We start from the raw sequence: 45,198 nt of genomic DNA on the forward strand, positions 1-45,198 counted from the left end.
TGTTTTATTTGTTCGAACATAACGTTTACTTTTTGTTATTCTTTAACTTTAATATCAGTACCCAATCTTTGTATATAAGCAATCATTGCTACAATTTCTCTTTCATTCATTGGAACGAATTTTTCACCTTTAGCCAGAGCTTTTTTCTTACTGTCCTCATAACTTTTCACAAAATCAGGATCATTTTTAAGGCTTTCTTCAATTGCAATAGCTTGTGTTCTTAGGTCTTTCAATCCGTTTGCAACTTGAGCATCAGAATAAGGAACACCAAGAGTAACCATCGCTTTCATTTTCTTTTCGGTCATCGAAATGTCCATAGCTTTATTGTCAAACAACCATTTGTAGCTCGGCATAATAGAACCCGCCGAAATACTTTGAGGACTCCAAAAGTGATTAAAATGCCAATTGTCATTGTATTTTCCACCTACTCTTAACAGATCCGGACCAGTACGTTTCGATCCCCATAAAAATGGATGATCATATACAAATTCTCCTGCTTTGGATTGAGGCCCGTAACGTTCTACTTCACTTCTAAACGGACGAACTGATTGAGAGTGACAACCTACACAACCTTCACGGATATATAAATCACGTCCTTCTAATTCCAATGGAGAATAAGGCTTAACACTTGCAATTGTCGGTATATTTGATTTCACCATAATCGTTGGAACAATTTGAATAATTCCCCCAATTAATATAGCGATTGTAGCGAATATGGCCATTTTGATTGGTTTTCTTTCCAACCAAGAATGGTATTTCTCTCCTCTAAGTCTTCCAGAACTAATCGTTTGTAATGCTGGAGCTTCCGCCAATTCATCTTCTACATCTTCACCTGCTCTAACTGTTTGAATAATATTGTAAACCAACGTTAACATTCCTACCAAATACATAGATCCTCCAATTGCTCTCATCCAATACATTGGCATGATTTGAGTAACGGTTTCAAGGAAGTTACCATAGGTTAAGGTTCCGTCTGGATTGAATTGTTTCCACATAGAAGCTTGCAAGAAACCAGCCAAATACATTGGCAATGCATATAATATAATTCCTAATGTCCCTACCCAAAAGTGGAAATTAGCCAATTTAGTAGAATATAAAGTAGTTTTTGTCATTCTTGGAATCAACCAATAAATAATACCAAAAGCCATAAAACCATTCCAAGCCAATGCCCCAACATGAACGTGAGCAATAATCCAATCTGTATAGTGTGCTATAGCATTTACATTTTTAAGAGAAAGCATTGGTCCTTCAAAAGTTGCCATACCATAACCTGTCATTGCAACAACAAAGAATTTTAAAACTGGTTCTTCACGAACTTTATCCCAAACTCCCCTCAAGGTCAGAAGTCCGTTAATCATACCTCCCCAAGATGGAGCAATCAACATTACTGAGAATACAACTCCTAAATTTTGAGCCCAGTTAGGCAAAGCAGAATACAACAAATGGTGTGGACCAGCCCAGATATATAAAAATATTAATGACCAAAAATGGATAATTGACAATCTATAAGAATACACAGGACGATTGGCCACTTTAGGTACAAAGTAATACATTAACCCTAAAAATGGTGTCGTCAAGAAAAAGGCAACTGCATTATGACCGTACCACCACTGTACTAACGCATCCTGAACTCCTGCATAAACAGAATAACTCTTCATAGCAGAAACCGGCAACTCCAAACTATTAAAAATATGTAATACGGCAACAGTAATAAATGTAGCTAAGTAAAACCAAATGGCAACATACAAATGGCGCTCTCTTCTTTTCAACATTGTACCAATCATGTTGATTCCAAAGGCTACCCATATCAAAGCAATAGCAATATCAATAGGCCATTCCAGTTCGGCATATTCTTTTGAAGATGTATATCCTAATGGAAGTGAAATTGCTGCCGCAACAATAATTAATTGCCAACCCCAAAAATTTAGATTACTCAAGAAATCACTATACATTCTGGCTTTTAACAATCGTTGAAGCGAATAATAAACGCCCGCAAACATTGCATTACCAACAAAGGCAAAAATTACTGCATTGGTATGTAAAGGTCTCAATCTACCAAAACTTAACCATGAAATACCTTCGGTCATGTTTGGAAAAAGGAACATCGTAGCCAATATAAGACCCACCAACATTCCCACTACTCCAAATAGTATGGTAGCATAAATGAACTTCTTTACAATTTTGTTGTCATAATAAAATTGTTCCATTTCCATATTTATAATTGTTTTTAAAGTTGTTTAAAATTGGGTAAATTATTAAAAAGATTAAAGAGTAATTTAACTCTTAATTTCTGATTTATTTTGGGAAGATTTAATCAATTCATCGTCAAAAAGCATTCTGACAGATGGGGTATAATCATCATCATATTGACCTGATTTTACTGCAAAAACAAAAGCAATAAAAAATCCAACGGCAACGAAAATACTAATGGCAATCAATAAATAGATAACACTCATAATCCTAATATTAAGTTAACAAAATTATACGTATCACTTTTTACAAAAAATGACAATTATCATATTTATTGTAATATGTTAAAAATATGAAAAAAAACTAAACAATTCCCTGTTAAACTATTTTATTTTCCTCGAATAATAATTACTCATCACTGTAACAAAACTCACTATCGTAATGGTACTCAAAGGCATAATAATCGCCGCAACCAATGGCAAGAGGTTTCCGGTAATAGCAAAAGACAATCCAACCACATTGTATAAAAGTGACAAAGTGAAGCTCATTTTGATAGTCGTGATGGCTTTTTTGGATAATTTTAAAAAATAATTCAACTTTTGAAACTGTTTTGCATCCAAAATTGCATCACAGGCAGGAGAAAAAACATTTACATTTTCGGAAATGGAAACGCCCACGTTGCTTTGCGCCAAAGCACCGGCATCATTAAGCCCATCTCCTACCATCATTACATTTTTGCCTTGTTCTTGCAGAGCTTTTATAAATTCAAGTTTTTGTTCTGGTTTTTGATTAAAAATCATTTCTGTACCCTTAGGCAAAATCGATTCCAACAGACTGTGTTCTCCTTCATTGTCACCTGATAAAACCTTAAGCTGATATTGTGAACTGAGCTTACTAAACAATTCGGATAATCCTTCTCGATATTGATTGTTAAAAATATATTTACCGAAATATTTATCTTCTATTTTTATATGAACTGCGGTTTGCTTGATTTCGTCTTCTCCATTTTTTTCAATGAAATTGGCAGATCCTACTTGAACCGAAACACCATCTATCACAGCTTGAATTCCTTTCCCTGTTACCTCTTCGAATGCATCAAGTTTTAATCTTTTTGTTTCAGGTAAAAAGTCATACAACATTCTGCTCAAAGGATGATTCGAAGCACGAAGCACACTTTTCAGTATTGCCAAATTGGATTCATCAAGTATTTCACCTTCATAGGAAATATTCGATTTTGCATTTGTGGTTATTGTCCCTGTTTTATCAAAAACAATCGTATCGACTTTCGCCAATTGTTCAATCACTAAAGCATTTTTTAGATAAAAATGTTTATTTCCAAAAATTCTCAGCATATTTCCCATAGTAAAAGGTGCTGTCAGTGCCAATGCACAAGGACAAGCTACTATCAATACTGCAGTAAAGACATTGAAAGCCGTATTGGTATCAAAAAATATCCAATACCCAAATCCTGCAAATGCAATCAGTAAAAGAATTGGTGTAAAATAACGACTAATACTATCTGTAATGGTTTTGTGTTTTTGTTCAACCGATTTCTGAAAAACATCATTACTCCATAATTGGGTCAAATAACTTTGGGAAACCGAATGTAAAACTTCCATTTCAACCACCTTCCCTATTTGTTTTCCTCCTGCAAAAACTTTATCTCCCGATTTCTTGATGATTGGAACAGCTTCACCAGTAACAAAACTATAATCAATCTCCGCTTTATCCGATATTAAAATACCATCAACTGGAATCAACTCTTGGTTACGAATTAATAATCGATCTCCTTTTTCGATTTCATAAACCGGAATACTTTCCTCGGTAGCATCATTATTTATTTTGGTAATCGCTATTGGGAAATAGGATTTAAAATCTCTTTCGAAACTAAGAAAACTATAGGTTTTGATTTGAAACATTTTTCCCAATAACATAAAAAAGATTAATCCGGTCAAACTGTCAAAAAAACCAGACCCATAATCCATTACGATATCAAATGTGCTTCGAACGAACATTACGACTATTCCCAGCGCGATAGGAATATCAATATTAAGCATTTTGGATTTTATACTTTTAATGGCCGAAACATAATACCCGCTCGCCGAATATAAAAATGAAGGCAAAGCCAAAGCAAAAATTAATCCCCTGAAAAATGGTCGATAATTATCCAACCAAAATTCTTTTACTTCAAAATACTCTGGGAAAGAAAGCAACATTATATTTCCAAAACAAAAGAATGCTACTCCGAGCTTATAAGTCAAACTCCTGTCTACATTATTTTTCCCTGTTTCATAATTTTCTAAACTGATATATGGCTCATATCCAATAGAACTCAATAAATGAACTATGCTTTTTAGGGAAACAATTTCGGGATTGTAATTAATACGGACYTTCTTTTCAGGGAAATTAACTTGGGATGTGTTTATACCTTTTTGAAGCCGCTGTAAATTTTCTAAAATCCAAATACACGAACTGCAATGAATATGTGGAATGCTTAGTGAAATAATGGCTGTTGAATCTTCCCGAAATTCCAATAGTTTTGAAACAATACTTTCATTGTCCAAAAAGTCATATTTCCCATTAATATCAAGCGGAGTTGCACCTGGTGATTTTTCGAAATCATAATAACAGGTCAAATCATTTAGGCTGAATATTTCGTAAACTGTTTTACATCCATTGCAACAAAATTCTTTTTCATCAAATACAATTTGTTCCTCTAATACTATATCCAAACCACAATGAAAGCAATTATTTTTCTCCATAAATTAAAGGGGTAATTAAACAGATGCAAAATTCAAAAATTGATTATGTCTCAACAATGATATTTATCATATAAATGTATAACTTTGTAAATGAAAATCCAATTTCGCTATGAGCAAATGTGAACAATGTATCGTGAGAGAATTTAGTTCTTTGAAAGCACTAAATAAAGACGAACTTATAAGAATTTCTGAATGTAAAACCTCCAAAACTATCAAAAAAGGAGAAACTATATTTGAAGAAGGAGAAAATGTAAACGGTATTTTTTGTGTAAAAGATGGTGTTTGCAAATTGACCAAATTGAGTCCAAATGGAAAAGACCATATTGTAAAATTGGTTACCAAAGGAGAATTATTAGGTCAACGTTCCATGATAAGTGACGAACCAGCCAATTTGAGCGCCGTAGCGTTAGAAGATATGCAAGTTTGTTTTATACCAAAGGCTGAAATATTAGGATTCTTCGATAAAAACAATCAGTTTTCAATGAATGTCATGAAAACGATTTGTGGTGATTTAAAATTAGCAGATGATCATACGGTGAATATGGCGCAAAAATCTGTAAAAGAACGATTGGCCGAAACTTTGATCTATCTACATGAAACTTTAGGCACAAATACTGATGGTACTTTAAAAATACAACTCTCCAGAGATGAATTAGCCAGTATGATAGGTACTGCAACCGAAAGCTGTATTCGATTATTATCCGATTTTAATAAATTAGGGCTGATTGAATTGGTGGGTAAAAAAATTGTTTTAAAAGACATTAATAAATTAAAAAAGATTGCTGATTAAAGCAATCTTTTTACTGAATTCTAAAGTTTCTTCGCTTCATTCCAGAAAACATCCATCTCAGCAAGTGTCATATCCATCAAGGGTTTACCTAATTGGTCGGCTTTACTTTCCAGATATTGAAAACGCTTTATGAATTTTTTATTGGTTCGTTCTAATGCATCTTCGGGATTTATATTCAAAAATCTTGCGTAATTTATCATCGAAAATAAAACATCGCCAAACTCAGATTCCATTTTATCCTGATCACCGGCAGCGACCTCATCTTGTAATTCCTGCAATTCTTCCTGTACCTTATCCCAAACTTGGTGTGGCTCTTCCCAATCAAATCCAACTCCTTTTACTTTATCCTGTATTCTGCTTGCTTTTACAAGAGCTGGTAAACTCCTAGGAACTCCTTCCAGAACTGATTTTTTACCTTCTTTTAGTTTTAGCTTTTCCCAATTTTGTTTTACTTCTTCTTCATCCTTAACAACAACATCTCCGTAAATATGAGGATGCCTGTGAATGAGTTTTTCACAAATATCATTACATACGTCAGCCATATCAAAATCGTTCGTTTCACTGCCTATTTTGGCATAAAAAACGATATGCAACAACAAATCCCCCAATTCATTTTTCACCTCATTTAAATCATTGTCTAGTATCGCGTCCCCCAATTCATAAGTTTCTTCAATAGTAAGATGACGAAGCGTTTGTATCGTTTGCTTTTTGTCCCAAGGACATTTTTCACGCAAATCATCCATTATGTCTAATAATCGTTCAAAGGCTTGGAGTTGGTTTTGTTTTGGACTCATCGTGTTTTGATTTTGTGTAAAAATAAGAAATCCTGTCAGGAAAATATCTTGACAGGATTAAAATATATTTTGAATAACTTTAAAATTACTCTTTTTTAGCTTTTGCTTTTTTAGCAGGTGCTTTCTTTTCGGCAACAACCTCTTCAGCTACTGGCGCAGCTTCTTCAGCTACAGCCGGAGTTTCCTCTACAAGCAAACCTCTTTCCTGCAAAGTATTGTACCAATTAACAATTTTCTTCACATCAGATGCATATACTCTTTCTTCATCGTATTCCGGTAATACTCCTCTAAAGTAAGACAATAATGTTGCGTTGTCTTCTTTATGTGAAATCGTTTGTCCTTTGTTTTCTTTTTTGGCAATGTTCTGCATAATTTCAGCCAAAGGTTTTTCACCTTCGTAAGTGTAAATAGAAATTTCAGACAATAAACTTACATTGCTTTTCAAACTTACCGTAACTTTTTTCCCATCCAATAATGACTCAGCAACAAAACCTGTACGTGTTTGTACTTTTAAAACATATAAACCTGGTTTCCCTGAAATGGATAATATTTTCTCTAAACTCATTTTTATTTTTTTTATTTATTTTTTTATTGAAAACGAACGTATAAATTATCTTCCCTTTTTGGCAAAAAACTTCATTCTATAATCTTGAAATGTTTTCCCTTCGGTGATGTTTTTTAATTTTTTTTGAATCAAACGCTTTTTCAAAGACGATATTTTATCTGTAAATAAAATCCCTTCGATATGATCGTATTCGTGTTGAATCACTCTTGCTATTAAACCATCAAAAACTTCGGTTTTCATAACAAAATCTTCTTCACAATATTCAATGGTAACTGTTGGCTTTCTGTACACGTCTTCACGCACATCAGGAATACTCAAACAACCTTCATTAAAAGCCCATTCTTCACCTTCTTCTTTTATAATCTTAGCATTGATAAAAGTTTTTTTGAAACCTTTCAATTGGTTTTGCTCTTTATCTTCTAAATCCTCATCGTCACTAAATGGAGTAGTATCAATAACAAATAATCGCAATGACAACCCCACTTGCTCTGCAGCAAGGCCAACCCCACTTGCATTATACATGGTTTCATACATGTTTGCAATAATCTCTTTTAAATTTGGATAATCTGGAGTAAGTTCCTCCCCTATTTTTCTTAAAACAGGATCACCATATCCTATAATTGGTAATATCATTTGATTTATTTTTATTAATATCTAGCGCAAATAAAGGAAAAAATCCACTTTATTAAGTTGGCAAAAGTAGTAAAAAAATAGATAATGGATAATCTACATTTAATAATTAGCATATTTTTGTACAATTGTATTGATAGCTTATATAAAATCTTACGAAGCCATTTATAACTTATCTTTGTATTAAATGAAATTCCATGATTACCAAAATAGAAAAATTCACTGATAGCACTTATTTCACAAACGCATTAAAAGCAACTATATCAGCAGTTCTTCCCGTTTTGATATTTACCTATTTTGGTCTTTTCGAAATTGGTTTTGTCATTGCCCTTGGTGCTTTTTTGACCTATCCAAGTGATATTCCAAGTAGTTTAAAGCATAAGATAAACGGAATTATTGTCACTGCTTTTTTGATAGCAGGAGTCAATTTATTAATTAATCTCACCTACCCCATTCCTTTTATTTTCTACCCTTTTTTCTCCATGTTGGTATTCATATTAGCGATGCTATCCGTGTATGGACAAAGAGCTACATTTACGTCTTTTTCAGCTTTACTATCTGTATCGTTATCCTTTTCTCATTTGCATACTGGGTTAGAAATGGTCCAACATTCGGCATTAATACTTGCCGGAGGTTTATTTTATTTAATCATCTCATTGCTTTTTCATTACTTAAGACCCTATCGTTACGCCGAATTACAAGTTGCCGAATGCATCAAATTAACATCTAAATACTTAAAGCTAAGAGGCGATTTATGGAATAGCATAGCCGACAGAAAAGTAATTCTCGAAAAACAATTACATCTACAAGTCGAACTGAACACCATTCACCATAACATCCGAAGAGTCCTTATTGGAAAACAAATCAATGCTGTTTCTTCCAATCAAAATCGAAAAATGCTCATTGTGTTTATTTCCTTGGTAGAAATATTAGAATTAGCACTTTCTACTTCATTCGATCATAATCGATTGCATCAAAAATTTGAAAAGCATCCTAAAACATTGGCGACTTATCAAAACTTAGCCTATAACCTAGCGTCAACATTAAAGGAATTATCCAAAAACATCGAAAAAAGAACCAATTATATTCCCAAACATAAATTATCCAAACATTTATTAGCTTTAGAAACTGCAATAATTGAGTACGAAAATGAATTGGGAAAAACAGAAGCTTCCGAAGGGGTTTTGATGCTAAAAACCATGCTCGAATATGCGGAAAAACAAGTCGAGAAAATTAAAGTAATTGAACGCGCTTTTACATCTGTATCCAAGTCCTATGATTTCAAAGGAAAAGATAAAGATTTAGAAAAATTTTTAACTCCTCAATATTATCCTCTCAGCACATTTATTGAAAACATAAGTTTTTCGTCTACTATATTTAGACATTCCTTGCGCTTAACAGTTACACTTATTCTTGGAGCCATTATAGGTAAATTACTTCCGTTTCAAAATGAATATTGGATCTTAATGACTATTATCATCATTATGAGACCTGGTTATGGATTGACCAAACAGAGATCCATACAACGTGCAATCGGTACTGTTATTGGCGGTATCATTGCATTTAGCATTTTATCCTTAATGCCTACACATTTTCTATTAAGTATTTTGGCAATACTTTGTATGTTGCTTGGTTTTTCTTTTACACAAACGAACTATACTGTAAGTGCTACTTTTGTGACCATGTATATTGTGTTCTTGCACGGAATATTGTCACCTGACTTTGTAAATGTTATTCAATTTAGAATAGCAGATACTTTAACAGGAGCTTTATTGGCTTACCTTGCCAATCATTTTTTATGGCCATCCTGGGAATATATCAAAGCCCCAGAATATTTACAAAAATCGATTATTGCGAATCGAGATTATTTGAAAGAAATTTTTACTTTTTATACCAAAAAAGGCGAAGTTACTACCTCTTATCGTTTGGCAAGAAAAAATGCGTTTATCGAAATTGGAAACCTTATGGCTTCATTCCAAAGAATGTCACAGGAACCAAAATCGAAACAAAAGAATATTTTATTACTCTATAAACTAACCGAACTCAATCATTCTCTGCTTTCATCGACGGCTTCATTGGGAACTTATACTCAATCACATAAAACAACACCTTCATCAAGAGCACTTACAATTGTGGTTGAAAAAGTTCTTAAGAACCTGGAACAATCAATTGCACTTTTGGAGAACAAAGTCATTAATGATTCAAATGAAATTACAAAAGAAGAATTGGACAATCGTTTTATTGAGTTAAAAAACATTCGACAAAACGAACTAAAAGAAGGAAATGAAATAGACGAAGAAGCATTTGCCTTAAAAATGCAGGAAGCTCAATTGATTATAGAACAATTAATTTGGCTAACCAATTTGTCCGAGGGAATTTTAAAAAACACCAAACAATTAATGGAGGATTGAGTAAAAATAGAATGACAGCTTTTGGTTTCGAAAAGAAGAAACCAAAAGCTGTCATTTAGTATTTTATTATTCTAAGCCTCTTCTAATTCCGGATCACTGCAAAAATGCCAAATCTTCATCTTTAGCCCTGATCGTAACGGCATCCTTTGCTTTTTTTCTTTAAAAAAGCAAAGATATAGTGTAGAGCAGGTTTCATGTGACTAAAAAAGCCTATTGCTGTTGCTCCAAAAATCAATAATCAGACCAAGTTTAGTTTAATTTTAAAACTTCGGCAGTATTGCTTCTAATAGTTGCCAATAGCTCTTGATTTTCATTTAAAGCCTTACCAAAAGAAGGAATCATAGCTTTCACTTTTTCCTGCCATTCTGGAGAGCTAAACTGCTCAGGAAAACATTTGCTAACCAACTCAACCATAATAGAAACTGCGGTCGAGGCTCCCGGAGAAGCTCCTAATAAAACCGCCAAAGTTCCATCGTTTGTATTGATAATTTCTGTACCAAACTCCAATTTTCCAATTAGCTCTTCATCTTTTTTGATAACTTGAACTCTTTGTCCTGCTCTTTCCAGTTTCCAATCTTTGGTTCTTGCATTAGGAACATATTCGCGCAAGGCATTCATTCTGTCTTTTGGAGATTGACGCACTTGCTCAATTAAATATTTCGTGAGTGGGATGTTTTTATAACCAGCGACAATCATAGGAATTACGTTGTCTGCTTTTATAGACAATGGCAAATCTGAATAAGAGCCGTTTTTTAAGAAGCGCGTAGAAAATCCTGCAAACGGTCCAAAAAGTAATGCTCTCTCTCCATCAATCATTCGGGTATCAACATGAGGAACTGACATTGGTGGTGCACCAACACTCGCTTTTCCATATACTTTAGCTTGGTGTTTTGCAATTACTTCGGGATTTGTACATTTTAACCATTGACCACTAACTGGGAAACCTCCGTATCCTTTTCCTTCAGGTACATTTGCTTTTTCCAATAACGGCAATGAACCTCCACCGGCACCTATGAAAACAAATTTAGTATATACTTTTTTCTTTTGACCGGAAGCCAAATCTGTGATTTTTATTCTCCAAGATTTATCTTCTCTTTGTTTCAATTTCTTAACTTCATGGCTGTAGTGAATGGTAACATTATCCAATTTTGTCAAATAACCCAGCATACTTCTAGTTAAGGTCCCAAAATTCACATCGGTACCTATTTTCATTGAAGTTGCTGCTACTTTTTCATCCTCATTTCTACCTTCCATTACTAAAGGCATCCATTTTTGCAATTCCGAAAAATCAGTACTGAAAATCATTTCGGCAAATAGTGGATTTGCCTGCAATGCTTTAAACCTGTTCTTTAGAAATTCAACATTTTTATCACCCCAAACAAAACTAATATGAGGAATACTTTTTATAAAATCTTCTGGAGATGTAAGCTTTCCTTCTTTGACCAAATAAGACCAAAACTGTCTGGAAACCTCAAATTGTTCTGCAATACTAATTGCTTTATTTGGATTTATTGTTCCATCAGCACTTTCCGGAGTATAATTAAGCTCACAAAAAGCGGAATGCCCTGTTCCTGCATTATTCCATGCATCAGAACTTTCTGCTGCTGCAACATCCAATCTTTCGTAAATATCAATCTTTAAATCAGGTTGTAATTCTTTTAAAATTAAACCTAGAGTAGCACTCATAATCCCAGCTCCAATTAGAACTACATCAGAATTGGATCGTATTGTTGTATCGGACATTTTTGTGTGTTTTTAAGAAGTTGCAAAAATAGTTCTAAAAATCACAAAAAAAAATTATTTTTTGGTTACAAAACGCCCAAAAAACATAACAGTTTGTTAAATTAAGAAAGTTATTTTCGATTCAAATAATCTTGAAGCATGATAGTAGCAGAAATTTCATCAATTAGGGCTTTATTTTGACGCTGTTTTTTATTGAGTCCGCTATCGATCATTGTTTGAAAAGCCATTTTGGAAGTAAAACGTTCATCGACGCGAATGACCTTCATATCCGGAAAATGATTGGTAAAATGAGTTACAAATCCTTTAATTATGGATGCACTTTCAGAAGGTTCCCCATTCATTTGTTTCGGTTCGCCAATAAGTACTGCTTCTACTTTTTCTTTAGCAAAATAATCTTTCAAAAAAGCAATTGCAGTTGGGGAGGGAATCGTAGTTAGACCTGAGGCTATAATTTGCAATTCATCAGTAACTGCTATTCCTGTTCGTTTTTGTCCATAATCTATGGAAAGTATTCTTGGCATTTTATTTTTTTATCAAAGGTAACTATTTTAATTTCCCAATTCTGAACAACAATGGAAAAGTCACTTTCTTATCATTCTTTTGCCAAGAAATTCTCAATTCCTCCCTAATCAAATCCAATGGGTTGCTTTTGTTTTTCAAAATATAATGCTGTGTTGCCGACCATGTTTCGAGGTAACCTATCAATTCTTCAAAAGACCAAGTAAAATAATTTTCGAAACTATCAATAGTAATTTCATCAAAAGGAAAAGGAATCGTAGTATAGTTTTCATCCAAGTATTTCCGTTCTTTATCCCAATACGGCCCAATTATATTGTAGTAATAATTGCGAAGTATCACATCGGATTCGACATTAGTAGAAAACAATCCATATCCCAAAACCGCAAAGATCCCATTGGGTTTCAAAATCCTGTAGATTTCTTTGTAAAACAAATCAAAGTCAAACCAATGAATAGCTTGGGCAACAGTTATTAAATCGAAAGTCTGATTATCAAAACTTGTCTTTTCGGCCGACTCCAATTGATACACTAAATTTAGTGCTTGGATAGCATTATCCAATTGGCTTTGGCTTATATCAATTCCATATACTTTTTCAAAAACGGTAGAGAGTTTGTGAGCAATCTGTCCATTTCCAGTGGCAATATCAAGAGCCATGGATTTGTTTTTGGCAAACGAAATTAAATACTCAATCATTTCATCGGGATAATGAGGACGATATTTTGAATATTCCAAAGCTTGTTTAGAAAAATTATCTTTCATATTTCCTTTTTTTTTCGTTTATCAAATTTACCATTTTTAAACAATCGCAAGTTAAATCTATAACATTTTCCATACAATTTCTCTTTTTTGCTATTGGTTAAAAATGGTATCTTTGCTGAAAATTTATCTAAAATGAACGAACTACAATCCATAATAGAACAAGCTTGGGAAAACCGTGCTTTGCTTCAAGAAACAAAAACTACTGATGCTATCAGAGAAGTTATAGAATTATTAGATACAGGAAAATTACGTGTTGCTGAGCCTGTTGGCGAAGGATGGCAAGTAAACGAATGGGTAAAGAAAGCCGTTGTGATGTACTTCCCTATTCAAAAAATGGAAACATTAGAATCTGGAATTTTTGAATACCACGATAAAATGTTATTAAAAAGAGGTTATGCAGAAAAAGGAATTCGTGTAGTTCCAAATGCTGTTGCTCGATATGGTGCTTATATTTCAAGTGGTGTAATCTTGATGCCAAGTTATGTAAACATTGGTGCTTATGTAGACGAAGGAACTATGGTAGACACATGGGCAACTGTAGGTAGCTGTGCTCAAATTGGTAAAAACGTACACTTAAGCGGTGGTGTTGGAATTGGTGGTGTATTAGAACCATTACAAGCAGCTCCTGTTATTATTGAAGATGGCGCTTTTGTAGGTTCCCGTTGTATTGTCGTTGAAGGTGTTCATGTTGGTAAAGAAGCAGTTCTTGGGGCGAATGTATGTTTAACAGCCTCAACAAAAATCATTGATGTAACTGGTGATGAACCTGTTGAAATGAAAGGTTTTGTCCCTGCTCGTTCGGTAGTAATTCCTGGAAGCTATACCAAGAAATTTGCTGCTGGAGAATTCCAAGTGCCTTGCGCTTTGATTATTGGAACTCGTAAACCATCTACTGATTTAAAAACATCTTTAAATAACGCTTTACGCGAATATGATGTAGCGGTTTAAAAATCATTTAATTTTATAAAGAAAAGAGGTCTTATTTTGTAAATAAGACCTCTTTTTATATTCAACAATATTCAAAATATCAACTATTTTTCTTTTGAATTTTAATTAGTTTGGCATATTTCATATAAGAAAAGAAAGCTTGAATCATAGAAATAGTCAATCCGTCCAATCCATTCAAAAACCCTTTTTTAAAGAAATAACAACGTACAAATGCAACAGTTCCATTAAGCAAAGGTTTATATGCCCAAATCCTAACGCCTTGATCAAAAAGCTGTTGTGCGTGCCAGCTTGAATATTGATTCTTTTTGGCTATAATTTGATCCAGTGAATCCCATCCATAATGCAATATATGAACCGGCACATTCTTTTCATTCGTAGTTACAATAGTTTGATGAACTTTAGAATCAGAAGGTCTTGCTGTTTTTTTATTAAAAAACCGCACTTTGTGGTCTGGATACCAACCTGCAAAATCTATTAATTTATCTCCTAAAAAGTTTTTGACACGAAAACTTAATCCATCAAAATCTCCTTTTAAATATTTTTCTTTTAAAATATAATCCTCAGCGTCTTTATCCAAAAATTCATCAGCATCCAAGTTGAGAATCCAATCATTTTTACAAAAAGGCAATCCATGAGAGCGTTGCGGCCCATCGCCAAGAAAAGCTTGTTCGATAACAATTGCTCCTTTTGCTTTAGCTATTTCAACTGTCTTGTCTTTGCTTAAAGAATCGACTATAATTACTTCATCACAAACTCTAAAAAGTGCATCAATACACTTTCCTATCATTTTCTCTTCATTGAAAGTAATAATTAAACCGCTTATTGCCATTGTAATGTTTATTTGCTGACACAAAAATATAATTTTTTTCCTCTAGATTACTCCATTTATAATCTTGCTCCCGCAAATATCTATAAATACTTTGTATTTTAGCACTCAAATTAAGTTTATTCAATATGAGAATTTTAGTTATTCAACAAAAAAGAATTGGTGACGTACTTACAAGTACGATAATATGTAATAATTTAAAAAAACAATTTCCGCTGTATACAATTGATTACATGTGTTATACCAATAGTCTTGATGTTTTAATAGGGAATCCAAATATTGATACAGTAATTCCGTTATCCCATAAAGTCCGAAAAAATTATTTTTCTCTTTTTAAGTTTATTTTTGAAATTAGAGCTGAAAAATACGATGTTGTAATAGATGTCTATAATAAATTAGAAACAAACCTAATTACGATGTTTGCTGGTTCCCATATTAAAATAGCGTATCACAAATGGTATACCAAATTGTTTTATACACACAATTTAAAACGATTTGAAAATACTGGAACGCCAAAATATGGGTTTGCTATTGATAATAGGCTTTTATTATTGGAGCCCCTAAATTTAGACCAAAATATAATAGATCCCTATCCCAAATTATTTATAAGTCCTGAAGAAAATGAAAAAACAATTTCTCTTTTTGAAAAAAACAAAATAAGCAGGGACAAAAAAATAATAATGATTAGTCTGCTGGGAAGTGAAAAAAATAAAACTTACCCATTGGAATACATGGCAAAAATTGTTGAATATGTTGCAAATCATAAAGATGTAACAATACTTTTTAATTACTTTGAAAATCAAATTGAAGACGCTAAAACGATATACAACTCGTGTTCAAAAGAAACTCAAGAAAAAATACGCTTTGATTTATTTGGTAAAGACTTAAGATCATTTATATCCATAATGAATCAATGCGATTTAATTATTGGTAATGATGGAGGAGCTATCAATATGGCAAAAGCATTAAACAAACCAGCCTTCACCATTTTTTCGCCTTTCGTGGAAAAGAAAATTTGGGCTACTTTTGAGGATGGTTTAAGATACATTTCTGTCCATTTAAAAGATTTCAGGCCTGAGCTATTTGGTGAAGACATTAATCATAGTGAGATAAAGAAAAACTCCGCCTCTTTATATCAGCTAATTCCACCAGAATTATTCAAAGACAAAATTGATTTTTTCATAAACAACAATTAACAGGACGACAAAGTATTATTGAGACAATCTAATTTACATAATCAAATTCATCAAAAACATATTTTATCATATTAATGGACGTTTCAATTATTATAGTCAACTACCGAAGTTGGAAGCCATTACATAACTGTCTAGAGTCATTACTTTCAATAGATGAAACAAAAATAATTTTTGAAGTAATCATTGTAGATAATTTTTCGAATGACGGTGAATTTGATTTTTTTCAAAATAAATTTAAAAATTTTATTTTCATAAAAAATGAGACTAATTCTGGCTTTGCAAATGGATGCAATTTAGGTGCTAAAGAAGCAAAAGGAAATTATTTTTTATTTCTAAATCCTGACACTATAATTACACCCGAAACCCTTAACACACTTTATACAACTTATAAAAATCATTCTGATATCGGAATATTATCTTGTCTTCAGGTTGACAAAAAAAGCCGTTTCTTTAATCAAAAAAATATATTTCCATCGCTTGTTCAGATTTTTGGAACAAGTAGATTCTTTCACAGAAAAATAATAAAAAAAAGAATTGAAACAATTTTCAACCCCAAAGAAAAATTATTTTATCCTGACTGGGTCACTGGAGCTGTGATTTTTATAAGCAAAGATTGGTTTAAAAGAGTGAATGGCTGGAACGAAGATTATTGGCTTTACTTTGAAGATGTTGAAATTTGTAGAAAAATAATTCAGAAAAATGGCAAAATTGCCGTGACTCGAAATACAATTATTTTACATGAACATGGCGGTTCTTCAAGACACGATTTTGAAACAGAACATATCAGCAAAACTGAAGTTATCATTTCAAAACATGTATATATAAACAATAATTTTAATTCGTTATCTAAGACATTAGCACATACACTTTTGACAATCTTTATACTTTTAGAGAAAAGCTTTTTATCTCTTTTAAGTTTGTTTTTGTTTTCTAGTTTAAAATTGAGAACAAATAGATACATATTCAAGAATCTTTGCTCTTATTATCTTAATGCTATAAAAAGGCAAACTTGGCTTAGCAAAAGATCTGCAAACTATCAAAAGATAAACTTATGACAAATAGCAATGCCGAAAAATTGTCTGTATTAATCATAACTTTAAATGAAGAAGAACATTTAAAAGGTTTATTATCCGATTTAGATTTTGCTGATGAAGTAGTGATTGTCGATTCATTTAGTACCGATGGAACAGAAATTATTGCAAAGACTTTTCCTAAACTAAAGTTTATACAGAATAAATTTGAAAATTTTTCTGCGCAAAGAAATTTTGCAATCTCACAAGCTAAAAATGACTGGATACTATTTCTTGATGCCGACGAAGTTTTAACCCCAGAATTAAAGCAAGAAATCATTGAAACACTGCAAAATAATCAAACTTATTCAGCTTTTTTCTTTGAAAGAATTTTTATGTTTGAAAATAGTATTTTAAAATATAGTGGCAATCAGACGGACAAAATATTCCGGCTTTTCAATAAAAATTTAGCAAAATATGATGAAAAAAGATTGGTTCATGAAAAATTAATAGTCGATGGTAAAATTGGTTTTTTAAAAAACAAACTAATCCACTACTCTTATTCCAGCTATCATGATTATAAAGAAAAGATTATTTTTTATGGCAAATTTAAAGCTCAAGAAAAATTCACAAAAAAAGTAAAACCCAACTTCATACTWCAATTTCTTCATCCCAGCTATAATTTTTTATACAATTATTTTATTAGGCTGGGATTTCTTGACGGCAAAAAAGGCATCCTTATTTGCTACCTAAATGCTTATTGTATTGTAATTCGTTACAGAGAATTAAAAAAACTATGGAAACAAGATAAAAATGTTATTTCCAAAACTTAAGTTTCTTCTTCAATCTTTTCTTTCTGTAAAATTGTTCTTGAAAATTAGCTGTATTTCTCCAAAGAGTCTCAAATACTAAATCCTCGGACTCACCTGATAATTTTGCGTATTCATTACTCATTACTTTCACCATGTCTTTTACAGGCGTTAGTCTGCAAAGATTTTTCATTCGCAATTCAAAAGACATTTTTTCATGAAAACTCATTCTGTTTAAATCCACCAAAAAGAAGTCATACTGCCCGTTACTATTCTTTTTAATTAATGTATTTCCTGGAGAATGATCTTTAAACTCAATTCCTTTTTGATGCAATCCATAAGAAAAACGAGTAAACTGTCTCAATATGTTTTCATGATCTGGATAATCCGACAATTCCAATAATTCCCGGAAAGTCAAATCACACTGAAGATGCTCGCAGGCATAATAACTGTCTTTCAATCCTAGCCAATTATAATTTTCAAAATATGCGATAGGCTGAGGCGTTCCAATTCCATTTTTTAATAAAAGTGTTGCATATTCAAAAGAACGCCTTGCTTTGGACTTTCTAAAATACCTATATGCAATCTTATTAATCAAATTTGGAATTTTGAATGATTTTACATTTATAGTCATTCCCTCAAATTCAAACAACTTGATGACATTTCTTTTGCCCTCTATAAAAATTGTGCCTGAACTAGAGAATTTATTTATAAGATTTTTAATTTCTTGCGGTTTATTCAAAAAAGAAGCTTCAAATTTTGAAATCATATATTTTAAATTTATATTTCTACAAAAATATACTTTTTAAGGTTAAAAAATCATTTAACTTTACACCTAAATAATAAAACATGCAAGCAAAAAAAATTTTTTTAGAATCCCACAATCTTAATAATCTTGCAACAGGTTTAGGCACATTCAATTTTGACTTAATAAGTGCATTATCGCAGCAAAACACAGATGATTTAGAAATAAATCTATTATCTGGAAATGTTTCAAAATTTAAAAAAATATTTGGAGAAAAGTTCAAATACAAACAATATATCTCCATTCAAAGGTATAAAACATTTTACACGCGAAATAAATATGACTTATGGCACTCTTTGAATCAAAATACTAAAATTGAGCCGTATTATCCATCAAAATACGTTTTGACTATTCACGATGTTAATTTTTTTGAAGAGATTTCTTCTGACTATAATCATAAAAGGAATAAGTTGTTTACAGAAAAACTGAAACGAGCTGACAAAATCACTTATATATCGGAATATGCAAAAAAACAAACACACCAATATTTTGACATTCCTAATGTTGAAGAAAAGGTTATTTATAATGGAAATCCAATATTTAATTTCTTAGACATTTCATCATGTTCTAATCCGTTTAACACTGAAAAGCCTTTTTTATATTCTATAGGTGATTTTATCGAAAGAAAAAATTTTGAAGCCATTATATCAATGATGCCAAATCTAAAAGATTTTAATTTGATTATTTCCGGAAACAATAATAAAGTATATGGAGAAAAAATAAAAAAATTAATTATCCATCTTAAATTAGAAAATCGAGTTTTTTTAACAGGAAAAGTTAGTAACGCACAAAAACAATATTATTTAAAAAATTGCACTGCATTTTTATTCCCCTCAATAAGAGAAGGCTTTGGCCTACCACCTATTGAGGCAATGAAATTTAAAAAACCTGTTTTTTTATCTGATCTCAGTTCTTTGCCTGAAATAGGTTCTGATGCAGCATACTATTGGAATGATTTTGAACCTGATTACATGAAAAACACATTAATTGAGGGATTAAATCATTTTGAAAACAATAAAGACACAATGAAATCAAAATTATACGACAGAGCCAATTATTTCAGTTGGGATAAATCTTCCAAGGAATATTTGGATGTATACAGATCAATATTATTTTAAAATTCATCTAGTTATAAATTTTAACAAAACCCAATAAAATTCATAAATAAAAAAGCAGTTAATCCAATTAATTGAAATTTTTTAGTTAAAAATATTTTTCAAATTCAGGCTGTTTTTTCTTTTTAAACAAATGCTTAAACCACTGTCCAAAGTTTTTGGAAAAAATAAAAAACGGTGTTATTTTCCTTATTTCTATTTCGTTAAGATGATTTTTTAATTCTTCAATATTTTTGGTTTTAATGTATCCAATACTGCTCCACTGCTTCGGATTTAAATAGAAGACATCTTTTATTTCATTATAATTATCTTTATTTGCCCTTTTCCATTTATTCATAAACTCATCATTTAGTTCATGACTATGCCCCCAGTTTTTCAACTTAAACTCAAGTTCTTTTTCGGTTCTCGCTAACGACTCATGGAATATCAATGAATTTACATAAATAACCCTTTCCCTTGATTGTCTTGCCAATTTATAATTTGGATAGTTAGTTGCAACCAAAACTTTGCAAGTATCTTTTACATAAAGCAGTCCATCATCTAAATACTTGTATATATCAACATGGAATCCTGAAATTTGAATCGGGTTTTCTTTTGGGTTGTCTAAATAGTAATCATACTTTCGAAGTTGTTTCACAAAATTTTCGAAATCTAAAAAATACTCATCACTATCAACTTGTATTAGCCAATTTCCTACACCCATTTTTAAAGACAGTAAGTGCCTTTCCCTTGTGTCATTTTGAATACCTGATAAATCAGGTATATAAAAATTATCCCGATATATTTCAATCTTATTGTCTATATCAAATTTTTCTAACCATTGATAGAAAGTTTCTTCTACATTGAATTTATTACCTGTCCAAGTATTTTTATTTATATCTTCTGCAATAAAAATTCTGTCTGCTGATTGATAAACCGACGGTATTGAATTCTTTAATTTTTCATAATCATAAGACAATAAAAACCCAACATGTATTTTTTTCATTTTATTATTTATTATTTTTGTGCGAAATAAAGCTTTTATTATGAAAATTCATATAATCAGTTTCGATTATTGGGGCTATGATGCCAAAATCGCAAATAAACTCAATGATATGGGGTACCAGACGGTCCATATAAAATTAAGTGATTTTCACTATAAATATCCAAATTTAAAAGCCAAAATATCAAATTTCTTTTCAAAAATTTTCTTTAAAAAAAATATTAAAAAAATTAAGACAGAAGAATATATTTTAAATCAATTAAAAATTGCTGGTATTCAAGATAAAATTATTGTTATTAACCCAGAAAGAATTTCCAAAAATTGTCATTTACAAATAAAACGTTACGCAAAAACTTATATTGCCTATTTATATGACAGTATTGACAGATACAACACCAAAGACCTAATAAACAATGTTGTTTTCGATAAAGTTTTTACTTTTGATAAAATTGATGCCAAAAATCATAATTTAAGTTTTTTACCAAATTATATTCATTTAGAAAAAACAAATAACCAAAAAACTCCAAAATACAAAGTTTTTTCAATTTCTTCAATTGACGAAAGATATCAAACAATTAATGCCTTCATAGAATATTTTGACAACAACAACATACCACATGAGACCATTTTTTTTGACAAAAAGAAACCTAGTAAACTAAAAAAATCCGTTACTTTCACTAAACAAAAACTTACTCAAAGTCAAATCCAAGAAAAAATCGAAGATGCTGATATAATATTAGATGTTTTAAGAAAAAATCAAAACGGACTTAGCTTTAGAATTTTTGATGCATTAGCTCTTAACAAAAAAATAATAACAACAAATCAATCAATAAAAGAATATGATTTTTTTAACCCGAATAATATATTTGTTTGGGATGAAAATTCAAAAGAAATACCAAAATCGTTTTTTGATTTGCCTTATGAAGAACTTGACGAAAAAATTGTAAAAAAATATTCTTTAAAAAATTGGATTAACACATTATTTGATCTTTCAAAATAATTTCAATAGCACTCAAAATAAATACTAACCCAATCAAAAAATAATAACACGATTAAATCCCCACGAAGTGTTTTTATTTTTATTTGGAATAAAAACACAACTATACATAAGTTGTTTTTATTAAGAAAACACAAAACCACAATCCTTGAAAAAGAAATACTAGCATAAGATTTTTTTCAGCGAATTTAACTCAGTCTTTTTCAATTATTATAGTAATTTCGCATTTATCAAAAGACATAAGCTATTAATTATACTGTAACTGCTAATCCGAATTTACTCACGAACCATTATGCTCGTTTTATAATTAAAATTAAATTCTAAAACAGATTAAAAATAAAATTATCATCACAAAAGAATGGAAAAAAAAAGATTATTATACATTGCACCAGACCACTATGGTTTTTACAAAGTAATTTTAGATGGATTTATTAAATATAGTAATTACGACGTACATTTTGTCTATTCAAATAAAGCAAAGGACTTCAAGTACAAAAATTTTGGACAAAGAATTTATAACTTTTTTTTGAAAACCATAACTGGTGAGAACATTAAAAAAAAATGGCAGTTAACTTATTTTGAATCTACAATAAATCAATATAATGAGTACGATCTATTATTTATTAATAGACCTGATATCCTTACTGATATTCAGCTCAAACATATAACTTCGAAATGCAAAAAATCAATAGTTTACTATTGGGATAGTTTTGAAAAAATAAAAGGACAAAAAGAGACAATGAAATATTTTGACAAAACATATAGTTTTGACAAGTTTGATTGTGCTAATTATGGAATTAACAAAGGGTACAACTTTTTTTTCAATACAGAAACCATTAACAGTCCAAAATATGATGTTTTTTTCATAGGAACTTACGATAGTAGGTATGATAATTTAATACAAATAATTGAATCAATACATAAGAAAAACATCAATGTACATGCAACATTATTCTCTTACGATAAGAATATTTCAAAAAGAATAAAGCATAAAAACATCTCTTTTATCAACGAAATAATTCCATTTAATAAGGCGTATACATTTAATCAAAATACTAAAATCATATTAGACATTCAACATGACAATCAAGTTGGATTGTCTTTTAGACCATACGAAGCTATGGGATTAAGAAAAAAATTAATCACCACAAATCCACACATAAAAGAATACGACTTTTATAATCCTAATAATATTTTTATTTGGGACAAAGATGCAAATGAAATTCCAGACTCATTCTTCAATTCACCTTACGAAGAAATACCAGAAGAAATATACAATAAATACAAATTAGAAAACTGGATTAAATCAATTCTAAACAATTAACCAAAATGGACAAAACGACTCCAATCTACTTTATTTGCCCAGATAACAAAGAACCCATAGGAGGTATTAAACAATTATATAGACAAGTTGACATATTAAATAATAATGGGTTTAACGCATACATTATCCATAAAAGAAAACTATTTAGACATAATTGGTTTGAAAATAACACCAAAATAATTTACAGCAGATTTGTTTTTGATGAGATTGATAAGCTATCAGGCAGAAAAAGCAAAATTTTTAAAGCATACTTAAAAAAAGGAGTTAATAGTTTAGACCCAAATGGAATTTTGATAATTCCAGAACTACATCGACCAAAAATTTGTAATTTATTAAAAGGAATGCGTAAAGTGGTATTTAATCAAAATTGTTATTACACTTTTAAAAATTTTGAAATCAATACCTTTGATAATAACATTATTTATAACAGCCCTGATTTATTAGGTGTAATAGTCGTTTCAGAAAACTCAAAAAAATATTTAAATTTAGCTTTTGAAGATTTAAATATTTTCAGGATAAAACTTGGTATTAATTCAACTAAATTTTTCTACGATAGTTCAATTAAGAAAAGACAAATAGCTTTTATGCCTAGAAAGCTATCTGAAGAAATTGTTCAAGTTATTAATATATTAAGATACCGAAACAAAATAAAAAACTGGAATTTCATCCCTATAGATAATAAAAATGAAAATGAAGTCGCTCAAATATTAAATGAAAGTTTAATGTTTTTGAGTTTCAATGACAAGGAAGGGTTTGGTTTACCACCTGCAGAAGCAATGTCAAGCGGGTGTTTAGTTATTGGTTATACAGGTGAAGGTGGTGGTGAGTATTTTTTAGAAGATTTTTCATGTAAAATACCTAAAGGAAATATCATTCAGTATGTCGAAACCATTGAAAAAATAATAATGGAATATGACAACAACCCATTAGATTTCACTAAAAAACAAGAAATGGCGTCAAATTATATAAAAAACAATTATAGTTTAGAAATTGAAAATGAAAGTATTATTTCTTGTTGGAATAGTTTACTACAAATCAACAAATAATAACTTACATCTAAAAGCATTATAAACTGAACTCACCATGTGTCACCACATTAAATAATGATTTTATTTGCTTATAACCTATTTTGGCTTTATGATTTAAAAAAAAACATATAACAATCCATGTTCAACGCATTGTATATAACTTATAATCAATACCTTTTTTAAATGAAAATAACAATAATAAGCTATGATAATTGGGAGCTTAACAACCATCTTAAAAAAAGTTTAGAACAAAAAGGCCATGTAGTTCGTCATATTAATTTTTTTGAATTCAAACATAAATACCCCGATTTTAAAACTAAACTTTATAATTTCATTCTAAAAACGTTTACCAACAAAAACATCAAAAATTTTTATTATGGCAACAAAATATTAAAAAAGCTAGAAGAAAACACCGAAATTCAAGATGTAATTCTAACTCTAAAAGGAGATTTTATTGACCCCAAAAGTATCTTGAAATTTAAAAGACATACAAAAAAATCAATAGCTTATTTTAATGACAGCATTGCTCGATACCCTAAAATAAAACAGGTTATTAGTTCTTTTGATGAAGTATATTCGTTTGAAAAAGCTGATTGCAAAAAGTACAATTTAAAGTTTATAACCAATTGGATTTACCCCATAAAAACAAACTACACAAAAAACGAACAATATCAAGTCTATAATATAAGTTCAAAAGATAAAAGAGAGACATTGTTATCTAAGATAGCCAACATTTTAAAAGAAAATGATATAAGATATAAAATCATTATTTTTGATAAAAAAAATAAAAATAAATACCCAAATCTTGAATATACTTCAACACAAATTCCATTAGACCAAGTCAATGCGAATTTGTTTAACTCTCAAATTTTACTTGATATTAACCGAGATGGACAAAAAGGACTAACTTTTAGAGTATTTGAAAGTGTTGGATTAGAAAAAAAACTAATTACTACAAATCCCGATATAAAAAACTATGACTTTTATAACCCAAATAATATTATGGTTATAAATGAAAAAAAAATAGATATCCCTCTTACTTTTTTCAATAATGAGTATGAAAAAATTCCTGAAATTTTATTCAACAAATATTCTTTAGAAGGCTGGATTAGTGAAGTTATTAAATAATTTCTTCAAATATGTCAAATTACAACAAATAAAACCTACAATAATAAAGTATATTTGCGTTTTATAGCCCTTTTTAAAATGTTTCATTAAGGGTATTATTTCTCCAAAAAATAAATTTATGAAAATATATTTCTCATTAGTAATTAGCTTTCTGACCTTCTTATCTTTAAAAGCACAAAACATTTCTGTAGGATCTATTGACATGATAGAACAAAGTAGTAGAAATGAACAATTATTAGGCAATGGAAATCCTCTTATTTCCTATACTTTACGCCCTCTAGCATTAGATCTAATTGACACAACCCAAACAAATCCCAAAGGAAAAGTAAACATAAAAGTACTTCCAATATCCCTAATCCAACAATACAATACGTATGCGCCTTATGGTTGGAATGACGGTTCGATGATTCCTGCCAAAGGCTATCAATCACTACTAAGTGCAGGTTTGTTTGCCGAGTATGGAATTTTGAGTGTGCAATTAAAACCAGAAAATGTATATGCAGCCAATCCTGATTTTGATATTTTTCCTTTAACAGAAACAAACGCAGTACGCTTAATCAATATCTTTTATTTAAACACCACTGATTTACCTACTCCTTATGGTGACAGGCCTTACAGTAAATTAAACTGGGGACAGAGCAATATCAAGATAAATATCAATAAATTTTCTGTTGGCGTATCTACCGAAAATTTATGGTGGGGACCTGGAACCAGAAATTCACTTGTCATGAGTAATAATGCATCAGGTTTTTTACATTTCACCTTGAATACGAGACAGCCAGTAGAAACTTTCATAGGAAGTTTTGAAGGCCAAATCATATCTGGTAAATTAGAAAATTCTGGTTTAAATAGCCCAAAATCACAATTTATAATTGATGGTGTAGATTATGAAGTACCTAAAAGTGATGATTGGCGTTACATCAACGGGCTTTCAATAAACTATCACCCCAAGTGGATTCCTGGTCTATTTCTGGGACTAAATCGCACAATCCAAGTTTATCATGATGATATGGGAAATAGTTTCAGTGATTATATGCCAATATTTGCTCCTTTCCAGAAAAAAAAGCTAAATGGAGAGGATGCAAAAAATAGAGATCAATTGGCTTCTCTCTTTTTTAGATGGGCAATGAAAGAATCCAAATTTGAATTTTACGGAGAAAGCGGTTGGAATGATTATTCCCAAGATATAACAGATTTATTTCATTCCCCTGAACATTCTAGAGCTTATTTGTTTGGCTTCAATAAACTTTTTATGCTTAACAAATCCAAAAATAAATATCTGAAAGTAAGTTTTGAAACCACGCATCTAGAACAAAGTGCAGATCGCTTAGTAAGACCTGCCGGCGCTTGGTACCAGCATGGTTTAATATTACACGGTTATACCAATAAAGGAGAAGTTCTTGGGGCAGGAATTGGCCCTGGAAGTAACTTACAAACTCTAGATTTTAGTCTATGGCAAAAAAATAAAGTGTGGGGATTTCAAGTAGAACGATATGCTCACAATATGGACTTCTTTTATGATGCCTATAAAGGTTATACTAACAAATGGGTTGATTTGATGTTTAATACATACGCATATCAAAAAATCGGTAAGCTAGACATTCAAGCTAAATTAAATACATCAGTAAGTAATAACTACCAATATCAATATGAGAATAGACAAATAAATATGCAATTCCAAGTTTCGCTCCAATATCATTTATAAAAGAATATTTTTTTTGCAAGCATATTTTCTAAATAAAATAAAATTTTAAGATCGTGCCTACCAATATACAACACTAGATAATATGAAAACATCTGTTGCAATGTGTACCTATAATGGTGAAAAGCACATTAAAAATCAACTTGATAGTATCTTAAGCCAATCATTAGCTATCGATGAAATTGTTATTTGTGATGATGGATCAAATGATAAAACAATTGAAATTATAATGCAATTTCAACTAGAATATCCAAATAAAATCTTTTTACATAAAAACCCAATAAATTTAGGAAGTAATAAAAATTTTGAAAAAGCCATTTCTCTCTGTAATGGTGATTATATTTTTTTGAGTGATCAAGATGACATTTGGAAACAGAATAAAGTTGAAAAAATAATCCAGTATTTTTCAAAAAATGAATCAGCCGAAGCAGTCTTTTCAAATGCGGAATTAATTAATGACGATAATAAAAAATTCAAGAATAATAATCTTTGGAATTCTATAGGCTTTATTGAAAATCAATTAAACAAACCAATTGATTTATACCATCATATTAAATTTAAATCTAATACGGTAACTGGAGCAACACTTTGCATAAAGCAGGAAATAAAGCCTTTAATCTTACCTATTCCAGATATCCAAAAATTTCATCATGATGAATGGATAGCTATTGTTATTGCTTCAAGAAAGAAATTAGAATATCTATCTGATGAATTAATATCTTATAGAATACATACAGAACAACAAATTGGAGCTAAAGGTTATTTAAATAAAAACAGATTGAAAAATCATCTAATAATGGCTAATCATATTTTAGAGCATACAACCCCTAAAAAATACCAAGATTATGCACGATTAACTAGAATATATTATCGTAATTATTTGAAATTTAAAAAGGTTTCTGACAAGATGAAAGATGATACCCCCATCAATTTTAAAGATATAGCAGAAACCAATTTAAACTTATTCAAAAAATATAATGAATTTCTAAAAAAAACCAATCCAGTTTTCTATTTTTTTAGAACATTAACTGATAAAATAAGAGGGAAAAGGCAATTAAACTAAGACTATCGATTATAGCTTAGCAATCTAAAAATCAAAGAATGGGTCTTAATTTGTCTTTTTATCAGACAGTAATATAAAAAACAATAATGGTAGTATTAAATAAAAAATATGATATTTTAATAGTTGGATCTGGTTTATTTGGAGCTGTATTCGCATATGAAGCAACTAAATTAGGTAAAAAATGTCTAGTTATTGATAAACGTGAACATCTAGGAGGAAACGTATATTGTGAGGAGATTGAAGGTATAAATGTTCATAAATACGGCGCACATATTTTTCATACTAATGATAAAAAAATATGGGATTATGTAAATCAATTTACCTCTTTTAATAACTATATCAATTCTCCTGTCTCGATTTCAAAAGGAAAGCTATATAATTTACCTTTTAATATGAATACTTTTTATCAAATATGGGGATGTATCACTCCTGATGAAGCCAAAGAAAAGATTAACGAACAAATTAGACAATATGGTGTAAAAGATCCAAAAAACTTAGAAGAGCAAGCAATTTCATTGGTAGGAAAAGATATATATGAAACTTTAATAAAAGAATATACTGAAAAACAATGGGGAAGAAAAGCAACAGAACTCCCCGCGTTTATCATAAAAAGACTCCCTATTCGGTTTACCTATGACAACAATTATTTCAACGATACCTACCAAGGTATTCCCATTGGTGGTTATAATAAAATCATTGAAGGCTTATTAAAAGATGTAGATGTTCGTTTAAACACAGATTTTTTCAAAAACCGTTCCTATTTTGAATCTTTAGCGACTGATATTGTTTATACTGGTAAAATAGATGAATATTTTAACTATGAATTTGGCCAACTTGAATACCGTTCATTACGATTTGAAAACGAAATTATTGACAAAGAGAACTTTCAAGGAAATGCAGTAGTAAACTACAATGACAAAGAAGTTCCTTTTACAAGAATAATTGAACACAAACATTTTGAATTTGGCTCTCAAAAAAAGAGCATTATAACAAGAGAATATCCCGATAATTGGACCCCAGAAAAGGAAGCTTTTTACCCAATAAATAATACGGAAAATCAAAATAAGTACGAAAACTATAAAAAGAAAGCTGATAAAACAAAAGTAATTTTTGGCGGAAGATTAGCTGAATACAAGTATTATGATATGCACCAAATAATAGCTTCAGCATTAACAAATTTCAAGAAATATAATGAAAATAGATAAAAAAAACAGCATTATTTATGTCACATGCCCAGCAAACTTTGCAACAGGAGGCCCTTATTTATTACATCAATTAGCTTACAAATTAATTCAATTGGGATATAATGCTAAAATGTTTTATTTGTCTGAATCCATAAATGAAAATCCAGTACATGAATTTTATGCAGACATGAAAATTCCATATTCATTAGAAATTGAAAATAATTGTTCCAACCTTCTTATCATACCAGAAACATACACTACTTTAATATTCAAATATAAAAATGTACAAAAAATAATTTGGTGGCTAAGTGTTAACAATTTTTTCGAATCAAACAATAAAAAGCCTAGTTTTTCAACCAAGAGGCTTTTGGGATTGAAAAAAGAGCGTTATTATTATAATTTTCAAAAGAAACCAAAACATTTTCATTGGGTTCAAAGCTTTTATGCTGAACACTTTTTAAAATCCAAAGGAATAACTAATATAAAATATCTATCAGACTATCTGAATGGCATTTTTATTAATGAAGTAAAAAACATTAAATTCGATTCAACAAACAAAGAGAACATTATTTCATACAATCCTAAAAAAGGTTATGAAGTCACTAAACTATTGATTGAAAAAACACCCCATCTAAAATGGGTAGCCATAGAAAATATGACTCCAACTGAAGTAAAAGAACTTTTATTAAAATCTAAAATTTATATTGATTTTGGCCCTCATCCAGGAAAAGACAGAATCCCAAGAGAGGCCGCAATTTGTGGATGCATCGTAATTACAAATACCAAAGGAAGTGCTAATTTTTTTGAAGATGTTTCAATACCAAATCAATACAAAATAGAATATTCTCTCAAAGATGAAACAACAATTATAAAGTTATTAGAAACATGCCTATCCGATTATGATGATAAATTAAAGGACTTTGAACTTTATAAAAACAAAATCATTAACGAAGAAATCAGGTTTAATAATGATTTAGAAGAAATTTTAAAGGTTTTTCAAGACAACTAATTATTACGCTTTCAATTTCCTTTTAAAATCTAAACAAATACTAATAAAAATTATGATTTGTATCTTTTTAAATCATCCAAAAGAAAAAAATCACAAAGAATAATTATTATGAAGGATAATCAAAATTATTATATAAAAGGGGATTTTATAATACGAGGACACTCTAAACAAACATTGTTAAAGAATGGTATAATTAATCACATATTTTATTTTTTTATATCACTTTTCATTCCTCTTTTAATTTTTGGAAATAGATTATTTAATAGAAGCTCTAAAAATTATAAATATACTGTATGTCTGTGTGGAATATTTAAAAATGAAGCAAAATTTCTTGACGAATGGATTCAGTTTCATCTAGTGATTGGTATAGATCATTTCTATTTATACAATAACAATTCAGATGATAACTATTCGGAAATTCTGAAACCGTACATAGAAAAAGGAATTGTAGATTTGGTTGACTGGCCCTTCAATCATTCGCAAATGGATGCCTATAAAGATTGTTATAATAAGCATCAGAATGATACAAATTGGTTGACATTTATTGATGTTGACGAATTTATTTGCCCTATATCTACAAATAACATTAAATCATGGTTAGCATCTTATAAAAATTATCCTGGTGTGGCTGTTTATTGGAAACAATTTGGATCAAATGGAAAGTTATATCATGATAATAATGAATTAGTAATTGAGCAATATACTCAATGTTGGTCAAAACCTAGTATATACACAAAAATGTTTTGCAATATGGATTTTCCAATTGCTAAATTTAGGAATATGCATATTCTTAACTCAAAAATATTTGGAATAAAGATACCTCCTATTAATCAGTATAAAAAAATCATTACTTTGGGAATACATCATTGTTCTATGTTTGGTAGTTCATCTATTCAAATAAATCATTATTGGGGAAAGGCTTACGATTGCTTTGTTGAAAATAAGATAAACAGAACTGATGCTTATCATGAAAACAGTATTGAAATGGGGCAACTACGTAAAAGTCTATTAAAATCACATGAAGCCATGTGTACTGATCGGGATTATACTATTCAACGTTTTTTATTATTTACAAAATTAAGAAACAAGCCATAATTGATTTTTATTGACTAAAAACAAGAACTGATATTTAAACAATTATTCCAAATCAAAATCCTAAAACCTCTATTTTTACCAGAAAACCCCCGTTTTAATAACTTCAAATAAATATCTTTGCACCTTATTAAAATAAAAATGGATATCAATCAAGAAATACACAACGCATTCGAAGTCATAAAAGAAGGTGGAATCATACTCTACCCTACCGATACCGTTTGGGGAATAGGTTGTGACGCAACCAATCCCGAAGCCGTTGCCAAAATATACAAACTCAAGCAAAGAGCCGAGACTCAAAGCATGATTTGCCTGATGAATGGCGAAAAAATGATTTACAATGTTTTCAAAGAAATTCCGGAAGTGGCTTGGCAAATTATGGATTTTTCCGAAAATCCAACAACTTTGGTACTTGACAAACCTCGTAATGTAGCTCCAAACATTATTGCGCCCGATAATACATTGGGCATTCGTCTCGTAAAAGAACCATTTTGTTTCAAACTGATGGAGCGTATGAAAAAACCACTAGTCTCTACTTCGGCTAATATTTCTGGCCAACCGACTCCAAAAAGTTTCAAAGAAATTAGTCCCGAAATTATAAAAGGCGTTGACTATGTTGTAAATTTGCACCACGATAAAATCGCAGGAAAACCTTCTACAATCATTAAATTAACTAATGATTCGCAGGTAAAAGTGATTCGCAAATAATTTTTTGTTTCAATTTTAAAATTTCAACTTTTAAGAGTTCTTCATAAACTTGAAACCATAAACTTGAAACTCTAAACTTTCAAAATGAACTACAAAGAAGCCTTAAATAATAAAATATTCGAAGTCATTTCGGAAGCATCCCAAGAACTTAATGTTGAAAGTTATGTGATTGGCGGTTTTGTGCGTGACTTACTTTTAAACAGAAATTCAAAAAAGGATATCGATGTTGTCGCAGTGGGAAGCGGAATCGAATTGGCCTTAAAAGTCTCTGATTTACTTCCAAAAAAACCAAAAGTTCAAGTTTTCAAGACTTATGGAACTGCAATGTTACGTTTTGAAGATACCGAAATAGAATTTGTGGGCGCCCGAAAAGAATCCTATAATCTTGATAGCAGGAATCCTATCGTAGAAGATGGGACATTAGAAGACGACCAAAACAGACGCGATTTCACCATTAATGCATTGGCATTATCATTAAACGCTAACAATTTTGGAGCTTTATCGGATCCATTCAATGGTATTTCCGACTTGGAAAACAAAATCATAAAAACTCCTCTAGATCCAGACATCACTTTTTCTGATGATCCATTGCGTATGCTTAGAGGAATTCGTTTTGCTACTCAATTGGGTTTTGAAATAGACCAAACTTCTTTGGATTCTATTACCAAAAATGCCGAACGTATCAAAATTATTTCTGGCGAACGCATTGTTGAAGAATTGAACAAAATCCTTTCTACAGATAAACCTTCCGTTGGATTTTTGTTATTATTTAAAACTGGTCTTTTAGACATCATTCTTCCGGAACTGACCGCTTTAAACCAAGTGGAAGAAATAGAAGGACATACACACAAAAATAACTTTTACCACACTCTTGAAGTTGTCGATAACATTTGCCCCAACACAGATGATGTTTGGCTACGTTGGTCGGCTTTGCTTCACGATATTGGAAAAGCTCCAACGAAACGCTTCAACAAAAAACAAGGTTGGACTTTTCACGGACATGAATTTCTTGGCGGAAAAATGGCAAAAAAGATATTTGAACGCTTACACATGCCATTAAACCACAAAATGAAATTTGTTCAAAAAATGGTTATCATGAGTTCTCGTCCAATCGTTTTGGCACAAGACATTGTAACCGACTCGGCAGTAAGACGTTTGGTTTTTGATGCCGGCGAAGATGTCGAAAATTTAATGACGCTTTGTGAAGCCGATATCACGACCAAGAACCCTAATAAATTCAGGAAATACCATAGCAATTTTGAAATTGTCCGCAAAAAAATTGTAGAAGTCGAAGAACGTGACCATGTGCGCAATTTCCAACCGCCCATTTCTGGTGAGGAAATTATGGAGATTTTCGATTTAAAACCTTCCCGCGAAATCGGAATGCTAAAAGAAGCCATTAAAGAAGCCATCCTTGAGGGAGAAATTCTCAATGATTATGATGCTGCTTATGGATTTATGATGAAAAAGGCAGAGAAGCTGGGGTTGAAAAAAGCGGAAAAATAATTGAGAAAGAGTAACATAATTAAAAATGAAAAATAATAAATCCGTAATAATCTGGCTCCTATCGGGGTGCTTTTTAGTGTTCATAATGGTTGTTGTGGGTGGTATCACCCGATTGACAAATTCCGGTTTATCCATGACCGATTGGCATTTAGTAACCGACACCCTTCCTCCCCTTACTGAAGCCAAATGGCAAGAAGCTTTCGACCGATACAAGCAATTTCCAGAATACCAAAAAATTAATATCCATAACGATTTCACACTATCCGACTATAAGTTTATCTATTTCTGGGAATGGTTTCACCGTTTCATCGGAAGAATAATTGGCCTAGTTTTCATCGTTCCTTTCTTTTATTTCCTAATCAAGAAAAAAATTGACAAAGCCACTTTAAACAAATGCTTTGTTCTACTTGGAATGGGAGCTTTACAAGGTTTTTTTGGTTGGTTTATGGTAAAAAGCGGTTTGGTTGACAATCCAGACGTAAGCCATTTTAGACTTTCCTTACACCTTACATTTGCCTTTATCACTTTCGCCTACACACTTTGGGTGGCATTGGACCTAATATATCCAGATAGAAAAGCGGCAATTGTTCCTTTGAAAAAAATAGCCCGAATCACATTGATTCTTTTGCTTTTGCAAATCATCTACGGAGGCTTTGTCGCAGGTTTAAATGCAGGACTAGTCCACAACCACTGGCCAATGATGAGCGACGGACAATTCATTCACGACAGTGTCTTTATTGAGCAAAAAACACTCTTTCTGAACTTGGTCGAAGGAAAAAGCGGTGTGCAGTTCGTTCATAGAACATTAGCATACTTTGTGGTGGGATTCATTTTATTCCTTTATTTCAAAGGCAAAAAATACAACCTCAACACTCAACAACAAAACGGATTAAATGCTTTGGTAATAATTGTCTTCCTGCAATTTATTTTAGGAGTTTACACATTATTGTGCAACGTACCGCTTTGGCTGGGCCTATCTCACCAAGTCAACGCATTCTTTCTGTTGACTGCAATGACTTACACCTTGCATCGACTAAGCAAATAAATTATTTTAAAAATAAGGAGCGAAACAATAGGCTTTATCGGCGGGCATCGTTCCTGCTGTCCACTATATTTCCCGATTAACAAAAACTACGGCAAAAAAGCCTTGTTTTTCTAAATCGGGAGATACCGCTTCCATCAGGGCTAAAGAGCTGGGATAGTCTCTTTTTTGGAGACATAACCTAACTGCTCATTATCTAATGTTTTTTCGAGTTTTGACGAACTCCGTTAAAATAAGGTTATTTTTGTATTAAACTTTATTATCTAACCTTCCTGTTTTTCGTCAAAATGTCTAAACTTGCTCCTCAATATCAATTTCTCGATTTATCCGATTACGGGAGACCACTTGCACGAATATTTGCAAACCAATTAAAAAGTACTCGTTTTACCCCCATACACGTAACCCTCCTTTTTGGCATTTCGGGCTTGATTGCTATCTATTGCATTTTACAAAATCACTTCTTTACAGCCTCCTTTTTTATCATTTTAAAATCGATAATTGATGCCGCTGATGGTGAACTTGCACGCATAAAAAAAACGCCATCATATACCGGAAGATACCTCGATAGCGTGTTTGACATTATCCTAAATTTTATGATTTTGATGACCATTTGTTATGTCTCAAAAACTACTTTTTGGATTACCTTTTTGGCATTTATTGGAATACAATTGCAAGGCACTTTATACAATTATTACTATGTGATTTTGAGAAATAAATCAGCTGGAGGGGATGCAACAAGTCAAATTTTCGAAGATGAATCGCCTCGAGCATTACCAGGTGAAAGTCAAAAATCAGTCGATATTTTGTTTAAAATTTACACTATCGTTTATGGTGCTTTCGACAAGATTATTCACGCTTTGGACAAAGAGGCCTGCAAGGTAAAATCATTCCCAAATTGGTTCATGACCATACTTTCAATTTATGGATTGGGATTTCAACTATTGATAATTGCTGTTTTGCTTTCTTTAAATAGGATAGAATACATCGCCCCGTTCTTTATCATTTACTCTTCACTAATTTTTGTACTAATAGCCATTAGAAAAGCATTTATACGGCCTTAAAACCATCATAAACAAAATCTATACACAAATACTAACTTACATAAATTCAGCATTTTAAAATACATTATATCAATAATAATTTGAAGTTATTTTTAACTTATCCAATTTTTAAAATCCGACACCTTTTCCCGGCTTACAATCACCTCATCCTCCTTATAAGTAGGCAAAATAATCTTTAATCTGGAGTTGCTGTACACTACAATTTCCTTTATCGCCTTTAACGGAATAATGAATTTTCTACTGATTCTATAAAAATCTACAGTGTCTAATTCCTGCTCCAAAACTTCCAAAGTGCAGTCCATTAAATAATTTCGGTTGTCGAAAGTATGAATATATGTCCCCTTATTTTCGCTAAAAAAACATTCGATTTCATCGGTTGAAATCACCTTGAGGTGCTGCCCTATTTTTACGGTAAATCTTTTTTTGAATGTTTTTTCAAATGGGTTGGAAAGCATTTTTCTGATCTGTTCAAAATCCAATTGCATGGATTCATTTCCATTTGTTTTTGAAATTTTAAAACGGTCTTTAAATTTCAAAACAGCCACTTCCAAATCATCTTCGTCGATGGGTTTCAAAAGGTAATCAATGCTGTTTAATTTGAATGCGCGCAATGCATATTCATCATAAGCAGTCGTAAAAATTACAGCACTTTTTATGTCTGTTTTTTCGAAGATTTCAAATGACAAACCATCCGATAATTGGATGTCCAAAAAAATCAAATCGGGATGCTCATTTTCAGAAAACCAACTCAGGGCTTCTTCAACAGAATGAAGCATCACTTCTACCTGAACATTTATTTTTTCGAGTTTACGTTGTAATAATCTTGCCGCCGGTTTTTCGTCTTCTATTATTATTGTGGTCATTTTAAAATTGTAGATTTTAGATTTACTGATTTCTGCTAACTATTTTCTGCCAACTAATTTCTACTTCTCACTCCCACTTTTGACTTTTGTCTTTATCCATTATCTCTTTGATTTTCTTTTCTTCCCAATCGTCACTAAAAAATATATTTCTGCCAAAAACAGATAATCCATGTGCTAATAATCCAAGTCCCCAAAAGAAAGGGGTTGAAAAAATTTCCCATCCGAAAAAGATTTCACCTCCAAAATTGTTTTTATAACATCTAGACGCTATTATAAATCCATTTACGAGAACATAAACCAATGCATGCACATAAAACCCTTTAATTCTCTTTACTCTTTTATAAGCCATTTCATATCTGGCGTCTGGATTGAAATTTTCATCTTGAAAATTTTCAAATAACTGTTTTCTATATCTTCCCATTGTGTGTGTTTTTTATTAGATTCTAAGTTTCAAAGGCACTAAGTTGCTAAGAATTACATCTAAATTGAGTCGCTTTTTTTAAGACTTAGGATCTTAGAAACTTAGTTACTTAGTAACTCCAAATAGTTATTCCCATGATTTTTTTGACTGTTCTTCTTTTTCAATAATTTCCTTAATTTTTTGTTCCTCCCATTCTTTATTAAAAAAAGGGGAGTAATCAAACGCTTTTAATCCATGCAAAACTATCGCTATACCCCAGCCCAACAAGCAAAATATAAAATATAAAAACCCTGGCGAAGTCATAAGATTAACAACAATTACAATTGGATTACAGAGAACATAAACAGTGAGATGCTGATAAAAACCTTTAATTTCTTTTACTCTTTTTTGAGCTTGATAATAACGTTCCTCTTCAATATAATTTGTTTCCATTTCTGTTGCTCTATTAAACTGTTATTCCCACGTTTTTTTTGTTTGCTCTTCTTTTTCCATAAATTCTTTAATTTTTCGTTCCTCCCAATCTTTACTGAAGAAAGGCATATAATTAAACACTTTCAATCCGTGAAAAAGGACACCTATTCCCCACCACCCCAGGGGCCAAAAAAACCATAAATACTGCGGTGATGTGATAAGGTTTATGGCTATCAAAAAGCCATTTACCACGATATATGAAATCAGGTTCCCATAAAAACCCTTTATTTCCTCTACTCTCTTTTTTGCTTTAAAATAGCGTTCTTCTTCTGTATATTGATTTTCCATGATTTCTTGAATTTAGATTTAAACTTTAAATCTTTTAGGATTCTATTAAATATTATTTCCAGCTCTGCTTACTGTTCTCTTTGCTCAGTATTTCTTTAATTTTTCTTTCCTCCCAATTTGCGCCATAACCAAAGGTTTGAAACGCATGCATCATCAACCCAAATCCCCAACCTGCAGCCGAAAACCAAAACCAATGAAATCCTGGTGAGAACGTAAGGTTAATAAAAATCAAGAGCGGGATTATTACACAATAGCATATTAAATTTCCATAAAATCCTCGGAGCTGCTCTACTCTCTTTTTAGCTCTGTAGTAAGCACTATTTTCACTATATTTTGAAGTTGTTTCCATAACACTGATTTGTTTGGTTAAAATAGGAATTTTAACCGTGAATGTTTTTTCATTTTGTTCGATCAATACCTTTCTGTTGGTAATAATTCCGTAGCGATCCACAATATTTTGCAATCCTACTCCTTGACGACTTTGTATTACTTCTTTCTTTTGAAAATCATTTTGAATTGCCAAATAATCCCCATCAATGAATATCCTGATGTGCAACGGTTTTTGTTCACTAACCACATTGTGCTTTACTGTATTTTCAAGTAATAACTGCAATGAAAGCGGCACCACTTTGGCATCTGGATTTATGACTGTTTCGGGCAATTCATAAAACAAACTATTCTCAAACCTCATCTTCAACAGATTCATATACGTTTTGGCAAAAGACAATTCTTCGGCAACCGAAACCAGTTCTTTGTCTTTTTGTTCCAAAACATAACGGTATATTTTGGACAAAGAAGTGGTAAAACGTTGTGCATTTTCTGGATTTTCCTCAATCAATGAACTCAATACATTCAAACTGTTAAAAAGAAAATGCGGATCGATTTGATTTTTTAAGGTTTCAAACTTGGCATTGGCGGTACCAGCGATTATCCTTTGCTGAGTTACTTCAGTTTTTGAGGCCTGTTTCCATTTTACCATAAAACTTCTGGCTTGCATAAAAACAGAAACTCCTAATGACAAAATGATATAAAAGAGATGAATCCAAACCATCCTTTCACTAAAAAACTGATCTATGGACATTTTTTGCAAAACCACAAAAATGATATAATTTATGCCCAAAACAACTGGAATTGTGTACAAAACAGTAACCAAAATCCCGTAATAAACCCTCAAATTGGTTTGCTCGAGCCAATCCCATTTTTTGTCAAGCAAATGATTTAAAAAACCATTCCCAAAACCCAAACCAAAAGAATACAAACAGCTCAAAGAGAACGTTATTAAGACATTTTGTATACTAAAATCACTTCCCAATAAAGCTGAAAAAATAACCGTAAAAACCATAGAAATCTTGAAACAGGTAATCGTCCCACTTTTTAAATCAGAAAATGTATTTCTATAGTCTTTCATTATAATCAGCTTAAATTAATTTAATTATTTACAGTTCTTCTGAGCTTCTAGTGCTCTATCCAATCCCCATTTTGGAGAAAAAGGCGTTTCCGGTTTAAAAGTAGCAAAAAGTTCGATAGCTTTATCAACTTGTACACAAAGCGGTTTTGTATCAACACCTGTCCATTTTGCTCCTCCTAACTGATAATCTGCTTCACCAAAAACAGCTCTCGGATTATTTGGATTTATGGCTTTTGCTTTGGCGTAAGCCTCCATAACTTTAGATGAATATTTCATTGCGTTTGTCATCGGGTCTATCACAACCCAAGCAGTGTAAATCAAACCTTGCATTACATACAGCTCAGAATTGTTTTGATCTTTTATCATTTCAGTATCCAAGGCATTCTGCGCTTTGGTAAGCAAAGCATTGGCTTGGGTTTTGTCTTGCGTTTGAAAAGAAGCTGTCGTATTAACTAAAGCAACATAATAATTTGGCAACCAGTTATTTTTTTCAGCAGAAGCAATTCGCTCATACATTGCCGAAGCTTCTGTAATTTTTCCTTCTTTCCAAAGCTGCGAAGCCTTTGTCATTCCTTGTTCAAATTGTGTTTGAGCTGAACTTATTACAGCTAAAAATAATGCAATAGTGCTGATAATCTTTTTCATTTTGATTGGTCTTAAATGGTTGTTTTTTTTAGTTATTGTATTTGATGTCTATTTTTGAATCTTTATTAATGCTGAATTTGGCATCTTCATACTTTGGTGGCCCCATAAATCCTTTTGCATCGTTCGAGCAAGCAAAATCTTCGGAAGGGATTCCCATTATATTCTTGTCTAATTTTCCGTTGCTGTTTTCGTCTTGATAACTAGAGATTCCATATTCTCCTTTTGGAATACCAACAAAAGTTACTGTTGCGCCATTGTTTTTAATTTCGGAAGTAATGCTTTTGTAAGTTGATTTTAGAAACGTTCCATCTGAATTGTACAAACCTACTTTGAGAACTCCTGTATCGCTTTTTAAACCCGAAACAGAAACGGTAAGATTTACATTTTGAGCTGACATTAAGCTACAAATAAAAAATGCGAGGGTAGTGATGATTTTTAACATGATGTTTGATTTTTAGTTGTGATTGATTGGTTATTGAAACTCTTATTTTTTTTATTTAATTCTTGAACAAATTTATATTGGTTGTAAGCATTTTAAAATTTATAATAACTGAACTGTTGATTTTAATAGATGAACTGTTGTGAACCTAATTTATTTTGGCTAAAGCCTTTCTCTCATTCATTCATTTATCTCTCCAGCTGAAGCTGGAGGCTATTCAAAATTTGCTATTGGTAAAATAAATCCAATTTTAAACGATTAAACCTTTAAACGATTAACCCCTTCCTCTAAAGATTCTTCAACTGATTGTCGTTTTTATTTTTGCTGATGGTCCAAAAGAAACCGATAAAGAAAAATCGATCCGCAGCTGGTTTGATAGCGCTTCGTCTGTATTCTCCACTGGCGTCAGGTCTAACTGCATAATTATATCCGTATACATTATTTGCCCCTAAAACATTGGAAACCGAGAAATACAAAATCTTCTGAGTAGTCAGCAAATAAGCCCAGTTGAAACTCAAATCGTTGTATGATTTTGTTTTTCCATTCATAAATTGAGTTTCGTTCGGATTGTTATAAGGTCTTCCCGTACTAAAAGAATTAGTGAAACCCAGTTGGGATTTCCATTCTGGAATCCAATATTTGGTCACTATCGACAAACTATTGTTTGGTACAAAATTGGGAGTCACCTGAGTTGGGTAATTTTTATATAAACGCTCGGTATCGATATACGAATACGAAACCCAATATTCTAGATTCTTGATGGTTTTTCCGTCTCTCCAAAATAAATCCAAACCTTTGGCATAACCCGTTCCATCATTAGTAAATATTGAATTGTAGGCAACTTCAGGGCTGTCAAATCGAGTCAGATTACTATAATCTTTGTAATAGGCTTCGGCTCTCAATGTGCGACCTTCTTTGCTGTATTGGTAATTCAAGATATAATGGGAAGCCTTTTCACTCTCAAACTGATTGAATTTAGAAAACTTGATATACTCGACACTTGGAGTTTGAGAGAAATCCCCATAAGCAAAAGACAACTGGCTGAATTTTGCCATTTTGTAAGCAAACGAGATTCTTGGAGAAATAGATTTATCATTTGTTAAATCATTTGTGGAAGCGCGAACCCCTACTTTTGCTGCCAACTTTTTCGAAAAGAAAATATCGGCTTCGGTGTATAATGCCCCAATGGTGTTATTATATCCATAATCAAAAGCGTTTCCAGCATTTCGGGTAAAATCTTCATCATATTGGGTAATAAAATAATCGGCTCCAAAAGACAATTTAAAACGATTGGAGATGTTCTTTTTCAATTTTAACTTCATATTCACGGCGTTTTCCACATTACCATAGTTGTCCAAATCAATATCTGATTTCACTTGATTATAGCCATAACTCAAACCGGCAGTAATGTTCCAATTGGTTCCAAAAAAACCGCTGTATGAAGAATTAAGATAGAAATTATCGTTTTTGGAATCGACTGTGATTTTGTCAATCGAATTGATATTCTCTTGCTTAATGATATACTGGGAAGCGTCAAAAGCGGCATACATCTTAAAAATTCCTCTTTCAAAATTGTATCGGTATACCATTTCTCCGGACAAAGACTGTGGTGCGCTTTTCCACTCCACATCCTGCGGAACAAGAGCCTGATAAGGAGTCAAATTGATATAGGAAGTATTGATACTAAAAGAACTTTTGGTCCATTTTTGGGTGTTCCCGAGACTAACGCCAACACTCATCACTCCAATTTCTGTTTTACTTTGATCTGGTTCATCAATCGTGTTTAAAAGCAAAACACTTGACAAAGCATCTCCATACTCAGCAGAATATCCACCTGTAGAAAAGGAAATTCCGCTAAAAAGGAAAGGAGAAAAACGGCTACGAGTTGGTAAGTTATTTGGAGTTGCCCCATAAGGCTGTGGCACTCGCATTCCGTCAACATAAGTTTGGGTTTCATTGGCTTCACCACCACGAACAAACAGTCTTCCATCCTCACCTACATTCTGCGTTCCTGGCAAAGACTGAAGAGCAGCCACAATGTTCCCGACAGAACCTGCAGTGGTTACAATGTCCAAAGGTTTTAACACAGACATACGGGCTTTGCTCCCAGATTCCAAAGAACCCGCAGTGATTATAACGGCATCGAGAGTGTTGACATTATCTTTAAGTTTGATGATTTGGTTTTGAAAATTAGCCACATCGATTACTGTATTCGAAGTTTCGTAAACCAAGGAACTTGCCACCAAATTTTGATTTCCAGTTGCGGTGGTGGCAAATGCGAAATCACCATTTTCGGATGAGGAAGCACCATCATAGCTGCCTTCAATATAAACATTGGCGCCTGCGATTGGAACTCCTTTTTCATTGACAATTTTACCTGAAATAGTGGTTTGCGAAAAAAGTGTGAAACTAAATAAAGAAACGAATGCGAATAAAATGGTTTTCATAGTTCTGATGGTTCTGATGATTTTGATGAGACAAATGTCATTCAGAAAAAAAGGGAATTGAAATTGTTCTTACCCAATTGCGGAAAATTAGGGATGAGTTGTCAATTACTTATTTTGTATCTTAGCTATGAATTGCAAAAAATCATTGATATGTCAGAAAGCAAACGAATTTCCAATCTATATCAGTCCATTTATAATGGCAATCCGTGGCTTGAGGTCACTTTGGCAAACACCTTAAAAGATGTAACTGCTGAACAGGCTTACAGGAAAATCAATCCCAATCTAAACACAATTTGGGAAATTGTCAATCATCTCATACAGTGGAGAAGGAATATTTTAAGGCGTATGCAAGGAGAAATAATCACAACTCCCGACCATAATTATTTTGTACCCGTAATAGATCCGTCTGAAGTGGCGTGGCATCAATCACTCCAAAATTTGTCAAAATCGCAGGAATTGTGGAATGCTTTTTTTGAGGATTTTGATGACAAAGATTTAGAAAAAATATACATCAATAACAATCATTCCTATTACGAGCATATTCACGGAATAATCCAACATGATGTTTATCATTTAGGACAAATTGTTATTATCAAAAAGTTAATTTAATTTTCATTAATAGACATTCATATGAAAAATAGAATTTTTTCAATCTTATTTTTATTTGTTGCTGCAGCTGGATTTGCACAAGAAGCTAATCCCAATTATGACGAAAAACTTGCCAAATCCCTGAATGCAGATGAACGCGGAATGAAACAATATGTGTTTTGCATTTTGAAAACCGGCAGCAATACTACTGCAACCGACCAAGAAAAAAACAATCTTTTCAAAGGGCATATGGCCAATATAACAAAACTTGCAAAAGAAGGAAAATTGGCTTTGGCTGGGCCATTTATGAAAAATGACAGAAACTATCGAGGGCTTTACATCTTTAATGTCGGTACCATCGAAGAGGCAAAAGAACTTGTTGCCACCGATCCAGCAGTAAAAGCAAATCTTTTGGAAGCGGAACTAACACCTTGGTACGGAACTGCGGCATTACAGGAAATATTGAAGGTTCACGAAAAAATAACGAAAAACAAAATCTAGTTTTTTTGTTTAAAATGATAGAACAAACCTTCCGAATATCATAAAAATGCATCCGAAGCAGGCAGTAACTTGTCCGAAGAGTGTAATTGGGAGTCCGATGATCGTATCAGGCGTTCCGAAGCATTCATCAGGCGTTCCGAAGCTCGTATCAGGCAGTCCGAAGCTCGCATCAGGGCATTGTTTTATCTTCGGATGCCTTATTTTACTGGGCGGAGCATAAAAATTGATGAAATAGGCAAAATTTACGCTTTGTAGGTTTGTAATTTTAAATTTCTATATTTGAAAAAAGAAGAAAACGAAACAAACCTTCTCCAATCTATCCCATTTCGGGTGTATTTACGAACGTTTGTATCGTATATAAACGAGTTACCGGCAAGCATACAAACAAACTAAAAATAATGACCAAAGAGGAATTCACTAATATAACAGCTCAGAAAAAGACGGACTTAATAGCTAATTATATATTGAGCATTTTTATAATAATTCTTTCGATATATTTTCAAGTTAAGTTTTATAGCCTCTTCGAGTCAAATCTATCCAAAACCAATTTTCTGATTATAATTTTTCTTTATATGGTATTTATATCACTTTTTGCTTTAGGTTGTTACGGAATATTTGCTTTGGCAAATCCTCTTAAAATAAGCTATTGGCACAATGGAATGACAGCAGTTGAAAATAATGAGACAATAGAAAAGCTGTATAAAAAATTAAACGCCAAAAATTTTCTGAAACAAGAAGATACAATTCAATTTGAATTCAAAAAAAGCTTTTGGAATTATAGCTATAGAATTTATTTTTTAGCAGAAGATAAATCAATTGCTGTAACGGTTAAAAGTATTGACTCAAATCCGAAAGGTGGCTTTTTAGATTTTGGTGCGAAATCTAGAATGCAGAAAAAAATAGTTAATATGCTAAAATAAAGCCAGCCGGTAACAGCCACTACAACGGATTTGGGCATTTGGCTTAATGGAAAAATGGTATTGTATTTGAAAGATTTGGCAAATCCGAAAATAGGGCTTAATTTAATCCCAAACCCGCTGTAGTACCAAGACGTCAGGCTGTGAAAAAACCTCTTTTTTTTCTCAAAATCTTCAAATTTTACAATCCTACAATTCAAATAAAGCCTTCTGAGAAGGCTCTTTTTTTAAGCTACTAATTTTATCGGATAAAAATTGTGCCTTGCATTTAGCTTTAAATAGATCACTTTTATTAAAAACAAGACTTTTGCCTTGTAGGGTGAGTTCCATTTTTGAAGTTTAGCAATCAGATCGGGAACGCCGAGTATATTGATACTGCGTTTGATGTTATAGACCAGCATAATCAGGCTGTGTTCTCCGTTTACTTTTTCCAATCCCGTTAAATTGGTGTGGTTGTAACCCCATTGCCGTTTAATAGTCCCGAAGATGTGTTCGTTGATTTCCTGCCGCTT

At 31.7% G+C, this 45,198-nt stretch carries 45 protein-coding genes (1 of these 45 cut by a window edge); 23 read left to right on the plus strand and 22 right to left on the minus strand.

Annotation, left to right across the window (positions count from 1 at the left end; all coding sequences use genetic code 11):
* The 4 genes from AC1DY0_RS13920 to AC1DY0_RS13935 all read right to left on the minus strand — a co-directional run.
* Positions 1-20 carry the start of a CcoQ/FixQ family Cbb3-type cytochrome c oxidase assembly chaperone gene (locus AC1DY0_RS13920; protein WP_035640388.1) on the minus strand. The gene continues 148 nt to the left of window position 1, outside the view, so the window shows 20 of its 168 coding nt (coding positions 1-20); the start codon lies at positions 18-20; its stop codon lies off the left edge, out of view.
* Between the two features lie 15 nt (positions 21-35).
* Positions 36-2,213, minus strand: coding sequence for a cytochrome-c oxidase, cbb3-type subunit I (ccoN, locus tag AC1DY0_RS13925; protein WP_477189192.1), 2,178 nt, complete (start codon positions 2,211-2,213; stop codon positions 36-38).
* A 63-nt stretch (positions 2,214-2,276) separates the two neighbouring features.
* Complete coding sequence (gene ccoS, locus AC1DY0_RS13930) at positions 2,277-2,456, minus strand: cbb3-type cytochrome oxidase assembly protein CcoS (protein WP_477189193.1); 180 nt, start codon at positions 2,454-2,456, stop codon at positions 2,277-2,279.
* A gap of 117 nt (positions 2,457-2,573) precedes the next feature.
* Complete coding sequence (locus AC1DY0_RS13935; RefSeq protein ID WP_477189194.1) at positions 2,574-4,952, minus strand: heavy metal translocating P-type ATPase; 2,379 nt, start codon at positions 4,950-4,952, stop codon at positions 2,574-2,576.
* Between the two features lie 109 nt (positions 4,953-5,061).
* Here AC1DY0_RS13935 and AC1DY0_RS13940 point away from each other — a divergent pair, with 109 nt between their 5' ends.
* On the plus strand, positions 5,062-5,742 hold the full coding sequence (locus AC1DY0_RS13940; RefSeq protein ID WP_477189195.1) for a Crp/Fnr family transcriptional regulator: 681 nt from the start codon (positions 5,062-5,064) through the stop codon (positions 5,740-5,742).
* A 20-nt stretch (positions 5,743-5,762) separates the two neighbouring features.
* Here the strand turns inward: AC1DY0_RS13940 and mazG are convergent, their stop codons facing one another.
* The 3 genes from mazG to def form a co-directional block, all read right to left on the minus strand.
* Positions 5,763-6,536 carry a nucleoside triphosphate pyrophosphohydrolase gene (gene mazG / locus AC1DY0_RS13945; RefSeq protein WP_477189196.1) on the minus strand — a complete coding sequence of 258 codons (774 nt, stop codon included), beginning with the start codon at positions 6,534-6,536 and terminating at the stop codon, positions 5,763-5,765.
* A gap of 85 nt (positions 6,537-6,621) precedes the next feature.
* Positions 6,622-7,101 carry a DUF5606 family protein gene (locus AC1DY0_RS13950; protein ID WP_477189197.1) on the minus strand — a complete coding sequence of 160 codons (480 nt, stop codon included), beginning with the start codon at positions 7,099-7,101 and terminating at the stop codon, positions 6,622-6,624.
* A 45-nt stretch (positions 7,102-7,146) separates the two neighbouring features.
* Positions 7,147-7,734: a peptide deformylase gene (gene def / locus AC1DY0_RS13955; RefSeq protein WP_326402899.1), complete on the minus strand. Its 588-nt coding sequence runs from the start codon at positions 7,732-7,734 to the stop codon at positions 7,147-7,149.
* Between the two features lie 194 nt (positions 7,735-7,928).
* On the opposite strand from def, the gene AC1DY0_RS13960 reads away from it, so the two are divergent.
* Positions 7,929-10,142 (plus strand): FUSC family protein, encoded by a 2,214-nt coding sequence (locus tag AC1DY0_RS13960; protein ID WP_477189198.1) that lies wholly within the window; start codon positions 7,929-7,931, stop codon positions 10,140-10,142.
* A 249-nt stretch (positions 10,143-10,391) separates the two neighbouring features.
* Here AC1DY0_RS13960 and AC1DY0_RS13965 read toward each other — a convergent pair whose 3' ends face one another.
* The 3 genes from AC1DY0_RS13965 to AC1DY0_RS13975 form a co-directional block, all read right to left on the minus strand.
* The gene (locus tag AC1DY0_RS13965) at positions 10,392-11,885 is read right to left on the minus strand and encodes a malate:quinone oxidoreductase (RefSeq protein WP_477189199.1); all 1,494 of its coding nucleotides are present in this window, start codon (positions 11,883-11,885) and stop codon (positions 10,392-10,394) included.
* Between the two features lie 110 nt (positions 11,886-11,995).
* Complete coding sequence (ruvX, locus tag AC1DY0_RS13970) at positions 11,996-12,406, minus strand: Holliday junction resolvase RuvX (RefSeq protein ID WP_477189200.1); 411 nt, start codon at positions 12,404-12,406, stop codon at positions 11,996-11,998.
* A 22-nt stretch (positions 12,407-12,428) separates the two neighbouring features.
* Positions 12,429-13,163, minus strand: a complete 735-nt coding sequence (locus tag AC1DY0_RS13975) for a class I SAM-dependent methyltransferase (protein ID WP_477189201.1) — start codon at positions 13,161-13,163, stop codon at positions 12,429-12,431.
* Positions 13,164-13,295: 132 nt separating this feature from the next.
* Here AC1DY0_RS13975 and AC1DY0_RS13980 point away from each other — a divergent pair, with 132 nt between their 5' ends.
* A complete protein-coding gene (locus AC1DY0_RS13980) occupies positions 13,296-14,111 on the plus strand; it encodes a 2,3,4,5-tetrahydropyridine-2,6-dicarboxylate N-succinyltransferase (protein WP_477189202.1) in 816 nt (271 codons plus the stop codon).
* A 79-nt stretch (positions 14,112-14,190) separates the two neighbouring features.
* Here the strand turns inward: AC1DY0_RS13980 and AC1DY0_RS13985 are convergent, their stop codons facing one another.
* Positions 14,191-14,940 (minus strand): glycosyltransferase family 2 protein, encoded by a 750-nt coding sequence (locus tag AC1DY0_RS13985; protein WP_477189203.1) that lies wholly within the window; start codon positions 14,938-14,940, stop codon positions 14,191-14,193.
* A 230-nt stretch (positions 14,941-15,170) separates the two neighbouring features.
* Between AC1DY0_RS13985 and AC1DY0_RS13990 the strand changes: the two genes are divergently transcribed.
* From AC1DY0_RS13990 to AC1DY0_RS14000, 3 genes are all read left to right on the plus strand, one after another.
* The gene (locus AC1DY0_RS13990; RefSeq protein ID WP_477189233.1) at positions 15,171-16,133 is read left to right on the plus strand and encodes a glycosyltransferase family 9 protein; all 963 of its coding nucleotides are present in this window, start codon (positions 15,171-15,173) and stop codon (positions 16,131-16,133) included.
* Between the two features lie 74 nt (positions 16,134-16,207).
* Positions 16,208-17,188 carry a glycosyltransferase family 2 protein gene (locus AC1DY0_RS13995; protein WP_477189204.1) on the plus strand — a complete coding sequence of 327 codons (981 nt, stop codon included), beginning with the start codon at positions 16,208-16,210 and terminating at the stop codon, positions 17,186-17,188.
* Positions 17,185-17,976, plus strand: coding sequence for a glycosyltransferase family 2 protein (locus tag AC1DY0_RS14000; protein ID WP_477189205.1), 792 nt, complete (start codon positions 17,185-17,187; stop codon positions 17,974-17,976). Before AC1DY0_RS13995 ends, AC1DY0_RS14000 begins: the two co-directional genes overlap by 4 nt.
* On the opposite strand, the gene AC1DY0_RS14005 is transcribed toward AC1DY0_RS14000, so the two are convergent.
* Positions 17,960-18,721, minus strand: coding sequence for a Kdo domain containing protein (locus tag AC1DY0_RS14005; RefSeq protein ID WP_477189206.1), 762 nt, complete (start codon positions 18,719-18,721; stop codon positions 17,960-17,962). The two genes, AC1DY0_RS14000 and AC1DY0_RS14005, sit on opposite strands and share 17 nt — an antisense overlap.
* Positions 18,722-18,801: 80 nt before the next feature.
* Between AC1DY0_RS14005 and AC1DY0_RS14010 the strand changes: the two genes are divergently transcribed.
* Complete coding sequence (locus AC1DY0_RS14010) at positions 18,802-19,875, plus strand: glycosyltransferase family 4 protein (RefSeq protein WP_477189207.1); 1,074 nt, start codon at positions 18,802-18,804, stop codon at positions 19,873-19,875.
* An 85-nt stretch (positions 19,876-19,960) separates the two neighbouring features.
* Here AC1DY0_RS14010 and AC1DY0_RS14015 read toward each other — a convergent pair whose 3' ends face one another.
* Entirely contained in the window at positions 19,961-20,857 is an 897-nt protein-coding gene (locus tag AC1DY0_RS14015) for a hypothetical protein (RefSeq protein WP_477189208.1), read from the minus strand.
* 40 nt (positions 20,858-20,897) lie between these two features.
* Between AC1DY0_RS14015 and AC1DY0_RS14020 the strand changes: the two genes are divergently transcribed.
* The 13 genes from AC1DY0_RS14020 to AC1DY0_RS14080 all read left to right on the plus strand — a co-directional run bounded on the left by AC1DY0_RS14020 (position 20,898) and on the right by AC1DY0_RS14080 (position 35,698).
* Entirely contained in the window at positions 20,898-21,854 is a 957-nt protein-coding gene (locus AC1DY0_RS14020) for a WaaS/CpsH family glycosyltransferase (RefSeq protein ID WP_477189209.1), read from the plus strand.
* A gap of 355 nt (positions 21,855-22,209) precedes the next feature.
* Positions 22,210-23,175 (plus strand): WaaS/CpsH family glycosyltransferase, encoded by a 966-nt coding sequence (locus tag AC1DY0_RS14025; protein WP_477189210.1) that lies wholly within the window; start codon positions 22,210-22,212, stop codon positions 23,173-23,175.
* Positions 23,176-23,180: 5 nt separating this feature from the next.
* Positions 23,181-24,221, plus strand: a complete 1,041-nt coding sequence (locus AC1DY0_RS14030; protein ID WP_477189211.1) for a glycosyltransferase — start codon at positions 23,181-23,183, stop codon at positions 24,219-24,221.
* Between the two features lie 165 nt (positions 24,222-24,386).
* Positions 24,387-25,331 carry a WaaS/CpsH family glycosyltransferase gene (locus tag AC1DY0_RS14035; protein WP_477189212.1) on the plus strand — a complete coding sequence of 315 codons (945 nt, stop codon included), beginning with the start codon at positions 24,387-24,389 and terminating at the stop codon, positions 25,329-25,331.
* Between the two features lie 118 nt (positions 25,332-25,449).
* Positions 25,450-27,036 (plus strand): capsule assembly Wzi family protein, encoded by a 1,587-nt coding sequence (locus AC1DY0_RS14040; RefSeq protein ID WP_477189213.1) that lies wholly within the window; start codon positions 25,450-25,452, stop codon positions 27,034-27,036.
* A gap of 82 nt (positions 27,037-27,118) precedes the next feature.
* A complete protein-coding gene (locus tag AC1DY0_RS14045) occupies positions 27,119-28,096 on the plus strand; it encodes a glycosyltransferase family 2 protein (RefSeq protein WP_477189214.1) in 978 nt (325 codons plus the stop codon).
* Positions 28,097-28,182: 86 nt separating this feature from the next.
* On the plus strand, positions 28,183-29,301 hold the full coding sequence (gene glf / locus AC1DY0_RS14050; RefSeq protein ID WP_477189215.1) for a UDP-galactopyranose mutase: 1,119 nt from the start codon (positions 28,183-28,185) through the stop codon (positions 29,299-29,301).
* Positions 29,288-30,289 (plus strand): hypothetical protein, encoded by a 1,002-nt coding sequence (locus AC1DY0_RS14055; protein ID WP_477189216.1) that lies wholly within the window; start codon positions 29,288-29,290, stop codon positions 30,287-30,289. The genes glf and AC1DY0_RS14055 overlap by 14 nt, the downstream gene beginning before the upstream one ends.
* A 108-nt stretch (positions 30,290-30,397) precedes the next feature.
* Positions 30,398-31,384 carry a glycosyltransferase family 92 protein gene (locus AC1DY0_RS14060; protein ID WP_477189217.1) on the plus strand — a complete coding sequence of 329 codons (987 nt, stop codon included), beginning with the start codon at positions 30,398-30,400 and terminating at the stop codon, positions 31,382-31,384.
* Positions 31,385-31,522: 138 nt separating this feature from the next.
* Positions 31,523-32,089, plus strand: coding sequence for an L-threonylcarbamoyladenylate synthase (locus AC1DY0_RS14065; protein ID WP_111408931.1), 567 nt, complete (start codon positions 31,523-31,525; stop codon positions 32,087-32,089).
* Between the two features lie 84 nt (positions 32,090-32,173).
* Entirely contained in the window at positions 32,174-33,595 is a 1,422-nt protein-coding gene (locus AC1DY0_RS14070; protein ID WP_477189218.1) for a CCA tRNA nucleotidyltransferase, read from the plus strand.
* Between the two features lie 25 nt (positions 33,596-33,620).
* On the plus strand, positions 33,621-34,640 hold the full coding sequence (locus AC1DY0_RS14075) for a COX15/CtaA family protein (RefSeq protein ID WP_477189219.1): 1,020 nt from the start codon (positions 33,621-33,623) through the stop codon (positions 34,638-34,640).
* A gap of 284 nt (positions 34,641-34,924) precedes the next feature.
* Complete coding sequence (locus tag AC1DY0_RS14080; RefSeq protein WP_477189220.1) at positions 34,925-35,698, plus strand: CDP-alcohol phosphatidyltransferase family protein; 774 nt, start codon at positions 34,925-34,927, stop codon at positions 35,696-35,698.
* A gap of 92 nt (positions 35,699-35,790) precedes the next feature.
* On the opposite strand, the gene AC1DY0_RS14085 is transcribed toward AC1DY0_RS14080, so the two are convergent.
* The 8 genes from AC1DY0_RS14085 to AC1DY0_RS14120 form a co-directional block, all read right to left on the minus strand.
* Positions 35,791-36,561 (minus strand): LytR/AlgR family response regulator transcription factor, encoded by a 771-nt coding sequence (locus AC1DY0_RS14085; RefSeq protein ID WP_477189221.1) that lies wholly within the window; start codon positions 36,559-36,561, stop codon positions 35,791-35,793.
* A 67-nt stretch (positions 36,562-36,628) separates the two neighbouring features.
* Complete coding sequence (locus AC1DY0_RS14090; RefSeq protein WP_477189222.1) at positions 36,629-36,982, minus strand: 2TM domain-containing protein; 354 nt, start codon at positions 36,980-36,982, stop codon at positions 36,629-36,631.
* A gap of 126 nt (positions 36,983-37,108) precedes the next feature.
* Positions 37,109-37,414 (minus strand): 2TM domain-containing protein, encoded by a 306-nt coding sequence (locus tag AC1DY0_RS14095; protein WP_477189223.1) that lies wholly within the window; start codon positions 37,412-37,414, stop codon positions 37,109-37,111.
* A gap of 21 nt (positions 37,415-37,435) precedes the next feature.
* Entirely contained in the window at positions 37,436-37,741 is a 306-nt protein-coding gene (locus tag AC1DY0_RS14100; protein ID WP_477189224.1) for a 2TM domain-containing protein, read from the minus strand.
* A 52-nt stretch (positions 37,742-37,793) separates the two neighbouring features.
* On the minus strand, positions 37,794-39,149 hold the full coding sequence (locus AC1DY0_RS14105) for a histidine kinase (RefSeq protein ID WP_477189225.1): 1,356 nt from the start codon (positions 39,147-39,149) through the stop codon (positions 37,794-37,796).
* Between the two features lie 24 nt (positions 39,150-39,173).
* Positions 39,174-39,794 (minus strand): tetratricopeptide repeat protein, encoded by a 621-nt coding sequence (locus AC1DY0_RS14110; protein ID WP_477189226.1) that lies wholly within the window; start codon positions 39,792-39,794, stop codon positions 39,174-39,176.
* 28 nt (positions 39,795-39,822) lie between these two features.
* Positions 39,823-40,236 (minus strand): DUF2141 domain-containing protein, encoded by a 414-nt coding sequence (locus AC1DY0_RS14115; protein ID WP_477189227.1) that lies wholly within the window; start codon positions 40,234-40,236, stop codon positions 39,823-39,825.
* Between the two features lie 284 nt (positions 40,237-40,520).
* Positions 40,521-42,680 (minus strand): TonB-dependent receptor, encoded by a 2,160-nt coding sequence (locus tag AC1DY0_RS14120; RefSeq protein ID WP_477189228.1) that lies wholly within the window; start codon positions 42,678-42,680, stop codon positions 40,521-40,523.
* A gap of 150 nt (positions 42,681-42,830) precedes the next feature.
* Here AC1DY0_RS14120 and AC1DY0_RS14125 point away from each other — a divergent pair, with 150 nt between their 5' ends.
* The 3 genes from AC1DY0_RS14125 (at position 42,831) to AC1DY0_RS14135 (ending at position 44,689) form a co-directional block, all read left to right on the plus strand.
* Positions 42,831-43,289 carry a DinB family protein gene (locus tag AC1DY0_RS14125; protein WP_477189229.1) on the plus strand — a complete coding sequence of 153 codons (459 nt, stop codon included), beginning with the start codon at positions 42,831-42,833 and terminating at the stop codon, positions 43,287-43,289.
* A gap of 21 nt (positions 43,290-43,310) precedes the next feature.
* Complete coding sequence (locus AC1DY0_RS14130; RefSeq protein WP_477189230.1) at positions 43,311-43,769, plus strand: YciI family protein; 459 nt, start codon at positions 43,311-43,313, stop codon at positions 43,767-43,769.
* Positions 43,770-44,167: 398 nt separating this feature from the next.
* Positions 44,168-44,689, plus strand: a complete 522-nt coding sequence (locus tag AC1DY0_RS14135) for a hypothetical protein (protein ID WP_477189231.1) — start codon at positions 44,168-44,170, stop codon at positions 44,687-44,689.
* A 224-nt stretch (positions 44,690-44,913) separates the two neighbouring features.
* Here AC1DY0_RS14135 and AC1DY0_RS14140 read toward each other — a convergent pair.
* Positions 44,914-45,198: transposase (locus AC1DY0_RS14140; protein ID WP_477189232.1), on the minus strand; the 285-nt coding region annotated here is incomplete at its 5' end.

The sequence above is a fragment of the Flavobacterium sp. P1_E4 genome (assembly GCF_056405915.1).

What these genes read in the sequence shown, in the direction of transcription:
- ccoN (WP_477189192.1), bottom strand. Translation starts at nt 2,213, where the DNA reads ATGGAAATGGAACAATTTTATTATGACAACAAAATTGTAAAGAAGTTC.
- ccoS (WP_477189193.1), bottom strand. Translation starts at nt 2,456, where the DNA reads ATGAGTGTTATCTATTTATTGATTGCCATTAGTATTTTCGTTGCCGTT.
- AC1DY0_RS13940 (WP_477189195.1), top strand. Translation starts at nt 5,062, where the DNA reads ATGAGCAAATGTGAACAATGTATCGTGAGAGAATTTAGTTCTTTGAAA.
- mazG (WP_477189196.1), bottom strand. Translation starts at nt 6,536, where the DNA reads ATGAGTCCAAAACAAAACCAACTCCAAGCCTTTGAACGATTATTAGAC.
- AC1DY0_RS13950 (WP_477189197.1), bottom strand. Translation starts at nt 7,101, where the DNA reads ATGAGTTTAGAGAAAATATTATCCATTTCAGGGAAACCAGGTTTATAT.
- def (WP_326402899.1), bottom strand. Translation starts at nt 7,734, where the DNA reads ATGATATTACCAATTATAGGATATGGTGATCCTGTTTTAAGAAAAATA.
- AC1DY0_RS13960 (WP_477189198.1), top strand. Translation starts at nt 7,929, where the DNA reads ATGATTACCAAAATAGAAAAATTCACTGATAGCACTTATTTCACAAAC.
- AC1DY0_RS13965 (WP_477189199.1), bottom strand. Translation starts at nt 11,885, where the DNA reads ATGTCCGATACAACAATACGATCCAATTCTGATGTAGTTCTAATTGGA.
- ruvX (WP_477189200.1), bottom strand. Translation starts at nt 12,406, where the DNA reads ATGCCAAGAATACTTTCCATAGATTATGGACAAAAACGAACAGGAATA.
- AC1DY0_RS13975 (WP_477189201.1), bottom strand. Translation starts at nt 13,163, where the DNA reads ATGAAAGATAATTTTTCTAAACAAGCTTTGGAATATTCAAAATATCGT.
- AC1DY0_RS13980 (WP_477189202.1), top strand. Translation starts at nt 13,296, where the DNA reads ATGAACGAACTACAATCCATAATAGAACAAGCTTGGGAAAACCGTGCT.
- AC1DY0_RS13985 (WP_477189203.1), bottom strand. Translation starts at nt 14,940, where the DNA reads ATGGCAATAAGCGGTTTAATTATTACTTTCAATGAAGAGAAAATGATA.
- AC1DY0_RS13990 (WP_477189233.1), top strand. Translation starts at nt 15,171, where the DNA reads ATGTGTTATACCAATAGTCTTGATGTTTTAATAGGGAATCCAAATATT.
- AC1DY0_RS13995 (WP_477189204.1), top strand. Translation starts at nt 16,208, where the DNA reads ATGGACGTTTCAATTATTATAGTCAACTACCGAAGTTGGAAGCCATTA.
- AC1DY0_RS14005 (WP_477189206.1), bottom strand. Translation starts at nt 18,721, where the DNA reads ATGATTTCAAAATTTGAAGCTTCTTTTTTGAATAAACCGCAAGAAATT.
- AC1DY0_RS14010 (WP_477189207.1), top strand. Translation starts at nt 18,802, where the DNA reads ATGCAAGCAAAAAAAATTTTTTTAGAATCCCACAATCTTAATAATCTT.
- AC1DY0_RS14015 (WP_477189208.1), bottom strand. Translation starts at nt 20,857, where the DNA reads ATGAAAAAAATACATGTTGGGTTTTTATTGTCTTATGATTATGAAAAA.
- AC1DY0_RS14020 (WP_477189209.1), top strand. Translation starts at nt 20,898, where the DNA reads ATGAAAATTCATATAATCAGTTTCGATTATTGGGGCTATGATGCCAAA.
- AC1DY0_RS14025 (WP_477189210.1), top strand. Translation starts at nt 22,210, where the DNA reads ATGGAAAAAAAAAGATTATTATACATTGCACCAGACCACTATGGTTTT.
- AC1DY0_RS14030 (WP_477189211.1), top strand. Translation starts at nt 23,181, where the DNA reads ATGGACAAAACGACTCCAATCTACTTTATTTGCCCAGATAACAAAGAA.
- AC1DY0_RS14035 (WP_477189212.1), top strand. Translation starts at nt 24,387, where the DNA reads ATGAAAATAACAATAATAAGCTATGATAATTGGGAGCTTAACAACCAT.
- AC1DY0_RS14040 (WP_477189213.1), top strand. Translation starts at nt 25,450, where the DNA reads ATGAAAATATATTTCTCATTAGTAATTAGCTTTCTGACCTTCTTATCT.
- AC1DY0_RS14045 (WP_477189214.1), top strand. Translation starts at nt 27,119, where the DNA reads ATGAAAACATCTGTTGCAATGTGTACCTATAATGGTGAAAAGCACATT.
- glf (WP_477189215.1), top strand. Translation starts at nt 28,183, where the DNA reads ATGGTAGTATTAAATAAAAAATATGATATTTTAATAGTTGGATCTGGT.
- AC1DY0_RS14055 (WP_477189216.1), top strand. Translation starts at nt 29,288, where the DNA reads ATGAAAATAGATAAAAAAAACAGCATTATTTATGTCACATGCCCAGCA.
- AC1DY0_RS14060 (WP_477189217.1), top strand. Translation starts at nt 30,398, where the DNA reads ATGAAGGATAATCAAAATTATTATATAAAAGGGGATTTTATAATACGA.
- AC1DY0_RS14065 (WP_111408931.1), top strand. Translation starts at nt 31,523, where the DNA reads ATGGATATCAATCAAGAAATACACAACGCATTCGAAGTCATAAAAGAA.
- AC1DY0_RS14070 (WP_477189218.1), top strand. Translation starts at nt 32,174, where the DNA reads ATGAACTACAAAGAAGCCTTAAATAATAAAATATTCGAAGTCATTTCG.
- AC1DY0_RS14075 (WP_477189219.1), top strand. Translation starts at nt 33,621, where the DNA reads ATGAAAAATAATAAATCCGTAATAATCTGGCTCCTATCGGGGTGCTTT.
- AC1DY0_RS14080 (WP_477189220.1), top strand. Translation starts at nt 34,925, where the DNA reads ATGTCTAAACTTGCTCCTCAATATCAATTTCTCGATTTATCCGATTAC.
- AC1DY0_RS14085 (WP_477189221.1), bottom strand. Translation starts at nt 36,561, where the DNA reads ATGACCACAATAATAATAGAAGACGAAAAACCGGCGGCAAGATTATTA.
- AC1DY0_RS14090 (WP_477189222.1), bottom strand. Translation starts at nt 36,982, where the DNA reads ATGGGAAGATATAGAAAACAGTTATTTGAAAATTTTCAAGATGAAAAT.
- AC1DY0_RS14095 (WP_477189223.1), bottom strand. Translation starts at nt 37,414, where the DNA reads ATGGAAACAAATTATATTGAAGAGGAACGTTATTATCAAGCTCAAAAA.
- AC1DY0_RS14100 (WP_477189224.1), bottom strand. Translation starts at nt 37,741, where the DNA reads ATGGAAAATCAATATACAGAAGAAGAACGCTATTTTAAAGCAAAAAAG.
- AC1DY0_RS14105 (WP_477189225.1), bottom strand. Translation starts at nt 39,149, where the DNA reads ATGAAAGACTATAGAAATACATTTTCTGATTTAAAAAGTGGGACGATT.
- AC1DY0_RS14110 (WP_477189226.1), bottom strand. Translation starts at nt 39,794, where the DNA reads ATGAAAAAGATTATCAGCACTATTGCATTATTTTTAGCTGTAATAAGT.
- AC1DY0_RS14115 (WP_477189227.1), bottom strand. Translation starts at nt 40,236, where the DNA reads ATGTTAAAAATCATCACTACCCTCGCATTTTTTATTTGTAGCTTAATG.
- AC1DY0_RS14120 (WP_477189228.1), bottom strand. Translation starts at nt 42,680, where the DNA reads ATGAAAACCATTTTATTCGCATTCGTTTCTTTATTTAGTTTCACACTT.
- AC1DY0_RS14125 (WP_477189229.1), top strand. Translation starts at nt 42,831, where the DNA reads ATGTCAGAAAGCAAACGAATTTCCAATCTATATCAGTCCATTTATAAT.
- AC1DY0_RS14130 (WP_477189230.1), top strand. Translation starts at nt 43,311, where the DNA reads ATGAAAAATAGAATTTTTTCAATCTTATTTTTATTTGTTGCTGCAGCT.
- AC1DY0_RS14135 (WP_477189231.1), top strand. Translation starts at nt 44,168, where the DNA reads ATGACCAAAGAGGAATTCACTAATATAACAGCTCAGAAAAAGACGGAC.